Origin of the sequence: Stenotrophomonas sp. SI-NJAU-1 (assembly GCF_020883215.1) — a bacterium.
Classification (GTDB): Bacteria; Pseudomonadota; Gammaproteobacteria; order Xanthomonadales; family Xanthomonadaceae; genus Stenotrophomonas; species Stenotrophomonas indicatrix.
In genome coordinates this window covers 4,307,845-4,365,515 of sequence record NZ_CP086598.1, presented here as the reverse complement: position 1 = coordinate 4,365,515, position 57,671 = coordinate 4,307,845, and the positions used below count along the sequence as shown (strand labels likewise).

Annotated in this window: 46 protein-coding genes (3 of these 46 cut by a window edge); 31 read left to right on the top strand and 15 right to left on the bottom strand. The window is 67.4% G+C overall.

Annotated elements, in window-relative coordinates; all coding sequences use genetic code 11:
- Position 1: a 1-nt sliver of a Sec-independent protein translocase protein TatB gene (gene tatB / locus LMF57_RS19825; protein ID WP_093821109.1), read on the top strand. 473 nt of this gene lie to the left of the window's left edge; just 1 of its 474 coding nucleotides falls inside the window; its start codon lies beyond the left edge, outside the window; the stop codon is cut by the window's left edge — 1 of its three bases falls inside, at position 1.
- A protein-coding gene (gene tatC, locus LMF57_RS19820) for a twin-arginine translocase subunit TatC (protein WP_025878764.1) crosses the window boundary here: on the top strand, positions 1-747 show its 3' portion. Its footprint begins 3 nt before the window's first position; 747 of the gene's 750 nt are visible here — the last part of the coding sequence; the start codon falls outside the window, past its left edge; its stop codon occupies positions 745-747. The genes tatB and tatC overlap by 4 nt, the downstream gene beginning before the upstream one ends.
- Positions 748-838: 91 nt before the next feature.
- Here the strand turns inward: tatC and LMF57_RS19815 are convergent, their stop codons facing one another.
- Genes LMF57_RS19815 through LMF57_RS19805 form a run of 3 tightly spaced genes read right to left on the bottom strand, consistent with a single transcriptional unit; the run spans position 839 to position 4,355 of the window.
- Positions 839-1,750: a BPSS1780 family membrane protein gene (locus LMF57_RS19815; protein ID WP_025878765.1), complete on the bottom strand. Its 912-nt coding sequence runs from the start codon at positions 1,748-1,750 to the stop codon at positions 839-841.
- A gap of 51 nt (positions 1,751-1,801) precedes the next feature.
- Positions 1,802-2,548 carry a glutamine amidotransferase gene (locus tag LMF57_RS19810; protein ID WP_208082142.1) on the bottom strand — a complete coding sequence of 249 codons (747 nt, stop codon included), beginning with the start codon at positions 2,546-2,548 and terminating at the stop codon, positions 1,802-1,804.
- The gene (locus LMF57_RS19805; protein ID WP_229290457.1) at positions 2,520-4,355 is read right to left on the bottom strand and encodes a GspE/PulE family protein; all 1,836 of its coding nucleotides are present in this window, start codon (positions 4,353-4,355) and stop codon (positions 2,520-2,522) included. The genes LMF57_RS19810 and LMF57_RS19805 overlap by 29 nt, the downstream gene beginning before the upstream one ends.
- Positions 4,356-4,438: 83 nt before the next feature.
- Here LMF57_RS19805 and glyQ point away from each other — a divergent pair, with 83 nt between their 5' ends.
- The 6 genes from glyQ (at position 4,439) to LMF57_RS19775 (ending at position 19,314) form a co-directional block, all read left to right on the top strand.
- The gene (gene glyQ / locus LMF57_RS19800) at positions 4,439-5,350 is read left to right on the top strand and encodes a glycine--tRNA ligase subunit alpha (RefSeq protein ID WP_025878768.1); all 912 of its coding nucleotides are present in this window, start codon (positions 4,439-4,441) and stop codon (positions 5,348-5,350) included.
- Positions 5,351-5,438: 88 nt separating this feature from the next.
- Positions 5,439-7,514: a glycine--tRNA ligase subunit beta gene (gene glyS / locus LMF57_RS19795; RefSeq protein WP_229290456.1), complete on the top strand. Its 2,076-nt coding sequence runs from the start codon at positions 5,439-5,441 to the stop codon at positions 7,512-7,514.
- A gap of 243 nt (positions 7,515-7,757) precedes the next feature.
- Positions 7,758-9,554, top strand: a complete 1,797-nt coding sequence (locus tag LMF57_RS19790) for an autotransporter assembly complex family protein (protein ID WP_229291413.1) — start codon at positions 7,758-7,760, stop codon at positions 9,552-9,554.
- Entirely contained in the window at positions 9,551-13,417 is a 3,867-nt protein-coding gene (locus tag LMF57_RS19785; RefSeq protein ID WP_229290455.1) for a translocation/assembly module TamB domain-containing protein, read from the top strand. The genes LMF57_RS19790 and LMF57_RS19785 overlap by 4 nt, the downstream gene beginning before the upstream one ends.
- A 170-nt stretch (positions 13,418-13,587) precedes the next feature.
- Positions 13,588-15,735, top strand: a complete 2,148-nt coding sequence (locus LMF57_RS19780) for a S46 family peptidase (RefSeq protein ID WP_229290454.1) — start codon at positions 13,588-13,590, stop codon at positions 15,733-15,735.
- A gap of 135 nt (positions 15,736-15,870) precedes the next feature.
- Positions 15,871-19,314 (top strand): PAS domain-containing hybrid sensor histidine kinase/response regulator, encoded by a 3,444-nt coding sequence (locus LMF57_RS19775; RefSeq protein WP_117311767.1) that lies wholly within the window; start codon positions 15,871-15,873, stop codon positions 19,312-19,314.
- 39 nt (positions 19,315-19,353) lie between these two features.
- Here LMF57_RS19775 and LMF57_RS19770 read toward each other — a convergent pair whose 3' ends face one another.
- The 3 genes from LMF57_RS19770 to acs form a co-directional block, all read right to left on the bottom strand.
- Positions 19,354-19,929, bottom strand: a complete 576-nt coding sequence (locus tag LMF57_RS19770) for a manganese efflux pump MntP family protein (protein WP_032976929.1) — start codon at positions 19,927-19,929, stop codon at positions 19,354-19,356.
- Positions 19,930-20,396: 467 nt separating this feature from the next.
- Positions 20,397-21,062 carry a response regulator transcription factor gene (locus LMF57_RS19765; protein WP_006477308.1) on the bottom strand — a complete coding sequence of 222 codons (666 nt, stop codon included), beginning with the start codon at positions 21,060-21,062 and terminating at the stop codon, positions 20,397-20,399.
- Between the two features lie 80 nt (positions 21,063-21,142).
- Positions 21,143-23,086 (bottom strand): acetate--CoA ligase, encoded by a 1,944-nt coding sequence (gene acs / locus LMF57_RS19760; RefSeq protein ID WP_229290453.1) that lies wholly within the window; start codon positions 23,084-23,086, stop codon positions 21,143-21,145.
- A gap of 245 nt (positions 23,087-23,331) precedes the next feature.
- On the opposite strand from acs, the gene LMF57_RS19755 reads away from it, so the two are divergent.
- From LMF57_RS19755 to xth, 4 genes are all read left to right on the top strand, one after another.
- Positions 23,332-24,753: a DcaP family trimeric outer membrane transporter gene (locus tag LMF57_RS19755; RefSeq protein WP_025878777.1), complete on the top strand. Its 1,422-nt coding sequence runs from the start codon at positions 23,332-23,334 to the stop codon at positions 24,751-24,753.
- A 111-nt stretch (positions 24,754-24,864) separates the two neighbouring features.
- Entirely contained in the window at positions 24,865-26,526 is a 1,662-nt protein-coding gene (locus LMF57_RS19750) for an MFS transporter (RefSeq protein WP_208082138.1), read from the top strand.
- Positions 26,527-26,724: 198 nt separating this feature from the next.
- A complete protein-coding gene (locus LMF57_RS19745) occupies positions 26,725-28,134 on the top strand; it encodes a coniferyl aldehyde dehydrogenase (protein ID WP_229290452.1) in 1,410 nt (469 codons plus the stop codon).
- A 238-nt stretch (positions 28,135-28,372) separates the two neighbouring features.
- On the top strand, positions 28,373-29,140 hold the full coding sequence (xth, locus tag LMF57_RS19740; protein WP_208082136.1) for an exodeoxyribonuclease III: 768 nt from the start codon (positions 28,373-28,375) through the stop codon (positions 29,138-29,140).
- Positions 29,141-29,212: 72 nt separating this feature from the next.
- Here xth and LMF57_RS19735 read toward each other — a convergent pair whose 3' ends face one another.
- Positions 29,213-29,464 (bottom strand): GlsB/YeaQ/YmgE family stress response membrane protein, encoded by a 252-nt coding sequence (locus LMF57_RS19735; protein ID WP_025878785.1) that lies wholly within the window; start codon positions 29,462-29,464, stop codon positions 29,213-29,215.
- A gap of 84 nt (positions 29,465-29,548) precedes the next feature.
- Between LMF57_RS19735 and LMF57_RS19730 the strand changes: the two genes are divergently transcribed.
- The 9 genes from LMF57_RS19730 to LMF57_RS19690 all read left to right on the top strand — a co-directional run bounded on the left by LMF57_RS19730 (position 29,549) and on the right by LMF57_RS19690 (position 37,813).
- Complete coding sequence (locus LMF57_RS19730; protein WP_229290451.1) at positions 29,549-30,148, top strand: 4'-phosphopantetheinyl transferase superfamily protein; 600 nt, start codon at positions 29,549-29,551, stop codon at positions 30,146-30,148.
- Between the two features lie 39 nt (positions 30,149-30,187).
- Positions 30,188-30,826, top strand: coding sequence for a 16S rRNA (guanine(527)-N(7))-methyltransferase RsmG (gene rsmG / locus LMF57_RS19725; RefSeq protein ID WP_033832551.1), 639 nt, complete (start codon positions 30,188-30,190; stop codon positions 30,824-30,826).
- A gap of 112 nt (positions 30,827-30,938) precedes the next feature.
- A complete protein-coding gene (locus LMF57_RS19720; protein WP_032976776.1) occupies positions 30,939-31,736 on the top strand; it encodes a ParA family protein in 798 nt (265 codons plus the stop codon).
- Positions 31,736-32,659: a ParB/RepB/Spo0J family partition protein gene (locus LMF57_RS19715; RefSeq protein ID WP_025878789.1), complete on the top strand. Its 924-nt coding sequence runs from the start codon at positions 31,736-31,738 to the stop codon at positions 32,657-32,659. The genes LMF57_RS19720 and LMF57_RS19715 overlap by 1 nt, the downstream gene beginning before the upstream one ends.
- 142 nt (positions 32,660-32,801) lie before the next feature.
- Positions 32,802-33,527, top strand: a complete 726-nt coding sequence (locus tag LMF57_RS19710; RefSeq protein ID WP_208082134.1) for a suppressor of fused domain protein — start codon at positions 32,802-32,804, stop codon at positions 33,525-33,527.
- A 64-nt stretch (positions 33,528-33,591) separates the two neighbouring features.
- Positions 33,592-34,557: an NAD-dependent epimerase/dehydratase family protein gene (locus LMF57_RS19705; protein ID WP_229290450.1), complete on the top strand. Its 966-nt coding sequence runs from the start codon at positions 33,592-33,594 to the stop codon at positions 34,555-34,557.
- A gap of 90 nt (positions 34,558-34,647) precedes the next feature.
- The gene (locus LMF57_RS19700) at positions 34,648-35,370 is read left to right on the top strand and encodes a glycosyltransferase family 2 protein (protein ID WP_025878792.1); all 723 of its coding nucleotides are present in this window, start codon (positions 34,648-34,650) and stop codon (positions 35,368-35,370) included.
- A complete protein-coding gene (locus tag LMF57_RS19695; RefSeq protein ID WP_025878793.1) occupies positions 35,370-35,717 on the top strand; it encodes a lipid-A-disaccharide synthase N-terminal domain-containing protein in 348 nt (115 codons plus the stop codon). The genes LMF57_RS19700 and LMF57_RS19695 overlap by 1 nt, the downstream gene beginning before the upstream one ends.
- Before the next feature lie 323 nt (positions 35,718-36,040).
- On the top strand, positions 36,041-37,813 hold the full coding sequence (locus tag LMF57_RS19690; protein ID WP_229290449.1) for a DUF885 family protein: 1,773 nt from the start codon (positions 36,041-36,043) through the stop codon (positions 37,811-37,813).
- A 122-nt stretch (positions 37,814-37,935) separates the two neighbouring features.
- Here the strand turns inward: LMF57_RS19690 and LMF57_RS19685 are convergent, their stop codons facing one another.
- The 5 genes from LMF57_RS19685 to LMF57_RS19665 form a co-directional block, all read right to left on the bottom strand.
- Positions 37,936-41,145, bottom strand: a complete 3,210-nt coding sequence (locus tag LMF57_RS19685; protein WP_229290448.1) for a CusA/CzcA family heavy metal efflux RND transporter — start codon at positions 41,143-41,145, stop codon at positions 37,936-37,938.
- Positions 41,146-41,154: 9 nt separating this feature from the next.
- Complete coding sequence (locus LMF57_RS19680; RefSeq protein WP_229290447.1) at positions 41,155-42,354, bottom strand: efflux RND transporter periplasmic adaptor subunit; 1,200 nt, start codon at positions 42,352-42,354, stop codon at positions 41,155-41,157.
- Entirely contained in the window at positions 42,351-43,604 is a 1,254-nt protein-coding gene (locus LMF57_RS19675; protein ID WP_229290446.1) for a TolC family protein, read from the bottom strand. Before LMF57_RS19675 ends, LMF57_RS19680 begins: the two co-directional genes overlap by 4 nt.
- Before the next feature lie 56 nt (positions 43,605-43,660).
- On the bottom strand, positions 43,661-44,005 hold the full coding sequence (locus LMF57_RS19670) for a hypothetical protein (RefSeq protein WP_117311754.1): 345 nt from the start codon (positions 44,003-44,005) through the stop codon (positions 43,661-43,663).
- 161 nt (positions 44,006-44,166) lie between these two features.
- The gene (locus LMF57_RS19665; protein WP_025878068.1) at positions 44,167-44,565 is read right to left on the bottom strand and encodes a RidA family protein; all 399 of its coding nucleotides are present in this window, start codon (positions 44,563-44,565) and stop codon (positions 44,167-44,169) included.
- Positions 44,566-44,675: 110 nt separating this feature from the next.
- Between LMF57_RS19665 and LMF57_RS19660 the strand changes: the two genes are divergently transcribed.
- Positions 44,676-45,569 (top strand): LysR family transcriptional regulator, encoded by an 894-nt coding sequence (locus tag LMF57_RS19660; protein ID WP_208081476.1) that lies wholly within the window; start codon positions 44,676-44,678, stop codon positions 45,567-45,569.
- Here LMF57_RS19660 and LMF57_RS19655 read toward each other — a convergent pair.
- A complete protein-coding gene (locus LMF57_RS19655) occupies positions 45,538-46,770 on the bottom strand; it encodes a glycosyltransferase (RefSeq protein ID WP_117311752.1) in 1,233 nt (410 codons plus the stop codon). The two genes, LMF57_RS19660 and LMF57_RS19655, sit on opposite strands and share 32 nt — an antisense overlap.
- A gap of 203 nt (positions 46,771-46,973) precedes the next feature.
- Here LMF57_RS19655 and dnaQ point away from each other — a divergent pair, with 203 nt between their 5' ends.
- The 7 genes from dnaQ (at position 46,974) to LMF57_RS19620 (ending at position 54,085) form a co-directional block, all read left to right on the top strand.
- The gene (dnaQ, locus tag LMF57_RS19650; RefSeq protein ID WP_025878062.1) at positions 46,974-47,483 is read left to right on the top strand and encodes a DNA polymerase III subunit epsilon; all 510 of its coding nucleotides are present in this window, start codon (positions 46,974-46,976) and stop codon (positions 47,481-47,483) included.
- A 240-nt stretch (positions 47,484-47,723) separates the two neighbouring features.
- Positions 47,724-47,960 carry a 50S ribosomal protein L28 gene (gene rpmB / locus LMF57_RS19645; RefSeq protein ID WP_005411638.1) on the top strand — a complete coding sequence of 79 codons (237 nt, stop codon included), beginning with the start codon at positions 47,724-47,726 and terminating at the stop codon, positions 47,958-47,960.
- A gap of 10 nt (positions 47,961-47,970) precedes the next feature.
- Positions 47,971-48,138: a 50S ribosomal protein L33 gene (gene rpmG, locus LMF57_RS19640; protein ID WP_170272460.1), complete on the top strand. Its 168-nt coding sequence runs from the start codon at positions 47,971-47,973 to the stop codon at positions 48,136-48,138.
- A gap of 208 nt (positions 48,139-48,346) precedes the next feature.
- Positions 48,347-49,765 carry a cardiolipin synthase gene (gene cls, locus LMF57_RS19635; protein WP_117311751.1) on the top strand — a complete coding sequence of 473 codons (1,419 nt, stop codon included), beginning with the start codon at positions 48,347-48,349 and terminating at the stop codon, positions 49,763-49,765.
- A 24-nt stretch (positions 49,766-49,789) separates the two neighbouring features.
- Positions 49,790-51,211 carry an FAD/NAD(P)-binding protein gene (locus tag LMF57_RS19630; RefSeq protein ID WP_229290445.1) on the top strand — a complete coding sequence of 474 codons (1,422 nt, stop codon included), beginning with the start codon at positions 49,790-49,792 and terminating at the stop codon, positions 51,209-51,211.
- A 9-nt stretch (positions 51,212-51,220) separates the two neighbouring features.
- Positions 51,221-53,413: a DNA helicase II gene (gene uvrD / locus LMF57_RS19625; protein WP_229290444.1), complete on the top strand. Its 2,193-nt coding sequence runs from the start codon at positions 51,221-51,223 to the stop codon at positions 53,411-53,413.
- 117 nt (positions 53,414-53,530) lie between these two features.
- Complete coding sequence (locus tag LMF57_RS19620) at positions 53,531-54,085, top strand: hypothetical protein (protein ID WP_208081472.1); 555 nt, start codon at positions 53,531-53,533, stop codon at positions 54,083-54,085.
- A 48-nt stretch (positions 54,086-54,133) separates the two neighbouring features.
- Here LMF57_RS19620 and LMF57_RS19615 read toward each other — a convergent pair whose 3' ends face one another.
- Positions 54,134-54,421 (bottom strand): hypothetical protein, encoded by a 288-nt coding sequence (locus tag LMF57_RS19615; RefSeq protein WP_229290443.1) that lies wholly within the window; start codon positions 54,419-54,421, stop codon positions 54,134-54,136.
- A 68-nt stretch (positions 54,422-54,489) separates the two neighbouring features.
- Between LMF57_RS19615 and LMF57_RS19610 the strand changes: the two genes are divergently transcribed.
- Positions 54,490-54,936, top strand: a complete 447-nt coding sequence (locus tag LMF57_RS19610) for a universal stress protein (RefSeq protein ID WP_025878044.1) — start codon at positions 54,490-54,492, stop codon at positions 54,934-54,936.
- 207 nt (positions 54,937-55,143) lie between these two features.
- Here LMF57_RS19610 and LMF57_RS19605 read toward each other — a convergent pair whose 3' ends face one another.
- Entirely contained in the window at positions 55,144-55,428 is a 285-nt protein-coding gene (locus LMF57_RS19605) for a DUF2782 domain-containing protein (RefSeq protein WP_025878043.1), read from the bottom strand.
- 97 nt (positions 55,429-55,525) lie between these two features.
- On the opposite strand from LMF57_RS19605, the gene polA reads away from it, so the two are divergent.
- Positions 55,526-57,671, top strand: the 5' portion of a protein-coding gene (gene polA, locus LMF57_RS19600; RefSeq protein WP_117311746.1) for a DNA polymerase I. The gene runs 629 nt beyond the window's last position; only the first 2,146 of its 2,775 coding nucleotides appear in the window; it begins with the start codon at positions 55,526-55,528; the stop codon falls past the right edge of the window.

Genomic DNA, 57,671 nt, shown 5'->3' with positions numbered 1-57,671 from the left:
AGCGAACACGACTTCGGCGAAAGTTCGCTGGTGGAACACCTGGTTGAACTGCGCTCGCGCCTGGTGCGTGCGCTGCTGGGGCTGGGCGTTGTGCTGCTGGGCCTGCTGCCGTTCACCCAGAAGCTTTACAACGCACTGGCCGAGCCGCTGATCTCGCAGTTGCCCAATGGGCAGACGATGATCGCCACCAACCCGGCCGGCGCCTTCTTCGCGCCGTTGAAGCTGACGTTCTTCGTGGCCCTGTTCGTGGCCGTGCCATGGCTGCTGTACCAGCTGTGGGCCTTCGTCGCGCCGGGCCTGTATGCACGCGAGAAGCGCCTGGCGATGCCGTTGCTGGTCTCCTCGGTGCTGCTGTTCTACACCGGCTGCGCCTTTGCCTATTTCCTGGTGCTGCCGGCGGTCTTCCACTTCCTCACCACCTTCAGCCCGGAAGTGATCGCGATCACGCCGGATGCGAATGCCTACCTGGATTTCGTGCTGGCGATCTTCTTCGCCTTCGGCGGCAGCTTCGAGCTGCCGGTGGCGATGGTGATCCTGGTGCTGCTGGGCTGGATCACGCCGCAGCAGTTCAAGGAAGGACGCGGCTACGCGATCGTCGGCATCTTCGTGCTCGCTGCGATCCTGACTCCGCCGGACGTGGTGTCGCAGCTGATGCTGGCGATCCCGATGTGCCTGCTGTACGAGCTGGGCATCCACGCCGCGCGCTGGCTGGTGCCGTCTTCGGTGGTCAAGAAGCCTGCGGCCTGATCCCCGGTAGCGCCGGGCCATGCCCGGCGTTCGTGGGGAGGTGACATCCATCCGCCGGGCATGGCCCGGCGGCGCTACCGTTGAGCCCCGCTCAAGCGTGGAAGACGTCGTTGGCAGGCGGTGACTGCGGTACCGGCGGTGCGCCGCGGCTGCCGCGATGCACGAACATCTGCTTCCAGGCCGCATAGACGGCGCCGACATACAGCGGCATCAGCACCGTGGTGAACACCAGCTGCGCGATGAAGGCCGCCGCCAGCGGGCCGCCCAGCAGCATGCCGAGCTGGACCACGATCACGAACAGCACATAGACGCAGAACGCGGCGATCAGGCCGAGCACGGTGAACACGGCGGTGGCGCCGATGTTCTCGATGCAGCCCTGCAGGCTCAGGCGCAGCGCGTGCATGCCGCTCTGGCGGTCGAACACCACCAGTGCCGGCTGGGTGAACATCGCCAGGGTCAGCGCCACGGCGGTGCAGAACACCAGCAGCATCCACAGCGCGATGCGCTGCGCGGGCAGGTTGGCGACCAGTTCGGCGGCGGTTTCCGGGCTGATCTGCTGCCCGCTGCGGCCGAGTTCCTGCATCTTGGTCATGGTGTCGCTGAAGGCGGTGAAGCCCTCGCGGCCGATCATCAGGTACAGCAGCGCGCCCAGCAGCAGCACGGCCAGCACCTGGATCGCCAGCGGCACCAGCAGGTGGCTGACACGACGGTCGCGGATCGGCTGCAGCAGATGGGTGGCCAGGCCGGGACGGCCCTGGTCGATCTCACCCATGGCGTACAGCATGCCGCCGAACATCACCGGTGAAATCACCAGCGTCATCATCTGCAGGGCCAGGCCGGCGGTACCGGGCAGCATCGTTCCCAGCAGGGTGACCACCCAGTTCACCAGCAGCCAGGTCAGGCCGATCCGGGCCAGCTGCAGCGGCGCACGCCGATACAGCGAGAACGTATCCAGCAACCACTGGGCGCCCGCCGAGGCTGGCAGCTTGCGAATCTCTTTCATGGACATCCGGGGAGGGACAGGAGGGGCCGGGCGGTGTGCCCGTGCCGCCGATTATCCCTGTTTTGCCACCGGCTGGGCTGAAGACTGCCGGGCCTGGCGGACAAAGCGCCGCAACAGCTGGCGCGCCAGCGGCGCGGCGCTGACCGCGCGCTCGATGCTGCGCGCGCAACCGCCATGACGGCCGATGCAGTCGGCGCGTGCGCGCACGTAGCCACGCATGTGGTGGGTGGCAAATTCCGGATGGAACTGCACGCCCCAGGCCTGGCGGCCCCAGCGGAAGGCATGGCAGCCATCCAGCGGCGAGCGCGCCAGCACGGCGGCACCTTCGGGTACGCGCAGCACGGTCTGCAGATGGGTGGCGTGGGCCGCGAAGTGGCTCGGCAGGCCCTGGAACAACGGGTCCTGCGCGGCCTGCGGGTCCAGTGCCAGCTCAATCGTTCCCGATTCGCGCCCGGCGGGGTTGTAGGCCACTTCGCCGCCCAGCGCGTGGGCCAGCAGCTGGTGGCCGTAGCAGATGCCGAACACCGGCACGTCGTCGTGCGCGGTCTGCCGCAGCCAGGCGGCACTGCGTTCGCTCCATTCGGCGTGGTCGGTGACGAAGGCCGCCGAGCCGGTTACCAGCACGCCGGCGAACTGGCGTGGATCGGGCAGGTCGGCACCATGCTCGACGTCGACCACGACGGTTTCGTGTTCTTCCAGCCCGGCGGCGACCCGGATCCAGTGCGGAAAGCGCCCGTAGCGGCGCAGCGACGGCACGGGGCGGCCGGTTTCAAGGATCAGGAAGGGCGCTGGATTCATCCGGGGGAGGCAGTACGGACAGGACTTCCTCGATTGTAGTCAGCCCCTGTGCCACCTTTTCAAGCCCAGCCTGGCGCAGGGTTCGCAGTCCTTCAGCACGCGCGGCACGGTTGAAACCGGCCAGATCCATGTCCGCGCGGATCAGCCCGCGCAGGCGCGAGCCCAATGGCAGCAGCTCATACAGGCCGATGCGGCCGAGGAATCCGGTGCGCCGGCACTCCAGGCAACCGACCGGCCGACAGGGCGTGGCGGTATCTGGATATGCAGCTTCGCTATCAGCCAGCACCGCCCAATCGGCCCGGCCGAGGGTGTGCGGCTGCTTGCAGTGCGGGCACAGGGTGCGCACCAGGCGTTGGGCGAGGATGCCGTTGACGGTGGATGACAGCAGGTAATGCGGTACGCCCAGGTCGAGCAGGCGGGTGATGGCCGAGGGCGCGTCGTTGGTGTGCAGGGTGGACAGCACCAGGTGGCCGGTCAGCGAGGCCTGCACCGCCATCTGCGCGGTTTCCAGGTCGCGGATCTCGCCGATCATGATGATGTCCGGGTCCTGCCGCAGCAGGGTGCGCACACCGCTGGCGAAATCCAGGTCGATGTTGGTCTGCACCTGCATCTGGTTGAATTCCGGCGCGATCATCTCGATCGGGTCTTCCACCGTGCAGACGTTGACGTCCGGCGTGGCCAGCCGCTTCAGGGTGGAATACAGGGTGGTGGTCTTGCCCGAACCGGTCGGGCCGGTGACCAGCACGATGCCGTGCGGGCGCTCGACCAGGGCGGTCCAGCCGGCCGCTTCCTGCGGGCTGAAGCCGAGCTGGTCGATGCTCTTGAAGGCCGCCTCCGGGTCGAAGATGCGCATCACGCATTTCTCACCGAAGGCGGTCGGCATGGTCGACAGGCGCATTTCCACTTCACGGCCGCCGGGCGAGCGGGTCTTGATGCGACCATCCTGCGGGCGCCGGCGCTCGGCCAGGTCCATGCGTCCGAGCACCTTGATACGGCTGACCACGGCGGTCATCACCGCCGGTGGCACTTCGAACACCTTGTGCAGCACGCCGTCGATGCGGAAGCGCATGCGGCCCATGTCGCGGCGGGGCTCCAGGTGGATGTCCGAGGCGCGCTGCTCGTAGGCGTACTGCAGCAGCCAGTCGACGATGTGCACGATGTGCTGGTCGTCGGCATTGACGTCGCCGGTGCGGCCCAGTTCCACCAGCTGCTCGAAGCTGGGCAGGGTGGTGTTGGCCTCACCCCGTACGTCGCCACGGGCACCGCGCACCGAGCGGGTGACGCCGAAGAACTCCATGGTGTAGCGGTGCAGGTCCAGCGGATTGACCACCGCCAGTTCGATGCGCAGGCGGGTCAGGTGCTGCAGGTCGCGCAGCCATTCCTGTGCCAGCGGCTCGCTGGTGGCCACCAGCACGCGTTCGCCATCCACCGCCAGCGGCAGGAAGCGATGGCGGCGCGCGTAGGCGTGCGAGGCCACGGCGGTGACCGAGGCGACGTCGACCCGGGTCGGATCGATGCGCAGGTAGCGGCTGCCGGTGCGCTGGGCCAGCCACTCGGTGAGGCGTTCCAGATTGAGGTCGCCGCCGTCGCTGGCAGCCAGCTTGAGGTTGGACAGCAGCACCAGTGGATGCACTTCACTGGCATTGCGGGCGCCCTGTGCGGAAAAACGGATGCGCTCGCGCTCGTGCGCAGCCACCACGCCGTCGGCCAGCAGGGCCGCCGCAACCTGTTCGAACTGCAGGCGACCGGGCGGCAACGGTGCCGCGCCAGGCTCGCCGGGCGTGCCCGTGGGCAGCCGATGTTCCATCCACCTGCTCCTTCCGGGTACGGAATGCCCCGCAGGTCGGCCGTTATACTAGCGCACCCCTTTGCCGGCCAAGACTCGTCCGCATGTCCGCGACCCCGACCGTTCCGATCACCTTCCAGGGCCTGATCCAGACCCTGAACCAGTTCTGGGCCCAGCAGGGCTGCGTGCTCATCCAGCCGCTCGACCTGGAGGTGGGCGCCGGTACGTTCCACCCGGCCACCTTCCTGCGTGCGATCGGTCCGGAAACCTGGAACGCGGCCTACGTGCAGCCGTCGCGGCGCCCGACCGATGGCCGCTACGGCGAGAACCCGAACCGCCTGCAGCGCTACTACCAGTACCAGGTGGCGATGAAGCCGGCACCGGACAACATCCAGCAGCTGTACCTGGATTCGCTGAAGGCGGTGGGCATCGATCCGCTGGTGCACGACCTGCGTTTTGTCGAGGACAACTGGGAATCGCCGACCCTGGGCGCCTGGGGCCTGGGCTGGGAAGTCTGGCTCAACGGCATGGAGGTGACCCAGTTCACCTACTTCCAGCAGGCCGGTGGCCTGGAGTGCAGGCCGGTGCTGGGCGAGATCACCTACGGTCTCGAGCGCCTGTGCATGTACCTGCAGAACTGCGACAACGTCTACGACCTGGTGTGGACCTACGGCCCGGATGGGCAGCCGGTGACCTACGGCGACGTCTACCACCAGAACGAGGTGGAGCAGAGCACCTACAACTTCGAATACGCCGACGTGGAAGAAATGTTCCACCGCTTCGATGCCTGCGAGCGCGAAGCGCAGAAGCTGGTGGAAGTGAACCTGCCGCTGCCGGCCTACGAACAGGTGATGAAGGCCAGCCACACCTTCAACCTGCTCGATGCGCGCCGTGCGATCAGCGTGACCGAACGCCAGCGCTACATCCTGCGCGTGCGCGCGCTGGCCCAGGCGGTGGCCAAGGCCTACTACGAGCAGCGCGAGAAGCTGGGCTTCCCGGGCGCGAAGAAGGCCTGACGGCCCGTTCTCCCATCACGCGTTTCACCTACTACCCCAGGGGCGCCGGCCGCGTCGCGCGCTGCGCCCCCACCACAGGATCGAACCGATGAGCCACTTGTCTCCCCTGCTGATTGAACTGGGCACCGAAGAGCTGCCGGTCAAGGCACTGCCGGGCCTGGCCCAGGCCTTCTTCGACGGTGTTGTCGACGGCCTGCGCAAGCGCGGCGTGGAACTGGAGCTGGGCGATGCACGCCCGCTGTCGACCCCGCGCCGCCTGGCCGTGCTGCTGCCGGGCGTTGGCCTGGAGCAGCCGGAACAGCACAGCGAAGTGCTGGGCCCGTACCTGAACATCGCGCTGGACGCCGAAGGCCAGCCGACCAAGGCGCTGCAGGGGTTCGCGGCCAAGGCCGGGATCGACTGGACCGCGCTGGAAAAGACCACCGACAACAAGGGTGAGCGCTTCGTGCACCGTGCGGTGACCCCGGGCGCGCGCACCGCTGCGCTGCTGCCGGAGATCCTGCGCGAGGCCATCGCCGGCATGCCCATTCCCAAGCCGATGCGCTGGGGCGACCACAGCTGGGGCTTCGCGCGCCCGGTACACTGGCTGGTGCTGCTGCACGGCGGTGACGTGGTCGAGGCCGAACTGTTCGGCCTGAAGGCCGACCGCATGAGCCGCGGCCACCGCTTCCTGCACGACAAGACCGTGTGGCTGACCCAGCCGCAGGACTATGTGGAATCGCTGCGCGCCGCCTTCGTGCTGGTTGACCCGGCAGAGCGCCGCCAGCGCATCGTCGCCGAGGTGGAAGCCGCTGCAGCCACCGCCGGTGGCAGCGCGCGCATCAGCGAGGACAACCTGGAGCAGGTGGTGAACCTGGTCGAGTGGCCGTCGGCGGTGCTGTGCAGCTTCGAGCGCGCGTTCCTGGCGGTGCCGCAGGAAGCGCTGATCGAGACGATGGAGATCAACCAGAAGTTCTTCCCGGTGCTGGATGACGGCGGCAAGCTGACCGAGAAGTTCATCGGCATCGCCAACATCGAGTCCAAGGACGTGGCCGAAGTGGCCAAGGGCTATGAACGGGTGATCCGCCCGCGCTTCGCCGATGCCAAGTTCTTCTTCGACGAAGACCTGAAGCAGGGCCTGCAGGCGATGGGTGAGGGCCTGAAGACGGTGACCTACCAGGCCAAGCTGGGCAGCGTGGCCGACAAGGTCGCGCGCGTGGTGGCGCTGGCCGAGGTGATCGCGCCGCAGGTCGGCGCCGATCCGCTGCTGGCCAAGCGTGCCGCGCAGCTGGCCAAGAACGACCTGCAGTCGCGCATGGTCAACGAGTTCCCGGAACTGCAGGGCATCGCCGGTCGACACTACGCGGTGGCCGGTGGCGAGTCGCCGGAGATGGCGCTGGCCATCGACGAGGCCTACCAGCCGCGCTTCGGCGGTGATGACATCGCGCTGTCGCCGCTGGGCAAGGTGCTGGCGATCGCCGAGCGTGTGGACACCCTGGCCGGCGGTTTCGCTGCGGGCCTGAAGCCGACCGGCAACAAGGACCCGTTCGCCCTGCGCCGCAACGCGCTGGGCCTGGCCCGCACGATCATCGAAAGCGGCTTCGAGCTGGACCTGCGCGCGCTGCTGGCCAGCGCCAACGCCGGGCTGGCCGCGCGCAACGTGCAGGCCGACGTGGCTGAGCTGTACGACTTCATCCTCGACCGCCTGAAGGGCTATTACAGCGACAAGGGCGTGCCGGTCAGTCACTTCAACGCGGTGGCCGAGCTGAAGCCGGCCTCGCTGTACGATTTCGACCGCCGCCTGGATGCGATCGGAACCTTCGCGGCGCTGCCGGAAGCCGAGGCGCTGGCTGCGGCCAACAAGCGCATCCGCAACATCCTGCGCAAGGCCGAAGGCGATGTCCCGGGCCAGATCGATGCGGCCCTGCTGCAGGAAGATGCCGAGCGCGCGCTGGCCGAAGCTGTGACTGCCGCCATCGACGATACCGGCGCCAGCCTGCACCAGAAGGACTACGTGGCCGTGCTGGCGCGCCTGGCCCGCCTGCGTCCGCAGGTCGATGCGTTCTTCGACGGGGTGATGGTCAATGCCGAGGATCCGGCATTGCGCGGCAACCGCCTGGCGCTGTTGACGATGCTGGGCGAGCGCCTGGGCAAGGTCGCGGCGATCGAGCACCTGTCCAGCTGATCGCCCGCGATGGGTAGCGCCGGGCCATGCCCGGCGGTTGTTCTGCAGGCCGCGCTGCGCGCTCGCCGGGCATGGCCCGGCGCTACCCGGTGATGTCCATCGGAGTCATCGTCGGCATCACACACGATGCCGACGTCCGCGCATGCGGTCGCGATGATCGCCACAAAGGCGCGCATTTTGACCGCCACTTAACAACCGATCCGGATTGGCGTGATGCATTTCGCATCGTCACCTCCGGTCGGTATGCTGTGGCGCATGCAGCCAACGAAATACGCCCTGCCGCTGATGGTCCTGTCGCTTGCCGCCACTTCCGTGGCCCATGCGCGCGGCACCATCGACAAGGTGGACATCAAGGGATTGGACAAGGGCGACGACGCCGCGATCATCGAGAACATCCAGGAATCGCTGACGCTGTTCGACACGATCGGCAAGGAGCAGGGTGAGTCCCGTCTGGAATACCTGCTGTCGCAGGCCGAGCGGCAGACCCGCCAAGCGCTGGAACCGTTCGGGTACTACAACCCGGTGATCAAGGTCGAGGCGCCACGCCAGGACGAGCACGTCACCGTGCTGATCCATGTCGACAAGGGCCCGCCGGTGCTGGTGCGCCGCGAGCATATCGACATCACCGGTCCGGCGATGTACGACCAGTACCTGCAGGACGACCTGGCCGCGTTCAAGCCGCGCAAGGGCCAGCGCTTCGAGCATACCCAGTACGAAGCCAGCAAGATCACCGTGACCCGGCGCCTGGCCGAGCGCGGCTACTTCGACGCCGACTACACCCAGCGCCAGGTGCAGATCACCCGTGCGGACAACGCTGCCGACATCGACCTGACCTGGGACAGCGGCCGCCGCTACAACATGGGCCCGGTGACCTTCGAGCAGAACTATTTCGACGACAAGCTGTTTGACCCGCTGGTGTACTGGGACCAGGGCAGCTATTTCCACGAAGGCAAGCTGGACCGCCTGCGCGAGTCGCTGACCAAGCTCGACTACTTCAGCGTGATCGACATCCAGCCGCGCCCGGACCAGGCCGATGAAAACGGCGAGGTGCCGGTCGATGTGAAGCTGACGCGGGCCAAGCGCAGCATCTATTCCTACGGCCTGAGCTACGGCAGCGAAAGTGGCGCCGGTGTGCGTGGTGGCCTTGAACGGCGCTACCTGAACAGTCGCGGCCACAAGATGAACACCCAGCTGGACTATGCGCAGAAGCGCAAGAGCCTGATCACCAGCTACCGCATTCCGGCGTTCAACTGGCTGGATGGCTGGTACACCTTCGCCGCCAGTGCCTACGACGAGCAGACCGACTACATCGATCTGCGCAACTTCAAGCTGATTGCCAGCCGCAGCGGCGAGATCAACGAGAACTGGACCGCCATCGCCTCGATCAACGCGCTGCGCGAGCGCTGGCGCTATGCCTCGGGCACCGAATTCACCGATGCGGTCTACAACACGTCCACGCTGGTCTACCCGCAGATCGTGGCCGACTACGTGAAGGTGGATGACGAGCTGTTCCCGCGCAGTGGCATCAGTGGCACCGCGACGGTGCGTGCCGGCGTCGAAGGCGTCGGTTCGGACACCAGCTTCGTGCAGGCCAATGCCGTGCTGCGCTGGTACATCCCGGTGGGGCCTACCAATCGCCTGATCCTGCGCGGCGAAGGCGGCACCACCTGGACCAGCGACCTGGTGGCGATGCCGCCCAGCCTGCGCTACTTCGCCGGTGGCGACCGCAGCATCCGCGGCTATGCCTACCGTGAGGTCGGCCCGCGCACGCCGAAACCGGACAAGTACGCGCTTGGTGCCAAGCACCTGGTGGTCGGCTCGGCCGAGTACGAGCATTACTTCAATGGCGGTCCGTGGGGTGCAGCGGTGTTCGTCGACACCGGCAGCGCCTTCGATACCGACATCGACCTGCACACCGGCGTCGGCTTCGGCGTGCGCTGGAAATCGCCGGTGGGCCCGGTGCGGGTCGATATCGCTCACGGTCTGAACAACCCTGATTCGCAGTTCCAGCTGTACCTCAACATCGGAGCGGACCTGTGAGCACGCCCGCACCGGCTCCGTCGCCGAACACGCCGCCGCGGCGCGTGCGCTTCTACCGTCGTCGCCGCTTCTGGGCATGGTCCGGCGCGGGCGTGGTCGGCCTGGTGCTGGTCGCCCTGCTGGCCGTGTACTGGCTGCTGCAGACGGTGGCCGGCCGCGATGTGCTGCTGGCGCAGGTGGTGGCGCGCCTGCCGGTGGGTGCCAGCTTTACCTGGGACAAGGTCGAGGGCCCGGTGGCCGGACCGCTGACCCTGTACAACGTCGACTTCCGCTACGACGACATCCATTTCCACGCCGAGCGCGCGCACCTGGAGCCGGACCTGCGCCCGCTGCTGGGCCGCAAGCTGCTGCTGGACAAGCTGGAGCTGACCAACGCCACGCTCAACCTGGCCAAGAGCGATGAGCCGTTCAAGCTGCCGTCGTGGCCCGATTCGCTGCCGCAGATCGAAATGCCGCTGGCGATCCAGGCCGATGTGATCACCATCGACAGTTTCCGCATCAGCCAGGCCAACGAGCCGCTGATCGACATCAGCCGTGTGCGCGGTGGCATCGAGATCGCCAATGGCGAGTTCCAGGCGCGCAAGCTGGTGGTGGACAGCGACATGGGCAATTTCACTGCCCAAGGCCGCTACATCCCGGCCAAGGACTACGACACCGACGTCACCGTCACCGCGGTGCTGCCGGCGCCGCGCGGGCGTACCGCGGCCACGGTCGGCCTGGTCGCGCGCGGTGACCTGGCGCATATGGAAGTGGCGCTGGCCGGTCGCGCACCGAAGCCGCTGCACGCGATGCTGGTGTTCGATGGCCGCACCGATCCGACCTGGAACGCGACCGTACGCAGCGACGAGCTGGACTTGGCGCTGTTGTCGCCGGCATTGGCCAGCTCGGCCATCGCACCGCTGGCATTGGACTTCACCGCCTCCGGCAAGGGCGGCAACGCCAACCTGCATGGCCGGGTGAAGCAGGGTGAGCAGGAACTGGAGCTGGCGCCCTCGGTGGTTTCGCTGCAGGACCAGGTGCTGAAGGTCTCGCCGCTGGTGGTCAAGGGCCTGGGCGGCGAAGCACGCCTGGAAGGTACCGCCGATTTCAGCCAGGAAGAGCAGCAGAAGCTGAACTTCTCGGTGATCGCGCAGGACCTGACCTGGGTGCCGGCACCGGACCCGAACACCGCCGGCAGCTCGCCGGTGCCGGTGACGCTGAAGGAAGCGCGCTTCGGCCTGGCCGGTACCTTGAAGGCGTGGGCGGCGATCGGCCGTGCAGATGTCGAGCGCGAAAAGCAGAAGGCGCAGCTGCGCTTCGATGTGCGTGGCAACGATCAGGCTGCGGAGATCCGCGAACTGCAGGCGCAGACCCCAGGTGGCCAGCTGCAGGTGGAAGGCAAGGTGGCCTGGGCACCGCAGCTGGACTGGGATGCCAAGGCCACGCTGAAGGATTTCGACCCGGGCTACTTCGCACCGGGCTGGGATGGCCGTCTGTCCGGCAATCTCGCGTCCAAGGGACGCCAGCTGCCGCCGCCGGCCAATGCGCCGCCGGGCACTGCGGGCACGCTGGAGGCCACGGTGGACCTGCCGTCGCTGAAGGGCATCCTGCGCCAGCGCAATGTGGATGCCCAAGGCAAGTTCGCCCTGCAGGGTGAACAGGGCCAGGGTGAATTGAAACTGGCCGTCGGCAGCAGCCGGGTGACCGCCTCCGGCAAGGTCGGCGACCGCCTGGACATCGATGCGCGCTTCGAGCCGCTGCAGCTGAGCGATCTGCTGCCCGGCGCCGATGGCGGCCTGCGTGGCCAGGTGCAGGTGAAAGGCCCGCGCGATGCACCAGACATCACTGCAGATCTGGTCGGCAACAATCTCGACTGGGACGGCTATGGCGCTGAAAGCCTGAGCATCAAGGGCCGCCTGCCGTGGCGTGGCGACAGTGGCACGCTGGCGATACAGGGCCAGCAGGTCAATGCCGGCATGCTGCTGGAACGCTTGAACATCGATGCGCAGGGCAGTGTCTCCAACCTGCGCCTGGCCGCACAGACCCGCAACGAACTGGGGGCGATCGAGCTGCAGGGCAGCGTTCGCCAGCAAGGCGAACAATGGCGTGGCGAACTGGCCACGCTGCGCATCGCACCGGTGAAGGGCGATGCGTGGGCACTGCGCGCGCCCGCGGCATTCGCCATCAACGGCAGCACCTACACGCTGGGCGAAACCTGCCTGGGCGCTGCGACCGGTGGCGCCCTGTGCGCGCATGCCAACTGGCCGCGCGAAGGCCTGGTGTTGCGCGGCGATGCGTTGCCGCTGGCGCTGGTGCAGCCGTGGTTGCCGCCACAGTCCGGCCGGCGCATCTACCTGCGTGGCGAACTCAACCTGGACGCGCAGATCCGTCCGCGTGGCAACGCATGGGAAGGGCATGTGGAAGTCCGCTCGGCCGAAGGTGGCGTACGCCTGGGCGAGAACCGCAACACCGGCGCGGGCGATGCCAACCGTGGCGAGCTGGTGCGCTATGACCAGTTCTCGCTGAAGCTGGACATGACCCCGGCCAGCATCAAGGGCTACCTGGGCATGGGCTTCCAGGGCAACGGCTTCGTCGATGCGAAGATGCAGACGGGTTGGGAACCGAGTGCGCCGCTCAACGGCGAGCTCTACCTCAACATGTCGCGCCTGTACTGGCTGGAACTGTTCTCGCCGGATGTGGTGCGCCCGACCGGCCTGATCGAAGGCCACGTGAGCCTGCGTGGCACGCGCGGCCAGCCGTCGCTGGGCGGTGATGCGCAGCTGAGCAACTTCAAGGGCGAGTTCCCGGCGCTGGGCCTGACCTTCGACCAGGGCAAGGGCAGCTTCGTCGCCCAGCCCGACGGGTCGGCCAAGATCACCGCGCAGGCCAATTCGGGCAAGGGCACGCTGTATGTCGACGGCGGCCTGTCCTGGTTCGGCGATGCACAGCCGCTGCAGCTGAAGATCCACGGCGAGAATGTGCTGCTGTCCAACACCAGCGAGCTGCGCATCATCGCCAATCCCAACCTGGACTTCACCCTGGCCAAGGCCGCGATGGAGCTGCGCGGAACGGTGCACGTGCCCGAGGCCGACATCGATCTGGAGCGCCTGGACCGTGGCACCTCGGTGTCCGAGGACGTGGTGGTGCTGGACCCGGCCGATCCGGAAGAGTCGCGCACCTCGCCGCTGGACATGGAGCTGGCCGTCAGCCTGGGCGACAAGGTCAAGATGAGCGGCTTCGGCCTGAAGGGCGCGCTGACCGGCAGGATGCAGGTCTGGGCCAAGCCCGGCCGCGAGATGACCGCAAACGGTGGCCTGGAAGTCAGTGGCCGCTACAAGGCCTATGGCCAGGACCTGACCATCACCCGCGGCAACCTCAACTGGAACTACAACGCGGTGTCCGACCCGCGCATCAACATCCGCGCCGAGCGCCGGATCGGTGATGTCACCGCCGGCATCGACGTGACCGGGCGCGCGCAGCAACCGCGCGCCGATGTCTGGTCCGATCCGGCGATGTCGCAGTCCGAAGCACTGGGTTACCTGGTGCTGGGGCGCAGCCTGACCGGTGCCAGCAGCGACCAGACCCAGCAGGTGAACGCCGCATCGGCTGCGCTGTCGGCCGGCAGCGGGCTGCTGGCTTCGCAGCTGGGTGCCAAGCTCGGCCTGGACGATGCCGGCGTCAGCCAGTCGCGCGCGCTGGGCGGCTCGGTGATCGGTGTGGGCAAGTACATTTCGCCCAAGCTGTACGTGGGCTACGGCGTGTCGCTGGTGGGTGCCGGTTCGGTGATCACGCTGAAGTACCTGCTGCGCCGCGGTTTCGACGTGGAAGTGGAGTCGAGCACGGTGGAAAACCGTGGCTCGTTGAACTGGCGGCGGGAAAAATAACGGTGTGGTAGTGCCGGCCGCTGGCCGGCAACTGCACCGTATTTCCCGGGTTCGGTGGGTTGCCGGCCACAGGCCGGCACTACCGCGCACGCAGACCCAACCATCGGCCGTTGCCCCATCCGGCCCCAGCGGCTATGGTCCCGGGCTGTTCTGTCGTACCGGATTGCCTCATGTCGCCACGCAAAGCCCTTCCCACCGCCCTGGCCCTGGGCCTGACCCTCGTCGCTGGCGCCCATGCCGACGAAGGCATGTGGATGCCGACGCAGCTGCCGGAGCTGGCCAAGCCGCTGCAGGCGGCCGGCTTCAAGGGCAACCCGGCCGATCTGGCCAACGTGACCGCGCCGCCGCTGAGTGCGGTCGTGCGTGCCGGCGGTGGCACCGGCTCGTTCGTGTCGGCTGATGGCCTGCTGCTGACCAACCACCACGTGGCGATGGGCGTGATCCAGTACAACAGCTCGCCCGAGCACAACTTCATCAACGATGGCTTCATCGCCAAGGGGCGCGCCGACGAGCGTCCGGCCAATCCGGACTTCCGCGTGCTGGTGACCGTCGGCTTCGACAAGGTGACCGACCAGGTGCTGGCACAGGCCAAGGGCAAGACCGGCCGCGCGTACTTCGACGCGGTGGATGCAGCCAGCAAGCAGATCGTGGCCGAGTGCGAGAAGGACGGCAGCGTGCGCTGCTCGGTGGCCAACATGTATTACGGCACCGACTTCTACCGCATCGCCCAGCTTGAGCTGAGCGACGTGCGCCTGGTCTACGCGCCGCCGCGCGCGATCGGCAACTACGGCGATGAGATCGACAACTTCATGTGGCCGCGCCACACCGGCGACTTCACCCTGCTGCGGGCCTACGTGGGCAAGGACGGCAAGCCGGCCGCCTACAGCAAGGACAACGTGCCCTACCGAGCCCCGGCGCACCTGCAGATGTCGGTGGAAGGCCCGAAGGAGGGCGACTACGCGATGCTGGCCGGCTACCCGGGCATCACCTACCGCCATCGCACCGCCGCCGAGTTCGCTGGCCAGATCGATACCGTGCTGCCGCGCCGGGTGTCGGTGTTCCAGCAGATGATCGACACCATCGAAGCGGCCAGTGCCAAGGATGCGCAGGCGCGTACCCGTTATGCCTCGCAGCTGCAGTCGCTGAAGAACAACCGCAAGCGCGCTGCCGGTGAACTGGAAGGGCTGCTGCGCAGCGATGCCAAGGCTCAGCGTGCGGCCGACGAGCAGGCGATGCTGGCCGCCACCGACCGCAGGTACCAGGGCGACATCAAGGCGCTGCTGGCCAACCTGTCGCAGGGTGCGGCGGTGGGCGAGCGCGACCTGCTGCTGGAACAGATGGCCAGCCAGAGCCAGCTGCTGCGCTCGGCGCTGCTGCTGGAACGCCTGCGCATTGAATCGGCCAAGCCGGATGCGCAGCGCGAGACCGGCTACCAGCAGCGCGACCAGGCGATGATCGAGGGCGTGCTGAAGCAGGTGCAGCGCCGCTATGCACCCGAGGTCGAGAAGGCGCTGCTGACCACCCTGTTGACGCGCTACCAGCAGCTGCCGGATGCGCAGCGCGTGGCCGAGTTCGACACGGCCTTCGGCCGTACCCCCGAACAGCTGGCGCAGGCGCTGGACACGCTGTATGCCGGCACCCAGCTGGGTGACGAAGCGCAGCGCCTGTCCCGCTTCGCCGCTGCCCGCGAAGGCAAGGCGCTGGCCGCCGATCCGCTGATTGCCGTGGCCGGCCCGCTGGTGGCCGCGCAGCTGCGCATCGAAAACGAGAGCAAGACCCGCGAAGGCGAACAGCTGCGCCTGCGCCCGGCCTACATGCAGGCCTTGTTCGCCTGGCGTGCCAAGCAGGGCCGTGCGGTGTACCCGGATGCCAACCGCACCCTGCGCATCAGCTACGGCAAGGTGGAAGCGCTGCACCCGCGTGATGGCGTGACCTATTCGCCGGTGACCACCGTGGCCGGCATCGTCGAAAAGAACACCAACGCCTATCCGTTCGATGCCCCCAAGCCGCTGCTGGCCGCAATTGCCAAGGGCGACTTCGGCAGCACCGCCGACCCCGCGCTGAAGACCCAGACGGTCAACTTCCTGACCAACCTGGATACCACCGGCGGTAACTCCGGCTCGCCGGTGCTCAACGCCAAGGGCGAACTGATCGGCCTGAACTTCGACAGCAACTGGGAGTCGGTCAGTGCCAGCTGGTGGTTCGACCCCCGCTACAAGCGCGCCGTGCACGTGGACATGCGCTACCTGCGCTGGTTGCTGGCCAAGGTCTACCCGGCACCTGAACTGCTGAAGGAAATGGGCGTTCCGGCCCAGTAAGAAGCCGGCCGCGACCACCGGTCGTGGCCCGCAACGCGTAAGCCCCCACCTTGGTGGGGGTCGTTGTCCCCAATGGGCCCGTACACCCGGCCACGCGTGGCCTACACTGCGGGTTCTTCCGACGGAAACACGCGCTTGGTCTCCAGCTGGATCCTGCTGCTGGTCTCGGTTGCCTACGCTGCGCTGCTGTTCGGCGTGGCGTGGTGGGGCGACCGTCGGCCGATGTACCCGGACCGGCCGTGGCTGCGGCCGGTCGTCTACAGCCTGGCGCTGGCGGTGTACTGCTCGTCGTGGACCTTCTACGGCGCAGTCGGTACCGCCGTGCGCAACGGTGTGGGCTACCTGCCGATCTACATCGGCCCGTTGCTGCTGTTGCTGTTCGGCTGGCGCATCATCGAGCGCCTGGCGCTGATCGCGCGCAGCCAGAACGTGGTCTCCATCGCTGATTTCATTTCCTCGCGCTTCGGCCGCTCGCGGCGGCTGGCGGCGCTGGTGGCGATCATCGCGCTGATCGGCATCATTCCCTACCTTGCCCTGCAGTACAAAGCGGTGGCGATGAGCCTGCAGGTACTGACCGGCAACACCGGCCCGACCGGGTTCTTCAGCGATCCGGCCCTGTACGTGGCATTGCTGATGGCGCTGTTCGCCACCCTGTTCGGTACCCGCCAGGTGGACGCCACCGAACACCACCACGGCATGATGCTGGCCATCGCGCTGGAGTCGGTGATCAAGCTGGTGGCGATGGTGGCGGTGGGTGTGTTCGCCTACGTCTGGCTCAGCGACCGCAACGAGGCGGTGGTGGAGTCGGTGCATACGCTGTTCACCGGGCTTCCGCCGGTGGGGTTCATCTCGCAGACGCTGCTCAGTTTCCTGGCCATCATCTGCCTGCCGCGCCAGTTCCATGTGGCGGTGGTGGAGTGCGGCGATGTGCGCGATGTACGCCGCGCGCGCTGGATGTTCGGCGGCTACCTGGTGCTGATCTCGGCGATGGTGCTGCCGATCGCCACGGCCGGCATCAGCCTGTTCGGTACCGGAAGCGGCGTGGCCGACGACTCGATGGTGCTGGCGCTGCCGCTGGCCGAGGGCCGCAACGCGCTGGCACTGATCGCCTATATCGGCGGGTTCTCTGCCGCCACCGGCATGGTCATCGTGTCCTCGATCGCGTTGGCGACGATGGTCAGCAACGATCTGGTGATGCCGGTGCTGCTGCGTCGCAGTGGCGACCACCAGGAAGCGGCCGATGTCGCCTCGCGGGTGCTGTGGATCCGCCGGCTGGCGATCCTGCTGCTGGCACTGATGGCCTACAGCTACTACCGCAGCAGCAGCAACGACAGCACGCTGGCCTCGTACGGACTGATGGCGTTCGCCGCGGTGGCGCAGTTCGCGCCGGGCCTGATCGGTGGCCTGTACTGGCGTGGCGCCAGCCGTCGCGGCGTCGAGACCGGCATGCTGCTTGGCTTCGCCACCTGGCTGTACACCCTGCTGCTGCCGGCGATGACCATGGCCGGCTGGATGGATGCAGGCTGGGTACAGCATGGTCCGTTCGGCATCGATTGGCTGCGGCCACAGCAGCTGTTCGGCATGACCGGCTGGGACCCGCTGACCCACGGCACGTTCTGGTCGCTGCTGGTCAACGCGGCGACGATGATGCTGGTATCGGCGCGTTGGCGTCCGGGTGTGGATGAGCGCCTGCGCGCTGCGCCCTTCCTCGATCCCTATGCCGAGCGGCCTTCAGTGGCCGGTGGTTGGCCGGGCCACGTGCACGTGGGCGACCTGCTGGCACTGGCCTCGCGCGTGGTCGGCGAGCGCCATGCGCGGCGCTCGTTCTTCGAACAGGCGCAGTCGCTGGGGCGCGAGCTGCAGTCCTCGGCACCGGCGGACCGGCCGTGGGTGCAGTTCACCGAGCGCCTGCTGGCCGCATCGATCGGGGCGGCGTCCGCGCGCCTGCTGCTGACCAGCCTGCTGCGTGGCTCGGGCATGGACCTGGGCGAAGTGGTGGCGGTGCTGGACGAAGCCGGGCAGGAGCTGCGCTTCAACCGCGAGATCCTGTCGACCACCCTGGAAAACATCAGCGCCGGCGTCAGCGTGGTCGACCCGGACATGCGCCTGACCGCATGGAACCGGCGCTACCAGGACATGTTCGGCTACCCGGACGGCATGCTTTACGTCGGCCGCCCGGTGGCGGATCTGATCCGCTACAACGCCGAGCGTGGCGAGCTGGGCGAGGGCGACATCGAAGTGCAGATCAACCGCCGCATCGGCTACATGCGCGCCGGTTCGCCGCACGTGTTCGAGCGCACCCGCAGCGATGGCAAGGTGATCGAAATGCGTGGCCAGGCACTGCCCGGTGGCGGCTACGTCACCAGCTACAACGACATCACCGACTACAAGCACGCCGAACGGGCGCTGCTGGAAGCCAACGAAACACTGGAACAGCGCGTGGCCGAGCGCTCGCACGAAGCGGAAGTCGCGCAGCAATCGAAGACCCGCTTCCTGGCGGCGATCAGCCATGACGTGCTGCAGCCGTTGAATGCGGCGCGGCTGTTCGCTTCGGCGCTGCGCGACAGCGACCATGTCAGTGACGAGCAGCGGCACCTGGCCGAACGCGTGGATGCGTCGCTGCGTGCGGCCGAAGAGCTGCTGGATGGGCTGCTGGACGTGTCGCGGCTGGATGCTGGTGGCCTGCATCCGGTGATCGGCGAATTCGATGTCAGTGCGTTGATGCGCGAGCTGGCCGCGCAGTACACGCCGGTTGCGGCCGGGCGTGGGCTGCGGCTGGATCTGTTCGCGCGCACCACCTGGGTGCGCAGTGATCGCCGCCTGCTGCGCCGCGTGCTGCAGAACTTCCTGGCCAATGCGCTGCGCTACACGCGGCAGGGGCGCATCGTGCTGGCCGTACGCCAGCGCGGCGACGAAGTGGAGCTGCAGGTGTGGGATACCGGCCCCGGCATTCCCGAACACCACATGCGACAGATCTTCGATGAGTTCCACCGCTACCAGCAGCCGTTCGACTGGGGCGAGCAGGGCCTGGGGCTGGGCCTGTCGATCTGCCAGCGCATCTCGCGCCTGCTTGACCATCGCTTGAATGCCCGCAGCCGGGTTGGCAGTGGATCGATGTTCTCGATCATCCTGCCGCGGGTGGCGCCGTTGCCGGGATATACCGAAGCGCTCACCGTGGCGCAGGCCGCACCGCCGATCCGCAGCGATTCGCTGGCCGGCCTGCGCGTGCTGTGCGTGGACAACGACGAGGAGATCCTTGATGGCATGCGCGCGCTGCTGGGGCGCTGGCAGGTGCAGGTGATCACCGCATCGACGGTGGACCAGGCGTTGCAGAAGATCGCCGAGCGTCCGCAGGTGATGCTGGTGGATTACCACCTGCACGATCGCATGGATGGCCTGGATGCACTGGTGGCACTGCGCGAAGCGGCGGGCTATCCATTGCCCGGCGCGCTGCTTACCGCCGATGGCCGCGATGAACTGAAGCGGATGGCACGCGAGCGCGGCTATCGCCTGTTGACCAAGCCGATCAAGCCAGCCTCGCTGCGCGCGTTCCTGGGCGCGTTGCGCGACGCCCGGTAGTGCCGGCCGCTGGCCGGCAACCTCGCAATCGCCGGCAGGTTACGCCACGCCGTGCAGGTGTTCGTACAGGATCGTCGCACCGATGATCACCAGGATCACGCCACCGATGATTTCGGCGCGCTTGCCGACCATGCTGCCGAGTGCGCGGCCAAGCATGATGCCGGCGGTGACCATGGTCAGCGTGCACAGGCCGATGACCGCCGCCATCACGCCGATATGCACGTCCATGAAGGCCAGGCCGATGCCCACCGCCATCGCGTCGATGCTGGTGGCGAAGCCGGTCAGTGCCAGCTTCCAGAAGCCATGATGCTGCGACGGATCCTCATCGTCCTCGCCGCTGTCAGGGCGCAGGCCGTTGTAGATCATGTGGATGCCCAGTGCGCCGAGCAGGCCGAAGGCGATCCAGTGGTCGAAGGCTTCGACGTACTGCAGGGCGGCACGACCGAGCAGCCAGCCGATGATGGGCGTGATCGCCTCGATGACGCCGAAGATGATGCCGGCGCGCAGCGCATCACGGAACACCGGCCTGCGCATGGCGGCACCCTTGCCGATCGCGGCAGCGAAGGCATCGGTGGACATGGCAAAGCCGATCAGGAGGATCGAAACAGGAGACATGGGCAGCAGCAGAAGGTCGGGCAAGGACGGACGCACGGCTCGCGCTCGCGCCCAACCTGACGTTGCGCGCGCGGGCCGCTGGTCTCGCCAACCATCATGGTTGTCCACGCCACGGCGCACTGGCCGAGTATGTTGACGTGGACGATTCCTGCGCAGGAATCCGGCTACTCCCCAAGGGGACGCGAAGCTTAGCACCGCGATCCGCGCGTGGCGCATTTTCCGCGAAACGCGCAGGCACGGCTGGTTTGTATAGCGATGGCTATACCACGGGCGATACGGTAGCGCCGGGCCATGCCCGGCGAGCGTAGCGGGTAGTGCCGGCCGCTGGCCGGCACACGCAACGGCGAGAGCGTGCCAAGCAAGCGTGGCACCCACCAAAGCAGTTTCCGGTAGCGCCGGGCCATGCCCGGCGAGCGCAGCGGTGATACAGGTACAGGCGATTGCCGGCCAGCGGCCGGCACGAAACCTCAGTCTTCTTCCGGCGGCAGCACGATGGCGTCGTCGTCGATCGCCAGCTTGCCGGCCATCAGCACCGCTTGGGTGCGGTTGGTCACGCCCAGCTTGCGCAGGATCGCGGTCACGTGAGCCTTGATCGTCGCTTCGGAGACGTTGAGGTCGTAGGCGATCTGCTTGTTCAAGCGGCCCGCACCCAACATCTGCAGCACGCGGAACTGCTGCGGGGTCAGCTCGCGCAGACGCTGGCCGACTTCGCGTTCTTCGCTGCCGGTCGGCGGCACGTTGTGTGCTTCCGGCGGCGCCCAGGTCTCGCCATCGAGGATGGTGCCGAGCGCATGGCCGATGGTGTCCGAATCGGCGGATTTCGGAATGAAACCCAGCGCACCATGGTCGAGTGCACGGCGCATCACCGTGGCTTCTTCGCGTGCGGAGACCACCACCACCGGCAGGTGCGGATGCAGCGAGCGCATGTGCACCAGTGCGTTGAAACCCTGTGCGCCGGGCATGTTGAGATCCATCAGGACCAGGTCGGCGTCGTTGTGCTGGTCGGCCAGCGCATACAACGCTTCCACGCTGTCGGCCTCGAACAGTTGAACGCCCGGAATGACCCGCTGCACGGCACCCCGCAGGGCTTCGCGGAACAACGGATGGTCATCGGCAATCAGGAGGGTGGTCATGGTCGGGGGGAACCGTGGGGGGAAAGCAGATGGGGTCAGAGCCCCTTCCTTGTGGAAAGGGATCCGACCCCGGTAGCACATCAACGCACCTTGCGTTCGTCCACCAGCGACGCCACGACCGACGGATCGGCCAGGGTCGAGGTGTCGCCGAGCTGGTCCGGTGCGTTCTCGGCGATCTTGCGCAGGATGCGGCGCATGATCTTGCCCGAACGGGTCTTCGGCAGGCCCGGCGCCCACTGCAGGTGGTCGGGCGTGGCGATCGGCCCGATCTCCTTGCGCACCCAGGCGACCAGCTCCTTCTGCAGCTCGTCGCTGGGCGCTTCTTCGGCCACCAGGGTGACGTAGGCATAGATGCCCTGGCCCTTCACGTCGTGCGGGAAGCCGACCACGGCGGCTTCGGCCACCTTCGGGTGCGAGACCAGCGCGCTTTCCACTTCGGCGGTGCCGATGCGATGGCCGGACACGTTGATCACATCGTCCACGCGGCCGGTGATCCAGTAGTAGCCGTCTTCGTCGCGGCGGCAGCCGTCACCGGTGAAGTAGCTGCCCGGGTAGGTGCGGAAGTAGGTGTCGATGAAGCGCTGGTGGTCGCCGTACACCGTGCGCATCTGGCCCGGCCAGGAGTCACGGATGATCAGGTTGCCTTCGGTCGGGCCGTCCTTGATCTCGCCATCGGCATTGACCAGGGCCGGCTGCACGCCGAAGAAGGGCAGGGTGGCCGAACCCGGCTTCAGATCCATCGCACCGGCCAGCGGCGAGATCAGGATGCCGCCGGTCTCGGTCTGCCACCAGGTATCGACGATCGGGCAACGGCTGTCGCCGACCACCTCGTAGTACCAGCGCCAGGCTTCCGGATTGATCGGTTCGCCGACGCTGCCTAGCAGGCGCAGCGAGGCGCGCGAGGTCTTCTTCACCGGCTCCTCGCCTTCGCGCATCAGCGCACGGATGGCGGTGGGGGCGGTGTAGAAGATCGACACCTTGTGCTTGTCGATCACGTTCCAGAAGCGCGAGGTGTCCGGGTAGTTCGGCACGCCCTCGAACATCAGCGAGGTCGCGCCGTTGGCCAGCGGGCCGTACACGATGTAGCTGTGGCCGGTGACCCAGCCGACGTCGGCGGTGCACCAGTAGATGTCGTCCTCGCGCAGGTCGAACACCGCTTCATGGGTGTAGGCCGCGTACAGCAGGTAGCCGGCGGTGGTGTGCAGCACGCCCTTCGGCTTGCCGGTGGAACCGGAGGTGTAGAGGATGAACAGCGGATCCTCGGCGTTCATCGGTTCCGGCTCGCAGCTCGCCGGCTGGCTGTCGACCACATCATGGAACCAGCGGTCGCGCGGGGCCTGCATGTCCACCGCACCGCCGGTGTGGCGCACCACCAGCACGGTTTCCACGGTATTGGTGCCGGGCAGCTTCAGCGCCGCATCGACGTTGGCCTTCAGCGGAATCTTCCGGCCACCGCGCAGGCCTTCGTCGGCGGTGATGATCAGCTTGCTCTGGCAGTCGCTGACACGGTCGGCGATCGAATTCGGGGCGAAGCCACCGAACACCACCGAGTGGATCGCACCGATGCGCGCGCAGGCCAGCATGGCCACGGCAGCGTCGACGATCATCGGCAGGTAGATGGTGACCCGGTCGCCCTTCTTGACGCCCAGGTTGCGCAGCGCGTTGCCGAGACGGCAGGTGCGCTCGTACAGCTCGCGATAGGTCACGTGCTGGGCCGACGCGTCCGGGCTGTCCGGCTCGAACAGCAGGGCCGTCTTGTCGCCGCGCTTTTCCAGCTGGCGGTCCAGGCAGTTCACGCTGGCGTTGAGCTCGCCATCTTCGAACCACTTGATGTGGAAGTCGGACAGGTCGTAGCTGACGTTCTTGATCTTCGTCGGCTTGCGCGACCAGTCCAGCCGCTCGGCGGCCTTGCCCCAGAACGCATCCGGATCGGACACCGAGGCCTGGTACTGCTGTTCATAGGTGTTCTTGTCGATACGCGCCTTGGCGGCGAACTGCGGATCGACAGGGTAGAGATCAGCCATGGCACCCTCACTTGCACGTTGACTTTGTGTGTGCAGCCGCAGCATTGCAGCAGCCGTTCCCCCTCAGTTTGCCCCATCCACCCCCGGTCGCGTCACCACTTCGGTTAGACCTTGGTCGAAAGTCGGGCCCCTGCAGGCCCGGGTTCGACCAATGGCCAATAGCCGGTGCGTGCAAACGCCCCGCAGTCTCGGCTCGACCGTGCCCCACGCGCGGCATCACCTTGCCACTTGGGAGAGAGGGCAACATGAGCCACCGTACGTTGAAAGCCGTGCGCACACCTTTGGCGGCCTGCCTGTTGGTCGCCCTGGTCGCACCGGGCATGGCGTTCGCCGAGACCGCCAAAGAGAAGGCACTGGAGTCACGCGTCGCCGAACTGGAGCGGCAGGTGCAGGCGCTGCTGGCGTCGCAGCAGCAGCAACAGACCCAGATCGTGCAGACCCAGCAGGCGGTCACCGACGTCCGCACGCTGCAGGCCGAACAGAAGCCGGCGGTGCCTGCGGGCAAGCAGCCGATCCAGGTCACCACCATCACCCCCGGCGCGGCGCCGGGCACCACGGTCAAGATCGGCGGTTTCATCAAGGCCGATTTCCTGGCCACCCAGACCAGCGATGGCCAGCTGGCCGACGATGCCACCGGCCGCTCGCTGTACCTGCCCGGGCAGACCCCGGTGGAAGGCGCCGGCGGCAGCGGCAAGCGCTCGGACGTGGACTACAACGCCCACGCCAAGTTCTCGCGCTTCAACCTGGGCATCGACAACGTCAGCGAGTCGGGCAACAAGGCCGGCGCGTTCTTCGAGATGGATTTCTTCGGCAACTCGCTGGGCAACCAGACCGCCACCAACACCTATGGCGTGACCCTGCGCCATGCGTACATGTACTGGAACAACTGGATGGCCGGCCAGACCTGGTCGAACTTCATGGATGCGGCGTCGTTGCCGGAAGCGGTCGACTTCGTCGGTCCCACCGATGGCGTGATCTTCGTGCGCCAGGCGCAGGTGCGCTACACCCAGGGCGGCTTCAGCGTCGCGCTGGAGAATCCGGAAACGACCACCCTCACCGGTACGCGCAATCCGGTCACCGGCGCCTGGACCAATGCCAGCGCCAATTCCGATCGCGGCAGCCTGCCGGACCTGACCCTGCGTTATGGCTGGAAGGGTGACTGGGGCACGTTCGGTGTTGGCGGTATCGTCCGTCAGCTGAAGGTCGACAACCAGGCCACCGGCGCAAAGGCCGACAAGGTGGCCGGTGGCCTGACCCTGGGCGGCAAGTGGGTGATGGGTGACAGCGATTCGCTGCACTACCAGTTCACCGGTGGCGAGGGCATCGCCCGTTACATCGGCCTGGGCATCACCGCCGATTCGGCCTACGACGTGGCCCGTGACGAGCTCAACCCGACCGGTGTGATCGCCGGCTATGTCGGTTGGCGCCATGCGTTCTCGCCGAAGCTGCGCACCAACCTGATCTATGCGCGCAGCGACTACGACAACGACAGCATCCTCGGCCCGCTGGTGACCAAGAGCGTGCAGAGCATCCGCGGCAACATCTTCTACTCGCCGCTGCCCAAGGTCGATGTCGGTGCCGAGCTGATGTACGGCAAGCGCGAGATCGAGAACGGCAACAAGGGCGATATCACCCGTCTGCAGTTCACTACGAAGTACAGCTTCTAAAGGAGTGCCGACCAAGGTCGGCACCTACAGAGATCGAGTGCCGACCAACGGTCGGCACCTACCTAGACTGCGTGCCGACCGAGGTCGGCACCTACAGAGGGAAAGCATCCCATGTCCAGTACACCCAGCACCGTCCACAAGGCGGGCACCCTGACCCAGGGTCACAAGAAGGTCATTTTCGCATCGAGCCTCGGCACGGTCTTCGAGTGGTACGACTTCTTCCTGTACGGCTCGCTTGCCGCGATCATCGCCAAGCAGTTCTTCAGTGGCGTCAATGAAACCACGGGCATGATCTTTGCCCTGCTGGCCTTCGCGGCCGGCTTCTTCGTGCGCCCGTTCGGTGCGGCCTTCTTCGGCAGCCTCGGCGACCGCATCGGCCGCAAGTACACCTTCCTGGTCACCATCCTGATCATGGGCATCTCGACCTTCCTGGTCGGTGTGCTGCCCAACTACGCCTCGATCGGCTTTGCCGCGCCGGTGATCCTGATCATCCTGCGCCTGGCCCAGGGCCTGGCCATGGGCGGCGAGTACGGTGGTGCGGCGACCTACGTGGCCGAACACGCGCCGGACGACAAGCGTGGCCTGTACACCAGCTTCATCCAGTGCACGGCCACGCTCGGCCTGTTCATGTCGCTGCTGATCATCCTGGCCTGCCGCTATTTCCTCGGCAACGAGGCGTTCGAAGCCTGGGGCTGGCGCATTCCGTTCCTGGTCTCGATCGTGCTGCTGGGCGTGTCGGTGTGGATCCGCCTGCAGCTGAGCGAGTCGCCGCTGTTCCAGCAGATGAAGTCGGAGGGCAAGGGTTCCAAGACGCCGTTCCGTGACAGCCTGAAGGGCGGCAATCTGAAGCTGATGCTGCTGGTGCTGCTCGGCGCCGCAGCGGGCCAGGCGGTGGTCTGGTATGGCGGCCAGTTCTACGCGCTGTTCTTCCTCAGCAGCATGCTGAAGGTCGACGCCACTACCTCCTACCTGCTGATCGCCGCCGCGCTGGCGCTGGGCGTGCCGTTCTTCATCTTCTTCGGCTGGCTGTCCGACCGTATCGGCCGCAAGAAGATCATCCTGGCCGGCTGCCTGCTGGCCGCCATCACCTACATCCCGATCTTCAAGGGCCTGACCCACTTCGCCAACCCGGCCATCGAAGAAGCCCGCAGCAGTTCGCCGGCGCTGGTCGTGGCCGACCCGACCACCTGCTCCTTCCAGTTCGATCCGGTGGGTCTGCGCAAGTTCACCAGCTCCTGCGACGTGGCTACCGCCGCGCTGACCAAGGCCGGTGTGCCGTATGACGTGCAGCCGGCCGCTGCCGGTTCACTGGCGATGGTCAACGTGGGCAGCGCCAGCGTCACCTCGTACGAGGCCGCCGGCCTGACCAAGGAAGAAGGCAAGGCCAAGGCCGATGCATTCGGTGCCGAGCTGAAGACTGCGCTGACCGGTGCCGGCTATCCCGCCAAGGCCGATGGTTCGCGCATCAACTACGCTGGCACGATCCTGATGCTGTGGCTGCTGGTGCTGTACGTGACCATGGTCTACGGCCCGATCGCCGCCTACCTGGTCGAACTGTTCCCGACCCGCATCCGCTACACCTCGATGTCGCTGCCGTACCACATCGGCAACGGCTGGTTCGGTGGCTTCCTGCCGGCGATCTCGTTCGCGCTGGTGGCCGGTACCGGCAACCTGTACTACGGGTTGTGGTACCCGATCATCATCGCGCTGATGTCGGTGGTGATTGGCGGCCTGTTCCTGCGCGAGACGAAGAACGTGGACATCACCAAGTAAGAATGATGTTCATCGAATGAAGGAGAGGCCGTGGTGCAGACCACGGCCTTTCTGTTTGTGGGGGCGCTTATCCGGCCCGCACCCTGGTAGTGCCGGCCGCTGGCCGGCAACTGCACGATGTCTGCCGGAGATCCATGAGGCTGCCGGCCAGCGGCCGGCACTACCATTACATTGCACAGCACGCCGTATAGTCGGCCCATGACCACCACCGTCCCAGCCGACCTTCCCGCCCTCCTGCACACCCTGCGCAGCGCCTGGCAGGCCCAGCGCCCCACGCTCGACCAGCGCGAAGCCGACCTGCGCCGCCTGCGCGCGGCGTTGAAGGACCGCCTGGACGAAATGGCTGCGGCCATCGCCGAAGACTTTGGCCACCGCGCCCACGTGGAATCGAAACTGGCCGATGGCATGAGCGTGCTGTCGGCCATCGATCACCTGCGCCGCCACCTGCGGCGCTGGTCGAAGCCGCAGCGGGTGGGCGCCGGCTGGCGACTGTGGTCGGCGCGCGCGCAGCTGCGGCCGATGCCGCTGGGTGTGGTCGGGGTGATCTCGCCGTGGAACTATCCGGTCACGCTGGCGTTGGTGCCGCTGGCCACCGCGATTGCCGCTGGCAACCATGTGCTGTTGAAGCCTTCGGAGCACACCCCGCGCACCAGCGCGTTCCTGGCCGATCTGCTGGCCAGCATGTTCCCGCCCGATCGTGTGTCGGTGGTGCAGGGTGGGGCGGACGTGGCGGCGGCGGTGTCTTCGCTACCGCTGGACCACCTCGTGTTTACCGGTTCCACCGCAGTCGGCCGCAAGGTGATGGTGGCGGCGGCGGAGCATCTGGTGCCGCTGACGCTGGAACTGGGCGGCAAGTCGCCGGCGATCGTCTGCCGCGATTTCCCGTTGGACAAAGCCGCCGCGCGGCTGGCCACCGGCAAGTGGTTCAACGCCGGCCAGACCTGCATCGCGCCGGATTACGTGCTGATCGACAGCGTGCGCCAGCGTGAGTTCGTGCAGGCGCTGCAGCAGCAGGTGCGCGAGCGCTATGGCGATTTCAGCGATGCCGACGACTACACGCGGATCATCAATGAGGCCCAGTACCGGCGCCTGCAGGGCTATCTGGCGCAGGCCCGCGAACGCGGGGTGCCGGTGATTCCGCTGGCGCAGGTGGATGACGCGCGCGCCGATCGCGAGCGGCTGCTGGTGCCGACGGTAGTGCTGGATCCGCCGGATGACCTGGACCTGATGCGCGATGAAATCTTCGGCCCGATCCTGCCGGTGCGCGCCTATCCGGACCTGGATGCGGCGCTGGCCGACATCGTGGCCCGCGACCGGCCACTGGCGCTGTATCCCTTCAGCCATGACATGGCCACGGTGGAGCGCATTCTCGGCCAGGTGCTGGCCGGCGGGGTTACGGTCAACGACACCCTGCTGCACTTCGCCGCCGACGGTTTGCCGTTTGGTGGGGTGGGCGCCAGTGGCATGGGGGCGTACCACGGGCGGGCCGGGTTTGATGCGATGAGCAAGCTGTTGCCGGTGCTGTGGCAGTCGCGCTGGGCGGCCAGTGACCGGCTGCGGCCGCCGTATTCGAAGATTGCGGGGTTGTTGAAGTTCCTCTTGCGGTAGTGCCGGCCGCTGGCCGGCAGGTGCAGGGTCTTGCCAACGGTTCCTGGGGTTGCCGGCCAGCGGCCGGCACTACCGGTAGGCGCCAACCCGCGCGGCCCGTTCTGGTAGGGGCCAACCTCGGTTGGCACGCGTGAACCCCAAGCGCCGACCAAGGTCGGCCTCTACCAAGGCAACAGCGGGAAGCACGGCGCCGACCAAGGTCGGCCTCTACCAAAGCCCACCCGGGTAGAATGCCCGCATGAAGATCGCCTCGTGGAACGTCAATTCGCTCAATGTCCGCCTGCCGCACCTGGAGCAGTGGCTCAAGGACTTCGGCCCGGACATCGTCGGCATCCAGGAAACCAAGCTGGAGGACCACAAGTTCCCGGACTCGGCGCTGGTCGCCGCCGGTTACCGCAGCGTGTTCGCCGGGCAGAAGACCTACAACGGCGTGGCGCTGGTGTCGCGCGAGCCGGCGCAGGACGTGCAGATCGGCATTCCCGGCTTCGAGGACGAGCAGAAGCGGGTCATCGCCGGCACCTTCGGCGACCTGCGGGTGATCAACCTGTACGTGGTCAACGGCCAGGACGTGGGCACCGACAAGTACGAGTACAAGCTGCGCTGGCTGGAGGCGGTGCACGCGTGGATCGCCGAAGAACTGCAGCGGCATCCGAAGCTGATCGTGATGGGCGACTTCAACATTGCCCCCGATGCGCGCGATGTGCATGACCCGGAGGTGTGGAACGACAACCACATCCTGACGTCCACTGCCGAGCGCGGCGCACTGAACAAGCTGCTGCAGCTGGGCCTGCACGATGGCTTCCGCCTGCACAACGATGAGGCCGGCACCTTCAGCTGGTGGGACTACCGCGCAGCGGGTTTCCGCCGCAACCTCGGCCTGCGCATCGACCTCACCCTGGTCTCCGATGCGCTGAAGGGCAGTGCGATGGCTTCGGGCATCGACCGCGAGCCGCGCACCTGGGAACGTCCCAGCGATCATGCACCGGCGTGGGTGGAATTGGGTTGAACGAACGGGGCCCGGCGATTGCCGGGCCCGTTGCGATGCATCTGCCGGCCAGCGGCCGGCACTACCGCCGCGTCAGCGTATGCTCTTGCGGGTGAACAGGTTGACGATGGCCAGCAGAATCACCGCGCCGATCAGCGAGAACAGGAACGTGCGCAGGGTGATCGCTTCATTGATGCCGCCGCCGAACAGCCAGCCGGAAATCAGTGCGCCGACGATGCCCACCACGATGTTGAGGATGATGCCCTGCTGGCCATCGCGCTTCATGATGATGCTTGCCAGCCAGCCGACGATGCCGCCGACGATCAGCCAGATGATGATGCCCATGATCGACTCTCCGGTGGATAACCGCGTCCAGTTGACGCGCAATGCCGTGAACCCGCTGTGCAATCCTGTGACGGGCGCGTGCGGATGAGCCTGCCAGCCACCCTTGAGGGCCCCTGGCGGTTTGGTCCGGTTACCGTCTGGCGCTGCCCGCACGTCCCCGGCCAGCGCGGTGAGCCGCAGGCCCGGCAGGTGCTGGCACAGGCCCTGGGTGGCGAGCCGGATGCGCTGCCGCTGGTGCGCGACGACAAGGGCCGGCCGGAACTGAGCGGCGCGCTCGCCCACTACGGCACCGGCTGGAGCCACAGCGGCGAGGTGCTGCTGGTGGCGCTGGGCGAGGGCGTGCGGCTGGGCGTGGACCTGGAACTGCTGCGCCCGCGCCCGCGCATGCTGGACATCATCCAGCGCTTCTTCCATCCCGACGAAGTGGCCTGGCTGCAGGGCCTGGACGAGGCCGACCGCGAACATTGGTTCTTCCGCGTCTGGTGTGCCAAGGAAGCGATGCTGAAGGCGCACGGGCAGGGCATTTCCTTCGGCCTGCACCGCCTGCAGCTGGCCCCGGCCGACGATGGCGCTCTGCACCTGCGCTGGTGCGACCCGGAGCTGGGCGAGGCCGCGCGCTGGCACCTGCACGAATGGCAGGCCAGCGGACAATTCCGCGCCGCATTGGCCTGGTATCCACAGTGAATCGGCGAATCAACGGCGAAAACCGGCGATAATGCCGGCATGAGCGAACACGATCTTCCCGCCGGCGTAGCGACAACGCTGCAGCAGGGCCTGGCCAGCATGGGCCTGGCCGCCGAGCTGGCCCCGCCGCTGCTGCGCTACCTGGCGCTGCTGCACCGCTGGAACGGCACCTACAACCTCACCGCCATCCGCGATCCGCAGGAAATGGTCACCCGCCATCTGCTCGATTCGCTGGCGATGCAGCCGTTCGTGGCCGATGGCAGCCTGGCCGACCTCGGTACCGGCCCCGGGTTGCCGGGCATCCCGCTGGCGATCGCCTGCCCGGGCCTGCAGGTCACCCTGGTGGAAAGCAACGGCAAGAAGGCCCGCTTCATGCGCGAGGCCGTGCGCCAGCTGGGCCTGGGCAATGCCCGCGTGGCCGAATCGCGCGCCGAAGCGCTGGCCGAGCCGGGCAGCTACGACCAGCTGACCGCGCGCGCGATGGACACCCTGGCCGGCATCGTCCGCGTCGGTGGCCACCTGCTGCGCCCCGGCGGCGTGTTGCTGGCCATGAAAGGCGTTTACCCGCATGAGGAGATCGCAGCGCTGCCGGCCGGTTGGCAGGTGCGCGAGGTGGTCCCGCTGAGCGTGCCCGGCCTGGCCGGTGAACGCCATCTTGTCACCGTCACAGGTCCCTGAACCCCGCCGCCCGCCCCTTGTGGAACAAGCGGTTGGCGATCCACGATTTCCGCACGGGCCCGGTTGTACGCATAATGACCGGTCCCAGCACACGTCGACGAGGCACACCCGCATGGCCCGCATCATCGCCATCGCCAACCAGAAGGGTGGCGTCGGCAAGACCACGACCGCCGTCAACCTGGCCGCTTCCCTGGCCAACGCACCCAAGCGCGTGCTGTTGGTCGACCTGGATTCCCAGGGCAACGCGACCATGGGCAGTGGCGTGGACAAGCGCGAGCTGGTCTCCTCCACCTACGACCTGCTGCTGGGCGAGTCCAGCGCCGCCGACGTGCGCGTGCAGACCGCCGAAGGCTACGACCTGCTGCCGGGCAACATCGACCTGACCGCGGCCGAGATCCAGCTGATGGCGCAGAGCGAGCGCGAGCAGCGCCTGAAGCGCGCGCTGGCGCCGATCCGCGATGAGTACGACTACATCCTGATCGACTGCCCGCCGGCGCTCTCGCTGCTGACCCTCAACGCACTGGCCGCCGCCGATTCGGTGATCGTGCCGATGCAGTGCGAGTACTACGCACTGGAAGGCCTGAGCGCGCTGGTGGAAACCATCGAAGCGCTGCGTGCCAACCTCAACCCGGCGCTGGAGATCGAAGGCGTGCTGCGCACCATGTTCGACGTGCGCAACAACCTGGCCAATGCCGTGTCGGCCGAGCTCACCGAGCACTTCGGCGACCGGGTGTTCCGCACCATCGTGCCGCGCAACGTGCGCTTGGCCGAGGCGCCCAGCCATGGCCAGAGCATCGTCGGCTACGATCGTGCTTCGCGCGGCGGCGTGGCCTACCTCGGCCTGGCCGGCGAGATCATCCGTCGCAACAACGAACGCAACAAGGCCAGCAAGGCCGTGGAGACCGTCTGATGACCAGCAGCAAGCCTGCAGCCAAGAAGCGAGGCCTCGGCCGCGGCCTGGACGCACTGCTCGGTCCGAAGGGCGCGGTCAGCCAGGTGCAGGCCAGTACGGCGGTGATCGAGCCGCTGCCCGGTGAAGTGCTGCGCAAGCTGCCGGTAGGCCAGCTGCAGCCGGGCAAGTACCAGCCACGTCGCGAGATGGACCAGGGCAAGCTGTCCGAACTGGCCGACTCGATCAAGTCGCAGGGCGTGATCCAGCCGATCCTGGTGCGCCAGCTGCCGGCAGGCAACTTCGAGATCGTTGCCGGTGAACGTCGCTGGCGCGCCTCGCAGCTGGCCGGCCTGGACGAAGTGCCGGTGGTGGTGCGCGAGCTGGAAGACCGCACCGTCATCGCGATGGCGCTGATCGAGAACATCCAGCGCGAAGACCTCAACCCGCTGGAAGAAGCCGAAGCGCTGCAGCGCCTCATCAGCGAATTCACCCTGACCCATGCCGAGGCCGCCGAGGCCGTCGGTCGCTCGCGCGCGGCGGTGTCCAACCTGCTGCGCCTGCTGGAGCTGCCGATCGCCATCCGCCTGCTGCTGGAAACGCGCCGGCTGGAGATGGGGCACGCCCGCGCGCTGCTGACGCTGGCCCCGGAACTGGCCAGCAAGCTGGCCCAGGAAGCGGCCGATGAAGGCTGGTCGGTGCGCGAGGTCGAGCGTCGTGCGCAGGCGTTTGCCGCCGGCAAGGTGCCGAGCAACCGTCCGCAGCCGGTGGCCAAGGTGCAGCAGGCCGATATCGCCTCGCTGGAGACCGAGCTGTCCGAAGTGCTGGGGACTTCCGTTGCGATCAATCATGGCCGCGGCGGCAAGGGCAAGCTGATCATCCATTACGCCAACCTGGACACGCTCGATGGCGTGCTGGAGCGGCTGCGCACGCGCCAGGGCTGACCCCGGCGCATCTTCATGGGCGCACGGCCCGTTCCTGCCGTGTTCCGTCGATTGCAGGGAACGCACCGCCGCGCGTGCCGGAGGCCGCGTCGTCCACCGCAGGTGGGCCGCTCCGCCCCGTGGCCCATCCAGGGAGCAGGACATGACCATTGAAGCAGACGACGTCAGCCCGGGCGGCAGCCCGATCCTCGTGCACAGCCGCGAGAAGGACTTCACCCCGGCCCAGGGCGAGTCGCACATCGAGGAGATCAGCGCGCACATCGAGCGCCATCTTGGCCCGATCTCCGGCGTCTTCCACGAGATCATCTCCGATATCGTGCACATCGACGTGCATGTGGTGCCCGCCACCGACGAGTGCCCGTACCTGCGGCTGGTGACCTCGGGCATGAGCGATCTGCCGATGGCGGTGCCCGACGAGGTGGACGTCCCCCGGCACATGGAACTGATGGTGACCCTGCCGGCGGATTGGCCGATCACCCAGGACGCCTTCGAGGATGAGCGCAACTACTGGCCGGTGCGCCTGCTGAAGACCCTGGCGCGGCTGCCGCACGAGTACGACACCTGGCTGGGCTTCGGCCACACCATTCCCAACGGCCATCCGTCCGAGCCCTATGCACCGGGCGTGGGGTTCGATGGCGCCATCGTGCTGCCGCCGGTCACGACCCCGGACGACTTCGGCACGCTGGCACTGGAAGACGGCACCACCATCGAGTTCATGGCGATCGTGCCGCTGTACCCGGAAGAGATGGACCTGAAGCTGAAAAAGGACTCGGAAACCCTGCTGGATCGCTTCGATGCGAAGAACATCCAGGATGTCATCCAGCCGGGGCGCACCAATGTGGCCAAGAAGCGTTTCGGCCTGTTCTAGGCCCTGCGCGTACCATCAGACGCCATCACTACTGAATTGACCGTTGAATTCCAGGCACACCGCAATGACCATCCTGCTCACCGGCGCAGCCGGCTTCATCGGTGCCTACACCGCCCGTGCCCTGCTTGATGCGGGCCAGTCGGTGGTCGGCCTGGACAACTTCAACGATTACTACGACCCACAGATCAAGCGCGACCGCGTGGCCGCACTGTGCCCGACGCTGGATCTGCGCACGCTGGACCTGACCGACCGCGACGGTCTGGCCGCGCTGTTCGAAGAAGTACAGCCGACTGCGGTGATCCACCTGGCCGCGCAGGCCGGCGTGCGCTATTCGCTGGAAAACCCGCACGCCTACGTCGACAGCAACCTGGTCGGCTTCGTCAACATGCTCGAGCTGTGCCGCCACCGTGGCGTGCAGCATCTGGTGTATGCGTCCAGCAGTTCGGTGTACGGCGATTCGGCCACGCCGCCGTTTTCCGAAGACCAGCGCGTGGACCAGCCGCGCTCGCTGTATGCCGCCACCAAGGCCGCCAATGAACTGATGGCCTACACCTACGCACAGCTGTATGGCCTGCGTGCCACCGGCCTGCGCTTCTTCACCGTGTATGGCCCGTGGGGCCGACCGGACATGGCGCCGCTGCTGTTCTCGCGCGCGGTGCTGGCCGGTCGTTCGATCGATGTGTTCAACGAAGGCCGCATGCAGCGCGATTTCACACATGTCTCCGACATCGTGGCCGGTATTCTCGGCGCCCTCGCGCATCCGGCTGACGGTCCGGTGCCGCACCGGGTGTTCAACCTCGGCAACCACACGCCGGTCGAGCTGGAGCGCTTCATCGGCGTGATCGAGCAGGCCGCCGGTCGCCCCGCGCAGAAGGTCTACAAGCCGATGCAGCCGGGTGACATGGTGCGCACGATGGCCGATACCCGGCGCGCACATGACGCATTTGGCTACGAACCGGTCATACCCATCGAACAGGGCCTGCCACCGGTGGTGCAGTGGTGCCGCGAGTATTTTGCTGATCGCGCGTGAGAACGCATCCTCACACTGCCGGATTCATCTTCGGATAACCTCGGCGTCGGAAAATGCGCGGTCTTTGTCCCTCCTTGGCCGAGTCCCCCCATGAGCCAACCCGAGCTGTCCGTCGTTGTCCCCGTATTCAACGAGCGCGACAACGTCGCGCCCCTGGTGGCCGAAATCACCGCTGCACTGCGCGGACGGCTGCCGTTCGAGATCGTCTACATCGACGATCATTCGCGCGATGACACCCTGGCCGTACTGCAGGGCCTGAAGGCCACCACACCGGAGCTGCGCGTGCTGCACCACGTCTCGCAGAGCGGGCAGAGCACCGCGGTACGTACCGGCGTCAAGCACGCGCGTGCGCCGTGGATCGCCACCCTCGACGGTGATGGCCAGAACGATCCGGCCGACATCCCCAAGCTGCTGGACGCCCGTGATGCGGCCGATGCCCAGGTGAAGCTGTTCGCCGGCTGGCGCGTCAACCGCCAGGACAGCGGCAGCAAGCGCTGGGCCAGCAAGTGGGCCAATGCCATCCGCGCGCGCATGCTGCGCGATGACACCCCCGATACCGGCTGCGGCATCAAGCTGTTCGAGCGCAACGCCTTCCTCGATCTGCCGTACTTCGACCACATGCATCGCTACCTGCCGGCGCTGATGCAGCGTGCCGGCTGGAAGACCACCAGCGTGCCGGTCAACCATCGCCACCGTACGGCCGGCGTGTCCAAGTACAACAACCTGGGCCGCGCGCTGGTCGGCATCCGCGACCTGCGCGGCGTGGCCTGGCTGATCACCCGCAGCAAGCGCACCGCGGTGGAGGAGCGTTGATGGATCTGGAGCTGCACTGGCTGGACCAGCCGCTGACCTGGTTGTACTGGACCGGCCTGCATGTGACCGGTTGGAAGCTGATCGGCTACACCGGCGCGTTGATGTTCGGTGGCCGCTGGCTGGTCCAGTTCGTTGCCTCCAAGCGCGCCGGCAAGCCGGTGATCCCGCGTCTGTTCTGGTACATGAGCGTGGTCGGCAGCCTGATGACGCTGAGCTACTTCCTGTTCTCGGCCAAGCAGGACTCGGTGGGCGTGCTGCAGAACCTGTTCCCGGCGTTCACCGCGTTGTACAGCCTGCAGCTGGACATCAAGCATCGCGGCTGGAAGCGGGACAAGGCCAGTCACTGACGCCCCGGTAGATGCCGACCTTGGTCGGCGCTGGTTTTCTCCGGGTGCCAACCAAGGTTGGCAGCTACCAGAGCGGCCACGCAGGCACCGCTAAGGTAGCGCCGGGCCATGCCCGGCGGCTGCGGGATGGCGACCAACATCGGCCGCGCTGTGCGCTCGCGGGGCATGGCCCCGCGCTACCACGCGCCTTCGGCGCTGGGTCTCCCCGCCTGCCAACCAAGGTTGGCAGCTGCCAGGGCTAGGCCCAGGCAGGACCTTCGTCCCATGCCATGGGCGGTGCGGGGTGCCATGATCGGGGCCTGCCTTCCCGGGAACCTGTGCTTGTGAAAACCCGTCTTGCCGTAGCCCTGCTGATTGCCCTGTCTGCCCCTGCCGTGGCCCTGGCCGCACCGCCCACCGTCGCCGCGCCGGCCAGCGTGGCCACTGAATCGCCCGCCGATGCCGCCTTCCGCGCGCTGTACGAGAAGGAATGGAAGTGGCGCCAGCAAGGCGGCGGCGAGGCCAGCGAGGACGAAGACGCGCCGGCCAATGCCACCCGCATGCCCGACGTCGGCCCGGCCGCGCAGCAGGCACGCCTGGAGGTATGGGACCAGACCCTGGCCGCGCTGAAGAAGATCGACCCGAAGACCCTTTCGCCCGACAACCAGGTCAACTACGCGATCTACCGCGACCAGGTGTTCAACCTGGCCGAAGAAGTGCGCCTGCGCGGCTACGAGATGCCGTTCAACGCCGATTCCTCGTTCTGGTCCAACCTGTCCTTCATGGCCCGGCGTGAAATGAAGACCGTGCAGGACTACCAGAACTACATCGCGCGCCTGAATGATGTGCCGCGCTACTTCGACCAGCAGACCGGGAACATGCGTGCCGGCCTGAAGCGCGGCTTCAGCGTGCCGCGTGCGGTGCTCGACGGCCGCGAGGTGTCCATCGCCACTGTCGCCGAACTGAAGGACCCGACCGAATCGCCGTTGTACGCGCCGTTCAAGAAGCTGCCCAACACCGTCCCGGCTGCGGAGCAGGCCAAGCTGCAGGCACAGGCCCGCGCGGCGATCAGCGGCAAGGTGGTGCCGGCGTTCCAGCAACTGCGCACCTTCTTCGTCAACGAATACGTGCCACAGGCGCGCACCACCCTGGCCGCTGAAGCGATGCCTGACGGCAAGGCGTACTACAAGCAGCAGATCCACGAATACACCACGCTGGACCTGTCGCCGGACGAGATCCACCGCATCGGCCTGGAGGAAGTGGCACGCATCCAGAAGGAAATGAACGACATCATCAAGCAGGTGAAGTTCAAGGGCAGCTTTGCCGAGTTCCTGACCTTCCTGCGTACCGACCCGCAGTTCTACGCCAAGACGCCGGAAGAACTGCTGTCGCGCGCCGCATGGATCTCCAAGCGCGCCGATGGCCAGCTCGGCAAGTACATGTCATTGCCGCGCGCGCGCTTCACCATCGTGCCGGTGCCGCCGGACATCGCGCCGTTCTGGACCGCCGGCCGTGGTGGCATGGGCACCTACTGGCTCAACACCTACAACCTGCCGTCGCGCCCGCTGTACAACCTGCCGGCGTTGACCCTGCACGAATCCGACCCGGGCCATGCACTGCAGGGTGCCATCGCTGCCGAGCAGAAGAACCTGCCGGAGTTCCGCCGCAATGCCTACATCTCCGCCTATGGCGAAGGTTGGGCGCTGTACTGCGAGAAGCTGGGCGTGGAAATGGGCATCTACGAAACCCCGTACGAGGATTTCGGCCGCCTGACCTACGAGATGTGGCGCGCCGCGCGCCTGGTGATCGACACCGGCGTGCACAGCAAGGGCTGGACCCGCGAGCAGGCCATCGCCTACCTGCGCGACCACACGGCGCTGAGCGAGCACGAAGTGACCACCGAAGTGGATCGCTACATTTCCTGGCCGGGGCAGGCGTTGAGCTACAAGCTCGGCGAGATCGCCATCGTGCGCCTGCGTGCGCAGGCCGAGAAGGAGCTGGGCGACAAGTTCGACGTCAAGGGCTTCCACGACACCCTGCTGAAGCAGGGTTCGGTGCCGTTGCCGGTGCTGGAGCAGCAGATCCAGGCGTACATTGCCGAGCGCAAGAAGGCCTGATCGCCGTGCCGCCGGGCATGGCCCGGCGCTACCGGAACGTGCGGTGGTAGCGCCGGGCCATGCCCGGCGAGCGCGAAGCGCGGTAGACGGGGTCGGATCACAGGATCCGACCCCGTGAGCTTTCAGCCAGCCGTCCGCACCTTGGCCACGCGCGCGGCGAAGGTCGGCAGCACCAGCAGGGTCAGCACCGTGGCGGTGATCAGGCCACCGATCACCACCGTCGCCAGCGGCTTCTGCACTTCCGCACCGGAACCACTGGCGATCGCCATCGGAATGAAGCCGACGATGGCCACCAGTGCGGTGGTCAGCACCGCGCGGATACGGCTGGATGCACCGTTGATTGCGGCCATCATCGGCACGTCACCGGCGTCCAGGCGCTCGCGGATCGCCTGCATCAGCACCAGGCCGTTGAGCGTGGCCACGCCGGACACGGCGATGAAGCCTACTGCGGCCGACACCGAGAACGGCATGCCGCGCAGCAGCAGGGCGAGGATGCCGCCGACCAGCGCCAGCGGCACGCAGCTGAACACCAGCACCGCTTCCTTGCCGCTGCGCAGGGCCATGAACAGCAGGCTGCCGATCAGCAGGAATACCACTGGCACCACCGTGGCCAGGCGCTTTTCCGCGCGCTGCAGGTTCTCGAACTGGCCACCCCAAGTCAGGTACGCACCGGGCGGCAGTGCCACGTCGGCCACGGCGGCCTGTGCTTGGCCAACGAAGCCGCCGAGGTCGCGGCCGCGCACATTGGCCTGCACCACCACCCGGCGGCTGCCGTTGTTGCGGCTGATCTGGTTCGGCCCTTCGCTGACGCTGATGCGCGCCACCGAGGACAGCGGAATCACCACGCCGGCCGGCGTGGCGATCGGCAGCGAGGCCAGCTGATCCGGATCGTTGCGTGCGCTGTCACCCAGCCGCACCACCACATCGAAGCGACGGTCGCCTTCGAATATCTTGCCGGCTGCCGTGCCGCCGATGCCGGTGGAGAGCGCATCGCTGACGTCGGCGGCGGTCAGCCCGTACTGCGCTGCCGCTACATGGTCGATCTTGACGTTGAGCGTGGGCAGGCCGGAAATCTGCTCCACCCGCACATCGGCCGCGCCCTCCACCGCGCGCAGCTTCAGCGCCACCTGGTCGGCCACCTTCTGCAGCTGGCTGAAGTCATCGCCGAAGATCATCACCGCCAGGTCGGTGCGTACGCCGGAAATCAGCTCATTGAAGCGCAGCTCGATCGGCTGGCTGAATTCAAAGCTGTTGCCCAGCTGCTGGCCGGCCAGTTCTTCGAAGCGGGCCACCAGCGCTTCCTTGCCCAGCGTCGGATCGGGCCAGTCCGCACGCGGCTTGAGCACGATCACGCTGTCGGAAATGTTGGTCGGCATCGGGTCGATTGCCGCTTCGGCAGTGCCGGTACGCGAGAACACCGTTTCCACTTCCGGTTGCTGGGCGATGGCCTTCTCCAGTGCCAGCTGCATCGCCAGCGACTGCTCCAGCGAAGTGGATGGCACGCGCAGTGCCTGCATCGCCACGTTGCCTTCATCCAGGGTAGGCATGAACTCGCGGCCGAGCAGGCCCAACGAGCCAATGCCCACCAGCAGCATCAGCGCTGCGCCGGCGATCACTGCGCGCGGCCGCGCGACGGCCTGGCGGATGATCGGCTCGATGCGTCCACGCAGCATGCGGATCAGCTTCGTTTCGTGCTGGCCATCATCACTGTGTGCCTCGCCTTCCTTCGGCTTCGGCTCGCGCACCATCAGCGCGGCCATCGCCGGCACGAAGGTGAAGGAGAAGATGAAGGCACCCACCAGGGCCAGCATGAACGTGGCGGCCATCGGGTGGAACGTCTTGCCCTCCACCCCTTCCAGGGTGAGGATCGGTGCGAACACCAGCAGGATGATCAGCTGGCCGAACGCTGCCGGGCGCGCCATCTTTCGCGCCGAATCGGCGGCTACGCGCAGGCGTTCCATCGCGGTCAACGCGCGGCCCAGTTCGGCACGACGCTGGCCCAGCATCAGCAGCGTCGACTCGATCACGATCACCGCGCCGTCCACCAGGATGCCGAAGTCCAGCGCACCCAGGCTCATCAGGTTGCCACTGATGCCGAAGCGGTTCATGCCGATCACCGCGAACAGGAACGACAGCGGGATCACCAGTGCGGTGATCGTTGCCGCGCGCAGGTTGCCGAGCAGCAGGAACAGCACCACCACCACCAGCAGCGCGCCCTCGGTGAGGTTCCTGGCCACGGTCTTGATGGTGGAATTGACCAGCACGCTGCGGTCCAGCACCGGCGCGGCCACGATGTCCGCCGGCAGCGAGGCATTCACCTGCTGCAGCCGTGTGGCGGCCGCCTGGGCCACGGTGCGGCTGTTGCCGCCGGCGATCATCAGCGCGGTACCGAGCACGGCTTCATGGCCGTTGCGGCTGGCCGCCCCCAGGCGCGGTGCGCGGCTGAGGCCGACATCGGCCACATCGGCCACCCGCACCACCACGCCGTTGCGGTTGGCTACCGGCGCCTGGGCCAGATCGTCGGTGGTCAGTGCCAGACCGTCGGCACGCACCACCAGACCCTCGCCGGCGCGCTGCACGAAGCCGGCGCCGGCCTGCACGTTGGAGCGCTGCAGGGCCGTCACCAGATCGGCCAGGCCCAGGCCATGCGCGGCCAACCGCGCGCTGTCCGGATGCACGCCGTATTCCTTCACGTAGCCACCGACGGTGTCCACGCCCGCCAGCCCGGGGCTGGAGCGCATCTGTGGCGCGATGATCCAGTCCTGCACGGTGCGCAGGTAGGTGGCGCGTTCTTCCGGCGTGCGCAGCAGGTTGCCTTCCGGCGTGCGGTAGACCTCGCCGGCCTGCCAGCCGGCTTCACCGGGCTTGGCCAGCTTCGCAGGGTCGAACGCGGTGAAGTCCACCGTCCACATCAACACCTCGCCGAGGCCGGTGGTGACCGGCGACAGCATCGGCGAGGCACCCTCGGGCAGCGCTTCGGCGGCCTCGCGCATGCGTTCGGCCACCTGCTGGCGGGCGAAGTAGATGTCGGTGGCATCGGTGAAGATCGCGGTGACCTGCGAGAAGCCATTGCGCGACAGCGAACGGGTGGTGGTCAGGCCGGGGATGCCGGCCAGCGCGGTTTCCAGCGGATAGGTCACCTGTCGCTCGATCTGCTCGGGCGTCAGTGCCGGTGCCACCGTGTTGATCTGCACCTGGCGGTTGGTGATGTCCGGTACCGCATCGATCGGCAGCTTGCCGAGCTGGAACAGGCCCACGGCGGCAACGAGTGCAGCCAGGGCCACGACCAGCCAGCGGTGGCGTACCGCGGTTTCAATGATGAGCTTGAACATGGAAGGTCCTCAGTGCCCGTGCTCGGCTTCGCCCTTGGCCAGTTCGGCCTTGAGCAGGAACGCATTGGCGCCGACGATGCGTTCGTCGCCGTTCAAGCCGCCGAGAATCTCGATGCGGTCACCGGCACGTCGGCCGGCCAGTACCGGCTGCACCTTGAAGCCGCCCTCGACGGCGACGAATACCGCGCTGCTGCCGCCGACGTTCTGTACCGCATCAGCCGGCACGCTCAACGCGCCGTCCTTGCCGTCGGTGACCACCACCGCCGACACCGGCGAACCGGCCGGTGGCAATGCGGCATCCACCGGCATGGCACGGATCACCGCCACGCCACCCTGCTGGCGCACATCGGCGGCCGAACCGGTGACGGTGGCACTGAAGCTGCCGCCCGGCACGGTCACTTCCAGCGTCATGCCCGGCGTGACCTGCGCGGCCAGCGCCGGTGGCGCGGTGAATACCAGCTCGTTCATCGACGGATCGGCGACGTCGGCCACCGGGCTGCCGGCCGCCACCACGCCGCCGGGCGTGACCTGCACGTTGCCGACGATGCCGGCCACCGGGCTGGTGATGCGCACGCGGCCGCTGCTGTCGGGCGAACCGTTGGCGGCGGCCTGTGCCTGCGCGGCGGCGGCCTGCGCCTGCGCCGCCAGCGAGCGCGCGCGTGAGGTTTCCAGTTCCTGGCGAGCGACCACGCCCTGTTCGACCAGCGCCTTGTCGCGGCCGTGGGCCAGGCGCGCCGCCTCGGCCTCCGCGGCGGCGGCAACCGCATTGGCGCGGAACACCGCCGCCTCGCCACTGACCACGATCGCCAGCGTCTGGTTCTGCTTCACTGCCGTGCCCGGTGCGACCAGCACGCGCTCCACGCGACCGGTCACGGTGGAAGCGACCGAGGCACGTGCACCGATCGACGGTTCCACCCGGCCGGACAGCCGCGTCGAACCACCGCCGCCGCGGCCGACGGCCACCACGTCGATGCCGGATGCCTTGATCTGCTCTGGCGTCAACTGCACTACGCCTTCATCGGCATCGGGCACCTTGCTTGTTTCGGCCTTGGCGTCGGTGCTGTCGGCGGCGTGGCCATGGCCATCGTCGGCCGTTGCCTTGCCGGCGGGCTCCGAGACGGCCGGGGCCTGTGTGTTACCAGAACAACCGGCCAGCAATGCAGTCAGCAGCAAGCCGCCAACCAGCGGGAAAGAACGGGACACGTTCATCGGGCCTCCACAAAGGGTGCGCGCCCTTCGAGGCGGGCGAGATCGATTTCCGCGCCGACGCGCGACAGGCGCGCGTCCACGGCGGTGCCGCGGGCGGCGATGAGGGCACTGCGGGTGCTGCGCAGTTCCAGCTGCGAGATGCGCCCGGCGTCGAAGCCGATGCGCGCCAGCCGATAGGCTTCCTCGGCGGCGACCACGCTTTCGTCGGCGGCGCGGGTGCGGCTGTCGGCGGCCTTCAGGCCCGCCACCGCCGACAAGCGTTCGGCTTCGCTGTCGCGCCGCTGCTGGTCCAAGCGCGCTTCGGCCGCGCGCTGTTCGGCACTGGCGGCGCGGATGCCACCACGATTGCGGTCGAACAACGGGATCGAGAGACTGACGCCGAGCGTGTAGGCCTGTTCGCGGTCCTCGCGGAAGCGCGTCTGCGCGGCGGTAACGCTGAGGTCGGGCAGGGCGCGCTTGCGCTCGACGTCGACCAGGCGACCGGCCGCATCAGCTTCGGCTTCGGCCACACGCACGGCCAGAGCCACATCGGTGGCGCCACGCGGTGCTGGCGGTGCGCGATCGAGCAGACTGTTGTCGATGGTCTGCACCGGTGCATCCAGCAGGGCCGCACCGGCCAGGCGGGCCAGCGCGGCGTCGCGGAAGGCCTGCGCCTCATCCAGCGCGGCGCTGGCATTGGCCACTTCACTCTCTGCCTGCACGGCACGCAACTGCGGCTCGCGGCCATGCTTGACCATCGCGGTGACCGCCGCCGCATCGTCGCGGGTGAGGCTCAGCGCTTCTTCGGCCAGCGTGTAGCGACGCAGGGCGCTTTCGGCCTGTGCGTAGATCGCCGCCAACTGGCTGGCGACATCGCTGCGGCTCTGCGAACCCCGCAGGGCAGCGGCCTGTGCCTCGGCGCGGGCGGCGCGGACGCGCGCGCCGCGCTGGCCCCAGACCTCCAGCGGCTGGGACAGGGTAAGCACGGTGTCGGCCCTGCCCATGCCGCCGTAGGAGCCTGTGCCCCAGGCGTTTTCGGCGGACCAGGAAAGGGATGGATTGGGCAGCGCCCGGGCCTGGTCGGCGCGGGCGTCGGCCGCCTCGGCCAATGCCGCGCCGACGCGGGCGCCGGGCAGCTGGTCCAGGCGTTCAAGCAGGGTGTCGTACGAAGGTGCGGCTTGTGCGGCGACCTGTGCGGCGGGGATCAGGCCCAGCAGCACGGCGACGACCAGCCCGGCCGCGCGCGGCGACCGACGTGTCAGGATCGACATAGGGGGATTCCGGTTGTGAGTGAAACGGGAGCCCGCGATTGCGGGACGCGCTCAACTCACGCCCGGGGAGGACGTGCCAGTTCGTCCTGGGCGACCGCATAGGTCGCCGCGTCGCCTGCATTCATCCAGCGCGCCGGTTGCGGCGTGCCAAAGGCGGCGAAGGTGCTCGCCGGCAGGCTCAGGTTGGAGTGGTGGCAGTGGTTGTGGCTGCAGGCAGCGGCGTGCTTGCCGTCGTTGTCAGTGTCACCGTCGGCATCTTCGGCGCCGGATTCCACATGCACCACCGCGCTGTCGTGCGGTTCCACCGCACACGCCAGCACATCGGCCACCGGCACGACCACGAATGCCGCCATCAGCAGCATCAGCAGGGTCGAACGAAGGTGGCGGGCGATCCGGCGCATGGAGGGGAGGCTAGCAAGCGGTTTTCGGTGGATACAATATCAATGGCCACCTCGGGAATTTGTCGGCGTGTTCCGTTCAGGCGGGTGTCCGGGGTGCCGGCCGCTGGCCGGCAATCCCATGAACCCTGCTGGCGCAATGCGCTTCCGGCCAGCGGCCGGCACTACCGGTCTGCGGGCAGTTTGGCGATCACCTTGATCTCGAACTGGAACCCATACAGCCAGGTCACGCCGATGCCGGTCAGGGTCGGGTGCGGCGCTTGGCCCCAGTACTCGGGCACGATCGCCCAGGCCTTTTCGAAGGTGGTTTCCGGGTCGACCAGGAACACGGTCACGTCGATCACGTCATCGAACGTGCAGCCGGCCGCGGCCAGCACCGCGTTGAGATTGTCGAAGGCGCGGCGGACCTGGGTCTCGAAGTCCGGTTCGGGCGAGCCATCCTCGCGGCTGCCGACCTGGCCGGAAACGAACAGGAAGCCATTGGATCGGATCGCCGGCGAATAGCGGTTTCGCTCGTACAGCGCCTGCCGGCCGGCGGGAAAGACAACATCACGGTGGGACATGGGACGGATTCCAGACGGGAGCGGACCATCCTCCCCGCTGTCGCTGTCTGGATAAACCGTGATGATCGGTCTAGATTGATTGCACATTCCAAATAATCACAGCCACGGCCATGGACCGTTTCGAAGCGATGCGCGCGTTCGCCCGGGTGGTGGAGACCGGCAGCTTCACCCGCGCCGCGCATACCCTGCAGCTCAGCCGCACCACGGTCACCCAGCTGGTGCAGCAGCTGGAAGCGCATCTGCGGTTGCGGCTGCTCAACCGCACCACGCGCCGGGTCAGCGTCACTGCCGATGGCGCGGCGTATTACCCGCGCATCGTTCGCTTGCTGGCCGAGCTGGAAGAGGTTGAAGGGGGGCTGGGCGAGGCCGCCACACAACCGCGCGGGCGCCTGCGCGTCGACGTGCCGGGGCCGTATGCGCGCCTGCGGCTGGTGCCGGCATTGCCGGATTTCCAGGCGCGCTATCCGGAGATCCAGCTGGACATCGGCGTCAGCGACCGCGAGGTCGATGTCATCGCCGACAACGTCGATTGCGTGATCCGTGGTGGCGCGCCTGCCGATCCCGCGCTGGTGGCACGACCGCTGGCGCGCCTGCCGATCGGCTTCCATGCCAGCCCGGGCTATGTGCAGCGGTTCGGTGTGCCGGAACACCCGCGCGCGCTGGAAGGGCCGGACCACCACACGGTCGGTTTTCTCAGCCCACGCAGTGGCCGCGCCCGCGTGTTCACCGCGCAGCGTGGCGCCGAGCGCGTCGAGGTGCAGGGGCGCTATTCAATCGGCTTCGACGATGGCAACGCCTATCTGGCCGCTGGCCTGGCCGGCCTCGGCGTGGTCGCGCTGCCCAGCTACATGGCCGAACCGCATGTGGCGCGCGGCGAGCTGCTGCCCGTGCTGCACGACTGGCAGCTGCCGCCGATGCCGATGCACGTGATGTTCCCGCCGAACCGGCACATGAGCCAGCGGCTGCGGGTGTTCATTGATTGGGTGGTGGAGACGTTGGGCTGAGCCAGCGCTCGAGTGCGGCCACGCCGCATGCCACTCCATCCTCGTTCGCCATTGCAGCGCCCAGCGCGGCCGCCCGGGCGCGTGTATCGGCATGCTCGGCGAACGCCAATGCATCGGCCAACACCTTCGGCTGCAACCGCTTGGGTGACAGTGGCGCCGGTGCTACGCCCAGGTGCTGCAGGCGATCGGCCCAGAAGAACTGGTCGGCGGCGAACGGCATCACCAACGACGGTGTGCCGGCGCGGCATGCCGAATGCGTGGTGCCGCTGCCGCCGTGGTGGATCGCCAGCGCGCAGCGCGGCAACAACGCTTCATGCGGGGTCGGGCCGATCACCCGTACCGAGTCGGGCAGCGTCATGTCGGGCACGCCGACCCAACCGGGAAACAGCAGCACGCGGCGTGGCGCCAGCGCCGACAACAGCGCCGGCAGCACACGCTCGCGCTCGAAGCCGGTCATGCTGCCGAAGCCCAGATAGACCGGCGGCGGTCCTGCATCGAGGAAAGCCTGCAGTTCGCACGACGGTTGCCACGGCGCAGCAGGGGCCGACCATTGGCCGCACACGAGGTGGTCGGCCGGCCAGTCCGAAGGCGGTGGCAGCAGCTGTGGCGAGATGCCATACAGCATCGGCAGGCCAGCCCAGAGGGAGCGTCGTGGTGGCTGCCCGGCGTGCTGGCGGGCCGTGTTGATCGGGCCGCGGAACTGTCGCCAGATCAGGCCGTTGACCAGGCCATAACTGGCCCGGTTCAACCAGCCCGGCGAGCGTCCGGGCGGCAGGAAGGGCGAGCGGAACGCGCGTGTCGGCGTCAGCGGAATCATGCCGGCGCCGATCACCGGAAGGCCGCGACGCTCGCCGACGCTCATGCCGACGAACGCAGCCAGCCCACCGGTCAGGATCGCATCGCAGCCGTCGGCTGCAGCATCGGCCTGGCGCATCCAGCCGGCGACGTGTTGCAGCGCCATCCGTGCCAGCCCGGTGCTGGCGGCGGCAACGCCATTGCCGCGTGAGACCAGCGCCACCACTTCGTCGTGGATGTCGCCTTCCAGCGCGGCGTGCGGGACGCCCAAGGCCTTCGCGCTGTCGAGGGTGCCGCCGTCGGCCAGCAGCATGACCTCGTGACCGGCCGCGATCAGCCCATCGCAGAGCATGACCAGCGGGCGCGTATCGCCTTCGGTGCCGTAGGTGAGGGCCAGCAGTCGCATTGGAGCCTCCGCAGTGAATCACCAGTATGCCGACATCGCTGTGTTCGTCCGCGCTCCTGCCGACGCACCGCGTGGGACAATCCCGCCTCATCTGCCCCCGCCGCACGGGGCGCGCGCAACAGGATCCAGCACCGCATGACCGCACTGCCATCCCTACCGTCCCTTGTCTGCCGCCTGCCGGCCGCTGCATACCGGCGTGCGCCGTGAGCCGCGTCGTCGCACTGGACACCGAAACCACCGGTATCTCGCATCGCCTGGGCCATCGGGTGATTGAAATCGGGGCGGTGGAACTGGTCGATGGACAACTCAGCGGTCGCCAGTTCCACACCTACCTGCAGCCGCAGCGGAAGGTGGACTGGGGCGCGCAGCGCGTGCACGGCATCAGCGATGCCATGCTGGTGGGCAAGCCGCTGTTTGCGAGCAAGGCCGCCGAACTGCTGGAGTTCCTGCGTGGCAGCGAGATGGTCGCGCACAACGCCACCTTCGACGTCGGTTTCCTCGACAACGAGCTGCGCCTGGCGGGGCTGGCCGGTGGGCTGGCCCAGCACTGCCGCGTGACCTGCAGCCTGAAGCTGGCCCGCAGCCGTTGGCCGGGCATGCCCAACAAGCTCGACGATGTGCTGCAGCGCCTGCGTATTCCCGGCACCCGCGGCCTGCATGGCGCGCTGAAGGATGCCCACCTGCTGGCCCAGGTGGTGCCGCATCTGCGCTGAGGGCAGGGCGCCGTCAGCGTGTTCAGGCGTGGCCTGTGGGTAAGTTGCGCAAGGTCTTGATTGCGTGCATAATGCGCGGCTCGCTGTGTCCGGTTTCGTGCCGGGCGGCGCCCCCGGGAGCACGTCCCCGGCCGCCCAACGCCAGCGTAACCCTTTGATTCTCTTGACGTGTGGTGGGCAACCACCGAGGCCGCCGTCCCCCGGGCTACGGGGAGACACAACTTACTATCGAGGTGCGCCATGTCCCGCGTATGCCAGGTTTCCGGCAAGCGAGTGCAGACGGGTAACAACGTCTCGCACGCCAACAACAAGACCCGTCGTCGTTTCCTGCCGAATCTGCACGAGCGCCGCTTCTGGGTTGCCAGCGAGAACCGCTGGGTGAAGCTTCGTGTTTCCGCGCATGCACTGCGCACCATCGACAAGAACGGTATCGATTCCGTTCTGGCTGAGCTGCGTGCGCGCGGCGAAAAGGTCTGAGGAGTAGACGATCATGGCAGGCAAGCGCGATAAGGTCCGTATGATTTCGACCGCTGGTACCGGTCACTTCTACACGACCGACAAGAACAAGAAGAACACCCCGGGGAAGATGGAATTCTCCAAGTACGATCCGGTCGTGCGCAAGCACGTCCCGTACAAGGAAGGCAAGATCAAGTAATCCGCAAGGATTGCGGGTCGCTTCCGAAAAAACCCGCCCTCGTGGCGGGTTTTTTTGTGCCCCGCCGCCCCCGGTAGGTGTTGACCTTGGTCGACACGTTCCGACCCCGGTGGGTGCCGACCGTTGGCCGGCACGCTGTCCCCAGCGCCGCTCGACTCTGCACACCCCGCTGGGCAGAATGGCCCCACACCTCCCAACGGGCGACGCGATGCTGTTCGAGTGGCTGCTGGGCTCGTACCTGCTGTTGATCGACTGGCTGATCCGGCTGGTGGCGCTGTGCTGGATCCCCACCCGCACTACGCCGGGCGCGGCGCGCAGCTGGCTGCTGCTGGTCGGCTTCGTGCCGCTGCTGGGCCTGCCGCTCTATCTGCTGTTCGGGCATCCGTGGCTGTCGCGCGAGCGCATCCGCCGGCAGGCCGAGGCCTCGCAGGTCATCCGTGAAGAACAGGCGCTGCAGCGCCGCCTGCGCTGGACGCCGCAGCCCGATTCGGCCAGCGCCGAAGTGGTGCCGCTGGTGCAGCGCCAGGGCGATTTCATGCCGGTGCACGGCAACGCGATCGACCTGCTGACCGACTATGACGAATCACTGCACACCCTGATCGCCGACATCGACCAGGCCCAGGACCGGGTGCACCTGCTGTACTACCTGATGTTCGATGACACGGTGGGCGAGGCCATCGTCGAAGCCCTGCAGCGTGCCGCAGCGCGCGGGGTGCAGTGCCGCGTGCTGCTGGATGCGGTCGGCGCCAAGCGGGGCCTGCGCGCATACAGCAAGCGGCTGCGGTCACGTGACATCGAAGTGCGCGCGATGCTGCCCGGCGGCCTGCGTTGGCGCCGCAGCGGACGCATGGACCTGCGCAACCATCGCAAGATCGCGGTGATCGACAACGAAGTAGGCTATGTCGGTTCGCAGAACCTGGCGCGCCCTGAATTCGTTGCCGGCCACCCCAACCGCGAGCTGGTGGCGCGCGTGCGCGGGCCTGCGGTGGCGCACCTTGAAGCGGTGTTCGCCAGCGACTGGTACATCGAAACCGGGCAGCGCCTGGAGGTCATCGCCGACGTGCCGGTGTGCAGCGAGGACATCGCCACCCAGCTGCTGCCCAGTGGCCCGGCCTACCCGTACAGCAACGCGCGCGATGCGGTGGCCGCGCTGATCCATCTTGCCCGGCGCCGGCTGGTGATGGTCACGCCGTACTTCGTGCCCGACGAAGCAACGCTGAGTGCACTGCGCATCGCCGCGCTGTCCGGCGTGCAGGTGCAGCTGATCCTGTCGGCCAGCAACAACCAGCGGCTGACCTCGTGGGCGCAGGAGGCCTACTACGACGAGCTGCTGCGCTGCGGGGTGCAGATCGCGCTGTACGAGCCGCAGTTCCTGCATGCCAAGCACATGAGCGTGGATGAGGACATTGCCGTGCTCGGGTCGATCAACATGGATATCCGCTCGTTCGCGCTGAATGCCGAAATCGGCCTGATCTGCTACGACCGTCAGCTGCTCACGCAGTTGCGCGCCATCGAGGACGACTACCTGCGCCAGTCGCGCCTGCTGGACCTGGCGCAGTGGCGCAAGCGTCCCGCGTGGCTGCGCAGCCGCGAGGGCATCGCGCGCCTGGCCGATGCCTTGATGTAGGCCAGCGCCAGCCGGGCAGGGCCGATGGCCTACAATCGGCGCATGACTGATTCACCGCGTAGTGGCGAACTGGACCTTGCGATCATCGGCGGTGGTGCGGCCGGCGTGCTGGTGGCGATCCAGGTGTTGCGCCAGGCCCAGGCGCCGCTGGCACTGGCCATTTTCGAACCCGCCTCGCAGCTGGCACAGGGCATTGCCTATGCCACGCCGTGGCCGGAGCACCTGCTGAACGTGCCGGCGGCGAAAATGAGCGCCTTTGCCGACCAGCCCGGCGACTTCCTCGATTTCCTGCAGGCCGCCAACGCCTACCCAGGCGAGGCGCGCCAAGTGCTGGGCGAACGCTATGTGTCTCGCCACTATTTCGCTGCCTACCTGCAGCAGCGCCTGCGCGAGGCCGAAGCAGCCAGTGCGGCGCGATTGCAGGTCATCGCCCAACCGGTGCTGGCGACGCAGCCAGATGACCACGGTTACCAGCTGCAGCTGGGCGATGGCCAAACACTGCATGCAGCGCAGGTGGTGATCGCCACCGGCAACAGCATGCGGCCGCTGCCGGTGGACGGCGCCGATGCGTTGCCCGCCGATGACGTGGTCGAGGCCTGGGATTACGACGGCGTACGCACGCTGGCCAGTGACCATGCCCTGGCCATCGTCGGCTCCGGGCTGAGCATGGCCGACACCGTGCTGGCGTTGGTGGCCGGCGGCCATAGCGGACCGCTGCATGTGATCTCGCGCCATGGTCTGCTGCCATTGCCGCACGCCCACGGCGGTCTGCCGGCGTTCGATCCGCAGGATCTGCTGCCGATGACCCTGCGCCAGCGCCTGCGCGTACTGCGCCAGCACGCGCGCAAGGCACAGGCCGACGGCATGCCGTGGCAGGGCGTGATGGACCGCATCCGCCCGCACGGCCAGGCGCTGTGGCAGAGCATGGACGAGGCCGACCAGCGCCGCTTCCTGCGCCACGTGGTGCGCTACTGGGACGTGCACCGCCATCGCATTGCTGAACCGGTGTCCGAGCAGTTGCAGGCGCTGCAGGCCAGCGGCCAGCTGCGCGTTCACCGCGCCCGTCTGCAACGGGTGTGGCGCGAAGGTGATGCCCTGCGGCTGTCGGGTCGCGAGGCGGGCGGCGGCAACGTGCAGTGGACGATCGCTGCGGTGGTCAATGCCACCGGTGTGGAGACCCGCGCCTCGGCACTGCGCAATCCCTTGCTGCAGCAGCTGCAGGCCGAGGGCCTTGCGCGTCCCGGGCCGCATGGGCTGGGCCTGGACAGCAGTGTGCCGGGCGACCGGCTGTGTGCAGCGGGTGGCCAGCCCCAGGCGCGCCTGGGGGTACTCGGCAGCCTGCGCATCGGCAGCCTGTGGGAAAGCCTGGCGGTGCCTGAACTGCGTCAGCAGGCGCAGGCACTTGCCACGCAGGTGGTCGCAGGAGCTGCGACGTCGATGCCGTAAAATGGAGGCATGGATGTCTCCCACTTGCTTGATGGCCTGAACCCGGCCCAGCGCGAAGCCGTCTCCGCTCCCCTCGGTCACCACCTGGTGCTGGCTGGTGCCGGGTCGGGCAAGACGCGCGTACTCACCCACCGCATTGCCTGGCTGCATGAAGTCGAAGGCGTGCCGACCCACGGCATTTTCGCGGTGACCTTCACCAACAAGGCCGCCGGCGAGATGCGCCATCGCATCGACGCGCAGCTGCCGCATGGCAGCCGCGGCATGTGGATCGGCACCTTCCACGGCCTGGCCAACCGCCTGCTGCGCCTGCACTGGCAGGATGCCAAGCTGCCTGAAGGCTTCCAGGTGATGGATTCGGACGACCAGCTGCGGCTGGTCAAGCGCGTGGTGCAGGCGCTGGAGCTCGATGACGGCAAGTACCCGCCCAAGCAGATTGCCTGGTGGATCAACGCGCAGAAGGATGAGGGCCGCCGCCCGCAGCACATCCAGCCCGAGCCGAACGATGCGTGGCTGGAAACCATGCGCCAGGCCTACGCCGAGTACCAGGCGCGGTGTGACCGTGCCGGCCTGGTCGATTTCGCCGAGCTGCTGCTGCGCGCGCACGAACTGCTGCGCGACAATCCGCCGTTGCTGTCGCACTACCGCGCGCGGTTCCGCGAGATCCTGGTGGACGAATTCCAGGATACCAACGCCATCCAGTACGCCTTCGTGCGGGTACTGGCCGGGCACGAGGGCCACGTGTTCGTGGTCGGTGATGACGACCAGGCCATCTACGGCTGGCGCGGTGCCAAGGTCGAGAACGTGCAGGGCTTCCTGCGCGATTTCCCGGGCGCGCAGACCATCCGCCTGGAGCAGAACTACCGTTCCACCGCCAACATCCTCAGTGCCGCCAACGCGGTGATCGCGCACAATCCGGACCGCATCGGCAAGCAGCTGTGGACCGACAGTGGTGATGGCGAGCCGATCGACCTGTACGCGGCGTACAACGAGATGGATGAGGCGCGCTACATCGTCGAGCGTGCACGGCAGTGGGTGCGCGATGGTGGCAGCTACACCGAAGTGGCCGTGCTCTACCGCAGCAACGCGCAGTCGCGCGCACTGGAAGAAGCGCTGCTGAGCGAGCAGGTGCCGTATCGCGTGTATGGCGGCATGCGCTTCTTCGAGCGCGCCGAAGTGAAGGATGCGCTGGCCTACCTGCGCCTGCTGTCCAACCGCAACGACGACGCTGCATTCGAGCGCGCAGTGAATACGCCCACGCGTGGCATCGGTGACCGCACGCTGGACGAAGTGCGCCGCGAAGCGCGCGCCCAGGGCATCTCACTGTGGGAAGCCACCATGCTGGTGACCCAGGGCAGCGCGCTGGCGGCGCGTGCCCGCAATGCGCTGGCCGGCTTCCTGGTGCTGGTCAACGAGCTGCAGGCGCAGACCGTGCACATGACCCTGGCCGAGCGCGTGGACCACGTGCTGGCCCGCTCGCAGCTGCGCGAACACTGGAGCAAGGAAAGCCGCAACGCGCTGGATTCGGAATCGCGCACCGACAACCTCGACGAACTGGTGTCGGTGGCCTCGCGCTTCGTGCGCCGTGCCGACGACATCGAGGAAGTGGGCGAGGACATGGACGAGCTTGTTGCGTTCCTGGCCTACGCGGCGCTGGAGGCCGGTGAAGGCCAGGCGCAGGCCGGCGAGGAAGGCGTGCAGCTGATGACGCTGCACTCGGCCAAGGGCCTGGAATTCCCGCTGGTGTTCCTGGCCGGCGTGGAAGAGGGACTGTTCCCCAGTGCCCGGTCGCTGGAGGAAAGCGGGCGGCTGGAAGAAGAGCGTCGGCTGGCCTACGTCGGCATCACCCGCGCGCGGCAGAAGCTGGTGCTCAGCTACGCCGAATCGCGGCGCATCCATGGCCAGGACAACTACAGCCTGCCCTCGCGCTTCCTGCGAGAGATCCCGCGCGAGCTGCTGCACGAAGTGCGGCCGAAGGTGCAGGTCTCGCGGCCGGCGTCGATGGGCGCAAGCCGGGTGATGGGACATGCCGCCATCGAAACGCCGCCGATCAAGCTGGGTGCGCTGGTCAACCATCCCAAGTTCGGCGAAGGCATGGTGACCGACTACGAAGGCAACGGTGCCCACGCACGCGTGCAGATCGAGTTCGCCGACGCCGGCAGCAAGTGGCTGGTGATGGCGTATGCCAACCTGACGGTGATCTGATCACCGTCGAGGGGGCGGAGTCCTCCCGCAGGGAGGGCGCCGACCACCGGTGCGGTGGAAGGCAGCCGGGCATGGCGCGGCTCTACAATAGCGGTCACATCTCCCAGGAACGCCCTCATGACCGAACCCACGCTGCACGTCACCGTGAAGTTGAACGCCAGGCTGCAGCCCGAGCATCGCCATGAGCTGTTCGAGGATCCGCTGGACGCGCTGCTGCAGGCGGCCGAGCTGGGCGGGATCACCGGAGGCGGTACTGCGATGTCCGACGAAGGCGAAGTCGAGTACGGCGATATCGAAGTGGCGCTGGTCGATGCCGCGGGCGTGCCGAAGCTGGTCGACCTGCTGGAGCAGCTGGGGGCACCGAAGGGTTCGCAGGTACAGGGCGCAGGCGAGGCTGACCGAAGCTTCGGCGTGACCGAGGGTCTTGGCATTTACCTGGATGGCCTGACCCTGCCCGACGAGGTGTACGAGCAGTGCGATTCGAACCACGTGTTCGAGCAGCTGTCCGAGCGAATCGATGGCCTGGGCGAGATCTGCAGCTGGTGGCAGGGCCCGAGCGAGACCGCGCTGTACATGTACGGCCAGTCGTTCGAGGCGATGCGTGAGGCGATCGCGGAATTCGTCGGCAGTTATCCGCTGTGCCGGAATGCACGCGTGGTGCAGATCGCCTGAGCAGGGCGACTGTGGAGACGAGCCCATGCTCGGCTCCACAGGTGCGTGTCAACGGCCCGCTGACTGCCGGGCGTTGTCGCGCAGCGCCATGTCCTTGCCGACGTGATAGGCACCGAACAGCACCGCCAACGCGATGATCGCGGCGATCAGGATGGGCTTCCCGGAGCTGTGGGCGGGTGGTCTGTTGTTCTGCATGTCTGTCATCCCTGAAGGCGGCGCGGTGCCGCCCGCCCAGCATGCGCCGCAGTGGTCAGGATGAGCAAGCTGGTGGCGCCTGCGCCGATCATGCCCGGCCGCGCAGGCATCGCTGCGCGCTGCCGGATTGATCCTGCGCAAGGCACGATCTCCACACAGGTTGTGTAATGGTGTCGTTCCCACTGGCTGGATCACCGCGGAGCCCCACCATGTACAAGCGCATCCTGATCGCCACCGACGGTTCCGAGCTGGCCGACAAGGGCCTGGCCAAGGGCCTGGAGCTGGCCAAGGACCTCAACGCCGAGGTCGACATCGTCACCGTCTCCGAGCCTTGGGCCGTCGGCATGTACGACGCCATGGGCTGGAGCGTGGGCTACATGAACAGCCCGGAGTACAAGGCCGACCGCGAGGAAGGCGCGCAGAAGGTGCTGCAGCCGGCCCTGGCAAAGGCAGCCGAGCAGGGCATCACCGCCAATCCGGTGCATGTGCTGGACCGCTACGCGGCCGACGGCATCATCGAGACGGCGGGGCAGCGCAACAGCGATCTGATCGTAATGACCTCGCACGGCCGCCGCGGCGTCACCCGCGTGCTGCTGGGCAGCCAGACCGCCGAGGTGCTGGCGCGCAGCACGCTGCCGGTGCTGGTCATCCGCTGATACGGAAGCGTTCCCGGGGAGGGGACCCGACGCCGGCCGCAGGATGCGCGCCGGCGTTGTTTTTTCCGGCGGCCCGAAGAGCATCCACGCATGGCGTGGATCTACTCCAGTTCACCGTCAAAGGTCCACGCCATGCGTGGATGGGGCCACCGCAATGCCCGGTAGATCCACGCCATGCGTGGATGGCGCGCACCTACGGCAACCACATCACCAGCTGTACAGCTTCCAGTACACCGGCGACACGCCATCCTTGTCATTGTCGAAGCGGCCATCGCCGTTCTTGTCATACATGTAGAACGGGGCGCCACGTGCCGGCGTCACCTTGACCATGCGCAACTGGCCGGACACCCGGTATTCCTCGATGGTGTCGCCGTTGTCCATCGTGCGCTTGGAAACATCGGCGCCCTTGACGTCCACCGGGGGAGCGCCCGCGCCGCCCATGCTGGCACAGCCAGCAAGCAGGAGCAGGGAAGCCAGCATCAGGGTCTTCATCGGCGGGGCCTTTGCCTGGAAAGAGCCTTGATTATGCCCCAACGCCGCGTCGCTGCCGTGTCGCCGCGATGCAGGAACAGGCGCGTAGAATCGACACATGAGCAGATTAGTCCTGATCGACGGGTCCAGTTACCTGTACCGCGCGTTCCACGCGCTGCCGCCCCTGTCCAATGCACAGGGTGAGCCCACCGGCGCGCTGTTCGGCGTGGTCAACATGCTGCGCTCGACGCTGAAGGAGCGCCCGGCCTACGTCGCCTTCGTCGTCGATGCCCCCGGCAAGACCTTCCGCGATGACCTGTACGACCAGTACAAGGCCAACCGCCCGCCGATGCCCGATGAACTGCGCAGCCAGGTCGAGCCGATGTGCCGCATCGTCGAGGCGCTGGGCATCAGCATCCTGCGCATCGATGGCGTGGAGGCCGACGATGTGATCGGCACCCTGGCCCTGCAGGGCGTGGCACAGGACCTGAAGGTCACCATCTCGACCGGCGACAAGGATTTCGCCCAGCTGGTCCGCCCGGGCATCGAACTGGTCAACACCATGACCGGCAGCCGCATGGATTCGGACGCGGCGGTGATGGACAAGTTCGGCGTGCGCGCCGACCAGATCGTCGACCTGCTGGCGCTGATGGGCGACGCGGTCGACAACGTGCCCGGCGTGGAGAAGTGCGGGCCGAAGACGGCCGCCAAGTGGCTGGCCGAATACCAGCATCTGGACGGGGTGATGGCGGCGGCGCCGACCATGAAGGGCAAGATCGGCGAGAACCTGCGCGCCGCGCTGGAGCGCCTGCCGCTGAACAAGGAGCTGGTGACCATCCGCACCGACGTCGCGCTGGACGCCAGCCCGACCACGCTGGCCCTGCGCGATCCGGATGTGCCCACCCTGGGCGAGCTGTACCTGCGTTACGGCTTCACCCAGGCATTGAAGGAGCTGGGCGGGCCGGTACCGGCGCCTGCAGTGGCCAACGATGCGACGCCGAGCCTGCGTGGCACCGCGGCCGGCTTTGCCCGTGGCAGCGCCGAAGCGCCGCCCGTCGGCGAACTCGATCCAGCGCTGTCGGCGCCCGGCGAGTACGAGACCGTGCTGACCACCGAGCAGCTGCAGGCCTGGGTTGCGCGCGTGCAGCAGGCTGACTTGGTCAGCTTTGACACCGAGACCGACGCACTGGATGCGATGCGTGCACGCTTGGTCGGCATCAGCCTGGCGGTGGAGCCGGGCAAGGCCGCCTACATCCCGGTCGGCCATGATTATCCCGGCGCGCCGGCACAGTTGCCGCTGGCACAGGTGCTCGATGCGCTGCGGCCGGTGCTGCAGGACCCGGCGAAGAAGAAGCTGGGCCAGCATGGCAAGTACGATCTGCACGTGCTGCGCCGCCATGGCGTGGACGTGCAGGGCTACCACGACGACACCATGCTTGAGAGCTTCGTGCTCAATTCCACCGCCACCCGCCACGACATGGATTCGCTGGCCCTGCGTTACCTGGGCTACAGCACCATCAAGTTCGAGGACGTGGCAGGCAAGGGCGCCAAGCAGATTTCGTTCTCGCAGGTAGGCATCGACGAGGCCGGCCGCTACGCCGCCGAAGACGCCGACATCACCCTGCGCCTGCACCACGCGCTGCAGCCGCAGCTGCTGGCCGAACCGACCCTGGACAGCGTGTACCGCAGCATCGAGATGCCGCTGGTGCCGGTGCTGGCCAGCATCGAAGCCAATGGCGTGCGGATCGACACCGACGAACTGCGCCGGCAGAGCCAGGACCTGTCCTCGCGCATGCTGGCCGCGCAGCAGAAGGCCACCGAACTGGCCGGGCGCAGCTTCAACCTGGATTCGCCCAAACAGCTGCAGGCGGTGCTGTTCGACGAGCTGAAGCTGCCGGCGGTGGTGAAGACCCCCAAGGGCCAGCCCAGCACCAACGAAGAGGCGCTGGAGGCGATTGCCGAGCAGCACGAGCTGCCCCGGGTGATCCTCGAGTACCGTGGCCTGGCCAAACTGCGCAGCACCTATACCGACAAGCTGCCGGAGATGGTCAACTCAGAAACCGGCCGGGTGCACACCAGCTACCACCAGTCCGGTGCCGCCACCGGCCGCCTGTCCTCGTCCGATCCGAATCTGCAGAACATCCCGATCCGCACCGAGGATGGCCGCCGCATCCGCCGTGCGTTCATCGCCCCGGAAGGCTTCCAGCTGCTGGCGGCCGACTATTCGCAGATCGAGCTGCGGATCATGGCCCACCTGTCCGGAG

Bases quoted from the DNA above. Each gene is read 5' to 3' on its own strand.
- glyQ (WP_025878768.1), top strand. From the start codon at position 4,439: ATGTCCGCGACCCCGACCGTTCCGATCACCTTCCAGGGCCTGATCCAG.
- cls (WP_117311751.1), top strand. From the start codon at position 48,347: ATGCTGTTCGAGTGGCTGCTGGGCTCGTACCTGCTGTTGATCGACTGG.
- LMF57_RS19780 (WP_229290454.1), top strand. From the start codon at position 13,588: ATGTCGCCACGCAAAGCCCTTCCCACCGCCCTGGCCCTGGGCCTGACC.
- uvrD (WP_229290444.1), top strand. From the start codon at position 51,221: ATGGATGTCTCCCACTTGCTTGATGGCCTGAACCCGGCCCAGCGCGAA.
- LMF57_RS19735 (WP_025878785.1), bottom strand. From the start codon at position 29,464: ATGGGCATCATCATCTGGCTGATCGTCGGCGGCATCGTCGGCTGGCTG.
- rpmB (WP_005411638.1), top strand. From the start codon at position 47,724: ATGTCCCGCGTATGCCAGGTTTCCGGCAAGCGAGTGCAGACGGGTAAC.
- LMF57_RS19790 (WP_229291413.1), top strand. From the start codon at position 7,758: ATGCTGTGGCGCATGCAGCCAACGAAATACGCCCTGCCGCTGATGGTC.
- LMF57_RS19770 (WP_032976929.1), bottom strand. From the start codon at position 19,929: ATGTCTCCTGTTTCGATCCTCCTGATCGGCTTTGCCATGTCCACCGAT.
- LMF57_RS19815 (WP_025878765.1), bottom strand. From the start codon at position 1,750: ATGAAAGAGATTCGCAAGCTGCCAGCCTCGGCGGGCGCCCAGTGGTTG.
- LMF57_RS19730 (WP_229290451.1), top strand. From the start codon at position 29,549: ATGAGCCTGCCAGCCACCCTTGAGGGCCCCTGGCGGTTTGGTCCGGTT.
- LMF57_RS19610 (WP_025878044.1), top strand. From the start codon at position 54,490: ATGTACAAGCGCATCCTGATCGCCACCGACGGTTCCGAGCTGGCCGAC.
- LMF57_RS19675 (WP_229290446.1), bottom strand. From the start codon at position 43,604: ATGTCGATCCTGACACGTCGGTCGCCGCGCGCGGCCGGGCTGGTCGTC.
- LMF57_RS19660 (WP_208081476.1), top strand. From the start codon at position 44,676: ATGGACCGTTTCGAAGCGATGCGCGCGTTCGCCCGGGTGGTGGAGACC.
- LMF57_RS19670 (WP_117311754.1), bottom strand. From the start codon at position 44,005: ATGCGCCGGATCGCCCGCCACCTTCGTTCGACCCTGCTGATGCTGCTG.
- LMF57_RS19605 (WP_025878043.1), bottom strand. From the start codon at position 55,428: ATGAAGACCCTGATGCTGGCTTCCCTGCTCCTGCTTGCTGGCTGTGCC.
- LMF57_RS19620 (WP_208081472.1), top strand. From the start codon at position 53,531: ATGACCGAACCCACGCTGCACGTCACCGTGAAGTTGAACGCCAGGCTG.
- LMF57_RS19805 (WP_229290457.1), bottom strand. From the start codon at position 4,355: ATGGAACATCGGCTGCCCACGGGCACGCCCGGCGAGCCTGGCGCGGCA.
- rsmG (WP_033832551.1), top strand. From the start codon at position 30,188: ATGAGCGAACACGATCTTCCCGCCGGCGTAGCGACAACGCTGCAGCAG.
- LMF57_RS19630 (WP_229290445.1), top strand. From the start codon at position 49,790: ATGGCCTACAATCGGCGCATGACTGATTCACCGCGTAGTGGCGAACTG.
- LMF57_RS19810 (WP_208082142.1), bottom strand. From the start codon at position 2,548: ATGAATCCAGCGCCCTTCCTGATCCTTGAAACCGGCCGCCCCGTGCCG.
- glyS (WP_229290456.1), top strand. From the start codon at position 5,439: ATGAGCCACTTGTCTCCCCTGCTGATTGAACTGGGCACCGAAGAGCTG.
- LMF57_RS19655 (WP_117311752.1), bottom strand. From the start codon at position 46,770: ATGCGACTGCTGGCCCTCACCTACGGCACCGAAGGCGATACGCGCCCG.
- LMF57_RS19695 (WP_025878793.1), top strand. From the start codon at position 35,370: ATGGATCTGGAGCTGCACTGGCTGGACCAGCCGCTGACCTGGTTGTAC.
- LMF57_RS19765 (WP_006477308.1), bottom strand. From the start codon at position 21,062: ATGACCACCCTCCTGATTGCCGATGACCATCCGTTGTTCCGCGAAGCC.
- LMF57_RS19750 (WP_208082138.1), top strand. From the start codon at position 24,865: ATGTCCAGTACACCCAGCACCGTCCACAAGGCGGGCACCCTGACCCAG.
- xth (WP_208082136.1), top strand. From the start codon at position 28,373: ATGAAGATCGCCTCGTGGAACGTCAATTCGCTCAATGTCCGCCTGCCG.
- LMF57_RS19680 (WP_229290447.1), bottom strand. From the start codon at position 42,354: ATGAACGTGTCCCGTTCTTTCCCGCTGGTTGGCGGCTTGCTGCTGACT.
- LMF57_RS19745 (WP_229290452.1), top strand. From the start codon at position 26,725: ATGACCACCACCGTCCCAGCCGACCTTCCCGCCCTCCTGCACACCCTG.
- LMF57_RS19755 (WP_025878777.1), top strand. From the start codon at position 23,332: ATGAGCCACCGTACGTTGAAAGCCGTGCGCACACCTTTGGCGGCCTGC.
- LMF57_RS19715 (WP_025878789.1), top strand. From the start codon at position 31,736: ATGACCAGCAGCAAGCCTGCAGCCAAGAAGCGAGGCCTCGGCCGCGGC.
- LMF57_RS19705 (WP_229290450.1), top strand. From the start codon at position 33,592: ATGACCATCCTGCTCACCGGCGCAGCCGGCTTCATCGGTGCCTACACC.
- acs (WP_229290453.1), bottom strand. From the start codon at position 23,086: ATGGCTGATCTCTACCCTGTCGATCCGCAGTTCGCCGCCAAGGCGCGT.
- LMF57_RS19685 (WP_229290448.1), bottom strand. From the start codon at position 41,145: ATGTTCAAGCTCATCATTGAAACCGCGGTACGCCACCGCTGGCTGGTC.
- LMF57_RS19710 (WP_208082134.1), top strand. From the start codon at position 32,802: ATGACCATTGAAGCAGACGACGTCAGCCCGGGCGGCAGCCCGATCCTC.
- LMF57_RS19700 (WP_025878792.1), top strand. From the start codon at position 34,648: ATGAGCCAACCCGAGCTGTCCGTCGTTGTCCCCGTATTCAACGAGCGC.
- LMF57_RS19720 (WP_032976776.1), top strand. From the start codon at position 30,939: ATGGCCCGCATCATCGCCATCGCCAACCAGAAGGGTGGCGTCGGCAAG.
- LMF57_RS19665 (WP_025878068.1), bottom strand. From the start codon at position 44,565: ATGTCCCACCGTGATGTTGTCTTTCCCGCCGGCCGGCAGGCGCTGTAC.